55 protein-coding genes (2 of these 55 running past the window's edge) are annotated in these 54,495 nt (G+C 73.0%); 27 read left to right on the top strand and 28 right to left on the bottom strand.

Annotated elements, in window-relative coordinates; all coding sequences use genetic code 11:
- Positions 1-1,059 carry the 3' portion of a thiamine pyrophosphate-requiring protein gene (locus HNR13_RS05460; protein ID WP_179604823.1) on the top strand. Its footprint begins 777 nt before the window's first position, so the window shows 1,059 of its 1,836 coding nt (coding positions 778-1,836); its start codon lies off the left edge, out of view; its stop codon occupies positions 1,057-1,059.
- The gene (locus HNR13_RS05455) at positions 1,049-2,182 is read left to right on the top strand and encodes an enolase C-terminal domain-like protein (RefSeq protein ID WP_179604822.1); all 1,134 of its coding nucleotides are present in this window, start codon (positions 1,049-1,051) and stop codon (positions 2,180-2,182) included. Before HNR13_RS05460 ends, HNR13_RS05455 begins: the two co-directional genes overlap by 11 nt.
- 24 nt (positions 2,183-2,206) lie before the next feature.
- Here the strand turns inward: HNR13_RS05455 and HNR13_RS05450 are convergent, their stop codons facing one another.
- Genes HNR13_RS05450 through HNR13_RS05415 form a run of 8 tightly spaced genes read right to left on the bottom strand, consistent with a single transcriptional unit; the run spans position 2,207 to position 12,017 of the window.
- Complete coding sequence (locus HNR13_RS05450; RefSeq protein WP_179604821.1) at positions 2,207-3,577, bottom strand: NAD-dependent succinate-semialdehyde dehydrogenase; 1,371 nt, start codon at positions 3,575-3,577, stop codon at positions 2,207-2,209.
- A gap of 5 nt (positions 3,578-3,582) precedes the next feature.
- Positions 3,583-5,175 (bottom strand): zinc-binding metallopeptidase family protein, encoded by a 1,593-nt coding sequence (locus tag HNR13_RS05445; protein ID WP_179604820.1) that lies wholly within the window; start codon positions 5,173-5,175, stop codon positions 3,583-3,585.
- Positions 5,172-6,884, bottom strand: a complete 1,713-nt coding sequence (locus HNR13_RS05440; RefSeq protein ID WP_179604819.1) for a thiamine pyrophosphate-binding protein — start codon at positions 6,882-6,884, stop codon at positions 5,172-5,174. Before HNR13_RS05440 ends, HNR13_RS05445 begins: the two co-directional genes overlap by 4 nt.
- Positions 6,884-8,557 (bottom strand): amidohydrolase, encoded by a 1,674-nt coding sequence (locus tag HNR13_RS05435; RefSeq protein ID WP_179604818.1) that lies wholly within the window; start codon positions 8,555-8,557, stop codon positions 6,884-6,886. The genes HNR13_RS05440 and HNR13_RS05435 overlap by 1 nt, the downstream gene beginning before the upstream one ends.
- A 29-nt stretch (positions 8,558-8,586) precedes the next feature.
- Entirely contained in the window at positions 8,587-9,573 is a 987-nt protein-coding gene (locus tag HNR13_RS05430; RefSeq protein WP_179604817.1) for a C-terminal binding protein, read from the bottom strand.
- Positions 9,574-9,625: 52 nt separating this feature from the next.
- Positions 9,626-10,402 carry an amino acid ABC transporter ATP-binding protein gene (locus tag HNR13_RS05425; RefSeq protein ID WP_179604816.1) on the bottom strand — a complete coding sequence of 259 codons (777 nt, stop codon included), beginning with the start codon at positions 10,400-10,402 and terminating at the stop codon, positions 9,626-9,628.
- Complete coding sequence (locus tag HNR13_RS05420; protein ID WP_179604815.1) at positions 10,399-11,130, bottom strand: amino acid ABC transporter permease; 732 nt, start codon at positions 11,128-11,130, stop codon at positions 10,399-10,401. The genes HNR13_RS05425 and HNR13_RS05420 overlap by 4 nt, the downstream gene beginning before the upstream one ends.
- A gap of 29 nt (positions 11,131-11,159) precedes the next feature.
- Complete coding sequence (locus tag HNR13_RS05415) at positions 11,160-12,017, bottom strand: transporter substrate-binding domain-containing protein (RefSeq protein ID WP_179604814.1); 858 nt, start codon at positions 12,015-12,017, stop codon at positions 11,160-11,162.
- A gap of 208 nt (positions 12,018-12,225) precedes the next feature.
- Here HNR13_RS05415 and HNR13_RS05410 point away from each other — a divergent pair, with 208 nt between their 5' ends.
- Positions 12,226-13,146, top strand: coding sequence for an Lrp/AsnC family transcriptional regulator (locus HNR13_RS05410; protein ID WP_179604813.1), 921 nt, complete (start codon positions 12,226-12,228; stop codon positions 13,144-13,146).
- A complete protein-coding gene (locus HNR13_RS05405) occupies positions 13,146-13,766 on the top strand; it encodes a trimeric intracellular cation channel family protein (RefSeq protein ID WP_179604812.1) in 621 nt (206 codons plus the stop codon). Before HNR13_RS05410 ends, HNR13_RS05405 begins: the two co-directional genes overlap by 1 nt.
- A gap of 28 nt (positions 13,767-13,794) precedes the next feature.
- Here HNR13_RS05405 and HNR13_RS05400 read toward each other — a convergent pair whose 3' ends face one another.
- The 3 genes from HNR13_RS05400 to uriH are packed head-to-tail and all read right to left on the bottom strand — an operon-like array spanning position 13,795 to position 17,134.
- Positions 13,795-14,724 carry a ribokinase gene (locus HNR13_RS05400; RefSeq protein ID WP_179604811.1) on the bottom strand — a complete coding sequence of 310 codons (930 nt, stop codon included), beginning with the start codon at positions 14,722-14,724 and terminating at the stop codon, positions 13,795-13,797.
- Complete coding sequence (gene uriT / locus HNR13_RS05395) at positions 14,721-16,157, bottom strand: uridine transporter UriT (RefSeq protein ID WP_179604810.1); 1,437 nt, start codon at positions 16,155-16,157, stop codon at positions 14,721-14,723. The genes HNR13_RS05400 and uriT overlap by 4 nt, the downstream gene beginning before the upstream one ends.
- A complete protein-coding gene (uriH, locus tag HNR13_RS05390; RefSeq protein WP_179604809.1) occupies positions 16,154-17,134 on the bottom strand; it encodes a uridine-preferring nucleoside hydrolase UriH in 981 nt (326 codons plus the stop codon). Before uriH ends, uriT begins: the two co-directional genes overlap by 4 nt.
- Positions 17,135-17,234: 100 nt before the next feature.
- Here uriH and HNR13_RS05385 point away from each other — a divergent pair, with 100 nt between their 5' ends.
- A complete protein-coding gene (locus HNR13_RS05385) occupies positions 17,235-18,257 on the top strand; it encodes a LacI family DNA-binding transcriptional regulator (RefSeq protein ID WP_246312719.1) in 1,023 nt (340 codons plus the stop codon).
- Between the two features lie 50 nt (positions 18,258-18,307).
- Here the strand turns inward: HNR13_RS05385 and HNR13_RS05380 are convergent, their stop codons facing one another.
- Both HNR13_RS05380 and HNR13_RS05375 read right to left on the bottom strand, forming a co-directional pair.
- Entirely contained in the window at positions 18,308-19,171 is an 864-nt protein-coding gene (locus tag HNR13_RS05380; RefSeq protein WP_179604808.1) for a DUF1206 domain-containing protein, read from the bottom strand.
- Complete coding sequence (locus HNR13_RS05375; protein ID WP_179604807.1) at positions 19,150-19,506, bottom strand: hypothetical protein; 357 nt, start codon at positions 19,504-19,506, stop codon at positions 19,150-19,152. The genes HNR13_RS05380 and HNR13_RS05375 overlap by 22 nt, the downstream gene beginning before the upstream one ends.
- Positions 19,507-19,743: 237 nt before the next feature.
- Here HNR13_RS05375 and HNR13_RS05370 point away from each other — a divergent pair, with 237 nt between their 5' ends.
- The 6 genes from HNR13_RS05370 to HNR13_RS05345 all read left to right on the top strand — a co-directional run bounded on the left by HNR13_RS05370 (position 19,744) and on the right by HNR13_RS05345 (position 24,886).
- Positions 19,744-20,097, top strand: a complete 354-nt coding sequence (locus HNR13_RS05370; RefSeq protein WP_179604806.1) for a DUF7882 family protein — start codon at positions 19,744-19,746, stop codon at positions 20,095-20,097.
- Positions 20,098-20,139: 42 nt separating this feature from the next.
- Entirely contained in the window at positions 20,140-20,694 is a 555-nt protein-coding gene (locus HNR13_RS05365; protein ID WP_179604805.1) for a MarR family winged helix-turn-helix transcriptional regulator, read from the top strand.
- A 10-nt stretch (positions 20,695-20,704) separates the two neighbouring features.
- Positions 20,705-21,181, top strand: coding sequence for a MarR family winged helix-turn-helix transcriptional regulator (locus HNR13_RS05360; protein ID WP_179604804.1), 477 nt, complete (start codon positions 20,705-20,707; stop codon positions 21,179-21,181).
- 282 nt (positions 21,182-21,463) lie between these two features.
- Positions 21,464-22,015: an RNA polymerase sigma factor gene (locus HNR13_RS05355; protein WP_179604803.1), complete on the top strand. Its 552-nt coding sequence runs from the start codon at positions 21,464-21,466 to the stop codon at positions 22,013-22,015.
- A gap of 68 nt (positions 22,016-22,083) precedes the next feature.
- Complete coding sequence (locus HNR13_RS05350; RefSeq protein WP_179604802.1) at positions 22,084-23,124, top strand: AraC family transcriptional regulator; 1,041 nt, start codon at positions 22,084-22,086, stop codon at positions 23,122-23,124.
- A 142-nt stretch (positions 23,125-23,266) separates the two neighbouring features.
- Complete coding sequence (locus tag HNR13_RS05345; protein ID WP_179604801.1) at positions 23,267-24,886, top strand: glucoamylase family protein; 1,620 nt, start codon at positions 23,267-23,269, stop codon at positions 24,884-24,886.
- 72 nt (positions 24,887-24,958) lie between these two features.
- Here the strand turns inward: HNR13_RS05345 and HNR13_RS05340 are convergent, their stop codons facing one another.
- Positions 24,959-25,765, bottom strand: coding sequence for a COG4705 family protein (locus HNR13_RS05340; protein ID WP_179604800.1), 807 nt, complete (start codon positions 25,763-25,765; stop codon positions 24,959-24,961).
- A 227-nt stretch (positions 25,766-25,992) separates the two neighbouring features.
- Here HNR13_RS05340 and HNR13_RS05335 point away from each other — a divergent pair, with 227 nt between their 5' ends.
- Positions 25,993-27,096, top strand: coding sequence for a hypothetical protein (locus HNR13_RS05335; protein WP_179604799.1), 1,104 nt, complete (start codon positions 25,993-25,995; stop codon positions 27,094-27,096).
- Here the strand turns inward: HNR13_RS05335 and HNR13_RS05330 are convergent, their stop codons facing one another.
- Positions 27,097-27,327 carry a hypothetical protein gene (locus HNR13_RS05330; protein WP_179604798.1) on the bottom strand — a complete coding sequence of 77 codons (231 nt, stop codon included), beginning with the start codon at positions 27,325-27,327 and terminating at the stop codon, positions 27,097-27,099.
- A 126-nt stretch (positions 27,328-27,453) separates the two neighbouring features.
- Complete coding sequence (locus tag HNR13_RS05325; RefSeq protein WP_179604797.1) at positions 27,454-30,267, bottom strand: helix-turn-helix transcriptional regulator; 2,814 nt, start codon at positions 30,265-30,267, stop codon at positions 27,454-27,456.
- 143 nt (positions 30,268-30,410) lie between these two features.
- Between HNR13_RS05325 and HNR13_RS05320 the strand changes: the two genes are divergently transcribed.
- The 4 genes from HNR13_RS05320 to HNR13_RS05305 all read left to right on the top strand — a co-directional run bounded on the left by HNR13_RS05320 (position 30,411) and on the right by HNR13_RS05305 (position 34,700).
- The gene (locus HNR13_RS05320; RefSeq protein ID WP_179604796.1) at positions 30,411-31,307 is read left to right on the top strand and encodes an alpha/beta fold hydrolase; all 897 of its coding nucleotides are present in this window, start codon (positions 30,411-30,413) and stop codon (positions 31,305-31,307) included.
- A 159-nt stretch (positions 31,308-31,466) separates the two neighbouring features.
- A complete protein-coding gene (locus HNR13_RS05315; RefSeq protein ID WP_179604795.1) occupies positions 31,467-32,687 on the top strand; it encodes an epoxide hydrolase family protein in 1,221 nt (406 codons plus the stop codon).
- Positions 32,684-33,637: an alpha/beta fold hydrolase gene (locus tag HNR13_RS05310; RefSeq protein ID WP_179604794.1), complete on the top strand. Its 954-nt coding sequence runs from the start codon at positions 32,684-32,686 to the stop codon at positions 33,635-33,637. The genes HNR13_RS05315 and HNR13_RS05310 overlap by 4 nt, the downstream gene beginning before the upstream one ends.
- Entirely contained in the window at positions 33,630-34,700 is a 1,071-nt protein-coding gene (locus HNR13_RS05305; RefSeq protein ID WP_179604793.1) for a redoxin domain-containing protein, read from the top strand. Before HNR13_RS05310 ends, HNR13_RS05305 begins: the two co-directional genes overlap by 8 nt.
- A gap of 50 nt (positions 34,701-34,750) precedes the next feature.
- On the opposite strand, the gene HNR13_RS05300 is transcribed toward HNR13_RS05305, so the two are convergent.
- A complete protein-coding gene (locus HNR13_RS05300) occupies positions 34,751-35,545 on the bottom strand; it encodes a helix-turn-helix transcriptional regulator (protein ID WP_343063466.1) in 795 nt (264 codons plus the stop codon).
- A gap of 168 nt (positions 35,546-35,713) precedes the next feature.
- Positions 35,714-36,382 carry a hypothetical protein gene (locus tag HNR13_RS05295; protein WP_179604791.1) on the bottom strand — a complete coding sequence of 223 codons (669 nt, stop codon included), beginning with the start codon at positions 36,380-36,382 and terminating at the stop codon, positions 35,714-35,716.
- Between the two features lie 360 nt (positions 36,383-36,742).
- Between HNR13_RS05295 and HNR13_RS05290 the strand changes: the two genes are divergently transcribed.
- Positions 36,743-36,985 (top strand): hypothetical protein, encoded by a 243-nt coding sequence (locus HNR13_RS05290; RefSeq protein ID WP_179604790.1) that lies wholly within the window; start codon positions 36,743-36,745, stop codon positions 36,983-36,985.
- 56 nt (positions 36,986-37,041) lie between these two features.
- Here the strand turns inward: HNR13_RS05290 and HNR13_RS05285 are convergent, their stop codons facing one another.
- The 3 genes from HNR13_RS05285 to HNR13_RS05275 are packed head-to-tail and all read right to left on the bottom strand — an operon-like array spanning position 37,042 to position 39,681.
- Positions 37,042-38,160: a glycosyltransferase gene (locus HNR13_RS05285; RefSeq protein ID WP_179604789.1), complete on the bottom strand. Its 1,119-nt coding sequence runs from the start codon at positions 38,158-38,160 to the stop codon at positions 37,042-37,044.
- Between the two features lie 17 nt (positions 38,161-38,177).
- The gene (locus HNR13_RS05280) at positions 38,178-38,777 is read right to left on the bottom strand and encodes a TetR/AcrR family transcriptional regulator (protein ID WP_179604788.1); all 600 of its coding nucleotides are present in this window, start codon (positions 38,775-38,777) and stop codon (positions 38,178-38,180) included.
- A 46-nt stretch (positions 38,778-38,823) separates the two neighbouring features.
- Positions 38,824-39,681: a hypothetical protein gene (locus HNR13_RS05275; RefSeq protein WP_179604787.1), complete on the bottom strand. Its 858-nt coding sequence runs from the start codon at positions 39,679-39,681 to the stop codon at positions 38,824-38,826.
- A gap of 87 nt (positions 39,682-39,768) precedes the next feature.
- On the opposite strand from HNR13_RS05275, the gene HNR13_RS05270 reads away from it, so the two are divergent.
- The 4 genes from HNR13_RS05270 to HNR13_RS05255 all read left to right on the top strand — a co-directional run bounded on the left by HNR13_RS05270 (position 39,769) and on the right by HNR13_RS05255 (position 42,753).
- On the top strand, positions 39,769-40,479 hold the full coding sequence (locus HNR13_RS05270) for a class I SAM-dependent methyltransferase (RefSeq protein WP_179604786.1): 711 nt from the start codon (positions 39,769-39,771) through the stop codon (positions 40,477-40,479).
- 89 nt (positions 40,480-40,568) lie between these two features.
- Positions 40,569-41,816, top strand: a complete 1,248-nt coding sequence (locus HNR13_RS05265) for a flavin-dependent oxidoreductase (RefSeq protein ID WP_179604785.1) — start codon at positions 40,569-40,571, stop codon at positions 41,814-41,816.
- Positions 41,813-42,289, top strand: coding sequence for a MarR family winged helix-turn-helix transcriptional regulator (locus HNR13_RS05260; RefSeq protein ID WP_179604784.1), 477 nt, complete (start codon positions 41,813-41,815; stop codon positions 42,287-42,289). Before HNR13_RS05265 ends, HNR13_RS05260 begins: the two co-directional genes overlap by 4 nt.
- Positions 42,286-42,753: a DUF3237 domain-containing protein gene (locus tag HNR13_RS05255; protein WP_179604783.1), complete on the top strand. Its 468-nt coding sequence runs from the start codon at positions 42,286-42,288 to the stop codon at positions 42,751-42,753. The genes HNR13_RS05260 and HNR13_RS05255 overlap by 4 nt, the downstream gene beginning before the upstream one ends.
- Here HNR13_RS05255 and HNR13_RS05250 read toward each other — a convergent pair.
- Positions 42,738-43,724, bottom strand: coding sequence for a glycoside hydrolase family 6 protein (locus tag HNR13_RS05250; protein WP_179604782.1), 987 nt, complete (start codon positions 43,722-43,724; stop codon positions 42,738-42,740). The two genes, HNR13_RS05255 and HNR13_RS05250, sit on opposite strands and share 16 nt — an antisense overlap.
- Before the next feature lie 177 nt (positions 43,725-43,901).
- On the opposite strand from HNR13_RS05250, the gene HNR13_RS05245 reads away from it, so the two are divergent.
- On the top strand, positions 43,902-44,993 hold the full coding sequence (locus HNR13_RS05245) for a GNAT family N-acetyltransferase (protein ID WP_179604781.1): 1,092 nt from the start codon (positions 43,902-43,904) through the stop codon (positions 44,991-44,993).
- Between the two features lie 140 nt (positions 44,994-45,133).
- The gene (locus HNR13_RS05240) at positions 45,134-45,682 is read left to right on the top strand and encodes a hypothetical protein (RefSeq protein ID WP_179604780.1); all 549 of its coding nucleotides are present in this window, start codon (positions 45,134-45,136) and stop codon (positions 45,680-45,682) included.
- A gap of 66 nt (positions 45,683-45,748) precedes the next feature.
- On the opposite strand, the gene HNR13_RS05235 is transcribed toward HNR13_RS05240, so the two are convergent.
- Complete coding sequence (locus HNR13_RS05235) at positions 45,749-46,234, bottom strand: MarR family winged helix-turn-helix transcriptional regulator (protein ID WP_343063465.1); 486 nt, start codon at positions 46,232-46,234, stop codon at positions 45,749-45,751.
- A 95-nt stretch (positions 46,235-46,329) separates the two neighbouring features.
- Here HNR13_RS05235 and HNR13_RS05230 point away from each other — a divergent pair, with 95 nt between their 5' ends.
- From HNR13_RS05230 to HNR13_RS05215, 4 genes are all read left to right on the top strand, one after another.
- A complete protein-coding gene (locus tag HNR13_RS05230) occupies positions 46,330-47,430 on the top strand; it encodes an LLM class flavin-dependent oxidoreductase (RefSeq protein ID WP_179604778.1) in 1,101 nt (366 codons plus the stop codon).
- A 47-nt stretch (positions 47,431-47,477) separates the two neighbouring features.
- The gene (locus HNR13_RS05225; protein ID WP_179604777.1) at positions 47,478-48,563 is read left to right on the top strand and encodes an LLM class flavin-dependent oxidoreductase; all 1,086 of its coding nucleotides are present in this window, start codon (positions 47,478-47,480) and stop codon (positions 48,561-48,563) included.
- 11 nt (positions 48,564-48,574) lie between these two features.
- Entirely contained in the window at positions 48,575-49,276 is a 702-nt protein-coding gene (locus HNR13_RS05220; RefSeq protein ID WP_179604776.1) for an NAD(P)-binding domain-containing protein, read from the top strand.
- A 77-nt stretch (positions 49,277-49,353) separates the two neighbouring features.
- Positions 49,354-50,181: an amidohydrolase family protein gene (locus HNR13_RS05215; RefSeq protein ID WP_179604775.1), complete on the top strand. Its 828-nt coding sequence runs from the start codon at positions 49,354-49,356 to the stop codon at positions 50,179-50,181.
- Here the strand turns inward: HNR13_RS05215 and HNR13_RS05210 are convergent.
- The 5 genes in view from HNR13_RS05210 to HNR13_RS05190 are tightly spaced (at most 23 nt apart) and all read right to left on the bottom strand, a layout consistent with a single transcriptional unit that may run on beyond the window.
- Entirely contained in the window at positions 50,163-50,525 is a 363-nt protein-coding gene (locus HNR13_RS05210) for an L-rhamnose mutarotase (RefSeq protein WP_179604774.1), read from the bottom strand. The two genes, HNR13_RS05215 and HNR13_RS05210, sit on opposite strands and share 19 nt — an antisense overlap.
- Positions 50,525-51,700: a mandelate racemase/muconate lactonizing enzyme family protein gene (locus HNR13_RS05205; RefSeq protein WP_179604773.1), complete on the bottom strand. Its 1,176-nt coding sequence runs from the start codon at positions 51,698-51,700 to the stop codon at positions 50,525-50,527. Before HNR13_RS05205 ends, HNR13_RS05210 begins: the two co-directional genes overlap by 1 nt.
- Positions 51,701-51,723: 23 nt before the next feature.
- The gene (locus tag HNR13_RS05200; RefSeq protein WP_179604772.1) at positions 51,724-52,653 is read right to left on the bottom strand and encodes a carbohydrate ABC transporter permease; all 930 of its coding nucleotides are present in this window, start codon (positions 52,651-52,653) and stop codon (positions 51,724-51,726) included.
- Positions 52,650-53,591: a carbohydrate ABC transporter permease gene (locus tag HNR13_RS05195; protein ID WP_179604771.1), complete on the bottom strand. Its 942-nt coding sequence runs from the start codon at positions 53,589-53,591 to the stop codon at positions 52,650-52,652. The genes HNR13_RS05200 and HNR13_RS05195 overlap by 4 nt, the downstream gene beginning before the upstream one ends.
- Positions 53,588-54,495: the 3' portion of an ABC transporter substrate-binding protein gene (locus HNR13_RS05190; RefSeq protein ID WP_179604770.1), read on the bottom strand. 451 nt of this gene lie beyond the right edge of the window; only the last 908 of its 1,359 coding nucleotides appear in the window; the start codon falls outside the window, past its right edge; its stop codon occupies positions 53,588-53,590. The genes HNR13_RS05195 and HNR13_RS05190 overlap by 4 nt, the downstream gene beginning before the upstream one ends.

Here is a 54,495-nt window from a genome sequence, read left to right as displayed (position 1 = left end):
CTCGGTCTGCTCGGTTCGCGGCCGAGCTACGACCAGATGCAGGACTGCGACACGCTCGTGCTGCTCGGCACCAACTACCCGTACGGCCAGTTCCTGCCGAAGACCGGGCAGGCCAAGGCCGTGCAGGTCGATCTGCGGCCCGAGCAGCTCGGCCTCCGCTACCCCACCGACGTGAGCATCTGGGGCGACGTCAAGACGACGCTGACGGGGCTCCTCCCCCTGCTGACGCAGAAGGACGACCTGTCCTGGCAGGAGAAGACCGCCGCCGGGATGCGGGAGTGGGACGACGAACTCGCCGCCCAGGCCGAGCAGCACTACGACGACGGCGTGAACCCGCGCCGGGTCTACCACGAGCTGAACAAGCGGCTCCCCGCCGGCGCGATCGTCACCGCGGACGCCGGGACCACCGCCGACTGGTACGGCCAGCACATCCGGCTCCGCGACGGCATGCGCGGCGACCTCTCCGGCCGGCTCGCGACCATGCTCGCCGCGATGCCGTACGCGGAGGCGGCCAAGTTCGCCTACCCGGACCGCACGGTGGTCTGCACGATCGGCGACGGCGCGTTCCAGATGCTCGGGATGAACGAACTGATCACCGTGAAGAAGTACCTGTCGCGCTGGTCGAACCCGAACTTCGTCGTGCTGGTGCTGCACAACGACGACCTCACCCAGGTCTCCTGGGAGATGCGCACCGAGGACGCCAACCCGGTCTGGTCGACCTCCCAGGACGTCGAGTCGGTCGACTACGCGGGCTGGGCGCGGCTCCTCGGCTTCCAGGGCATCACCGTCACCTCCGACGACCAGATCGAGGCGGCGTGGGACGCGGCGCTCGCGCACGGCGGCGTGACCGTCATCGACGCCCACACCAGCAAAAACGTGCCGCCGCTGCCCCCGCACATCACGTTCGAGTTCGCGAAGAACACCGGTCTGGCTCTGCTGAAGGGCGACCCGGACGGCATCGCCGCGATCAAGGACTCGGCCACGTCGCTGATCACGGAGGGCGTCGAGCGGGTGAAGGGCGCGCTGCACCGGTCGACGGACGAGGACGATGCCCACTAACGGAGCGGATCGGATCCGGTCGATCCGGGCCGACGCCTACGTGGTGCCCACCGCGACCGAGGGCCGGCGCCGGCCGGAGAGCGACGGGACCATCGAGTGGACCAACACCGGCGTCCTGCTGGTCGCGGTCGAGGCCGGCGACGCCACCGGGCTCGGCTACGCGTACACGGCGCCCGCGAGCCTGCGGATCGTCGAGGACGTGCTCTGGGCCGTCGTCGACGGCGCCGACCCGTTCGACACCGAGCGCCTGTACTGGGAGCTGGCGCGGGCCGTGCGCAACGTCGGCTGGGCCGGCGTGAGCGCCGGAGCCATCGCAGCCCTGGACATCGCGCTCCACGACCTGAAGGCCCGGCTGAGCGGGATGTCGCTGACCCGCTTGCTGGGCGGCGCGCACGACGGCGTCGCCGCGTACGGAAGCGGCGGGTTCACGGACTACACCGACGACGAGCTGACCGACCAGCTGGGGTCGTGGGCGGCCGCCGGGCTGGGGTCGGTGAAGATGAAGGTCGGCTCCCGCCCGGACGACGACCCGCGCCGGGTTGCCCTGGCGCGCGAGGCGATCGGACCGGACGTCGACCTCTTCGTCGACGCGAACGGGGCCTACGAGCGCAAGCGGGCCCTCCGGCTGGGCGAGCTGTTCGCGGAGCAGGGCGTCACCTGGTTCGAGGAGCCGGTCTCCAGCCAGGATCGGCACGGACTCCGGCTGCTCCGCGACCGGCTGCCGGCGCCGATCCGCGTCGCGGCGGGAGAGTACGGCTACACGCCGGCCGACTTCCGCGACCTCCTCGCCGACGGCTGCGTCGACGTGCTCCAGGCCGACGCCACACGCTGCGGCATCACGGGATTCGGGATCGCCGCCTCGCTCGCGACGGCGTTCGGGGTGCCGCTGTCCGCGCACACCGCCCCGGCGCTGCACGCGTCCGTCGCCGCGGCGCACCGGCCGTCGATCAACATCGAGTACTTCCACGACCACGTCCGTATCGAGGAGCGGTTCTTCGACGGGCTGCCCGCCCTGAGCCACGGCCGGCTCCTCCCCGACCGCACCGCCCCCGGCCACGGGCTGACGCTGCGGGAGAGCGACGTCGAGCCGTACCGGGTGCACCGGTTCGCAGCGGCGGGGTGACGAGGGACGGGTGCGACGCCGGCGTCAGCCGATCCGGATGAGCTTCCGGTTGACGAACTCCTCCGCGCCGAACCGGCCGAGCTCGCGCCCGAAACCGGACCGCTTGACGCCGCCGAAGGGCAGCTCTGGGGCGTCGCCCTGGACGAGGTTGACCCAGATCATCCCGGCGTCGAGCCGGTCGGCGACGCGGAGGGCCTGCTCGGGATCCGTGGTGAAGACGTACGCGCCGAGACCGTACGGGGTGTCGTTCGCGATCCGGACCGCGTCCTCCTCCGACGCCGCCCTGTGCAGCTGGGCGACGGGGCCGAAGAACTCCGCGGCATAGGCGTCCATCGCCGGGCCGACCTCCGCGAGCACGGCCGGCGGGAAGAAGTTGCCGTCCCGTTCGCCGCGCACGAGCACCCGCGCGCCCTGCGCCTCGGCCCGGTCGAGCTGGGCCTCCAGCAGCTCCGTCGCAGCGGCCGACGAGAGCGGGCCGAGCACCGTGTCCGGATGCTGCGGACTCGACGGCACGATCCCGCGGAACCGCGCCGCGAGTTCCGCCGCGAACGCGTCGTACAGCTCGTCGGCGACGATGAAGCGCTTGGCCGCGTTGCAGGTCTGGCCGTTGTTGTCGAGGCGCGCGGCCACGGCGGCGTCGACCGCGGCCGCCAGGTCGTCGGTCGACAGCAGGAGGAACGGGTCCGAGCCGCCGAGCTCCAGCACCACTTTCTTGAGGTGCCGCCCGGCGAGCGCGGCCACCGCGGCGCCCGCGCGCTCCGAACCGGTCAGCGAGACGCCCTGCACGCGCGGGTCGGCGATCAGGCCGGCGACCTGGTCGGTGGACGCGTAGACGTTCGTGTAGACGCCGGCCGGGGCGCCCGCCTCGGCGAACAGCTCCTCGATCGCCGCCGCGGACTCCGGGCACTGCGGCGCGTGCTTGAGCAGGATGGTGTTCCCCGCCACCACGTTCGGGGCCGCGAAGCGGGCGACCTGATAGTAGGGGAAGTTCCACGGCATGATCCCGAGCAGCGCGCCGAGGGAGGCGCGCCGCACGAACGCGCGCCCGCCGCCGGACCGCAGCTCGAGCGGCTCGTCGGCCAGGAAGCGCTCGGCGTTGTCGGCGTAGTAGGCGTAGATGTCGGCGGAGAAGTCCACCTCGGCGAGCGCCTGCCCGATCGGCTTGCCCATCTCCAGGGCGGCGATCGCGGCCAGCTCGCGGCGACGCTCCCGGTGCAGGCCGGCGACGCGGCGGACGACGGCCGCACGCTCGGCGAGCGGGATCCGTCGCCAGGCGCGGTGGGCGTCGTCGGCGGCGGCGACGGCCTCCCCGAGCCGGTCATCGGAGATCGTCTCGTACACGCGGACGGTCTCGCCCGTCGCCGGGTCGACCACCGCGAAGGCCGGAGCGCTCATCCCGCTCACCAGCGCCGGTGGCCGCCGTGGCCGGAGTAGTCCGGCCAGGGGAGGTCGATCGGCGCCTCGAAGTCCGCGTCGAGCAGCGGCGGCATCGGCTCCTCGGCGGTGCGGCGGTCGAACTCGGCCCGGGCCTCCGCGAGCAGCTCCGGCGAGCCGAGCAGCTCCAGGAACGTGCCGGCGATGGTCTTGCCCGCCGTGCGGATGGTCGGGTCGATGGTGGCGGGGATGCCGCCGAGGGCGTTCATCACCCAGGCCGGGTAGGCGCCCTTGCCGGGGATCGGCTCCAGCGCGGGCCGGGAGACGTAGAAGCGCACCGTCGGCGCGTAGTGGGTCATCTCCACGTAGTCGTCGCTGGTCCAGTTGCGCTGCCAGGCGGGCATGTGCTCGCGCAGCAGCCGCTCGGCCTCCTGCGGCTCGATGAGCTGTTCGCACGCGGCCAGGAACGGCCGCTCGACCGGGTCGGCGCCGAGGGTGGCGCGGATGTCGTTCGCGATCCGGACGGCCTCGGCGTCGTACACCGGCGCCCCGACCGTGGCCAGGTTGCGGTAGAGCACGTCGGCCAGCACGTGGTTGGTGCGGCCGGGCCGGCTCCGGGCGATCCAGCGGTCCTCCACGGTGCAGTGCGCCATCGCCGCGGCGTGCACGGCGTTGCGGTCGAGGACGGCCAGCACGTGCTCCGCCATCTCGATGTTCGGCGTGCGCCAGGAGAACTGGATGCGGGCGACGCGGGTGGGCAGGTTGTCGGCGGTGGCCTGCCCGTCGAGCAAGATCGCGTCGGACAGGCTCCAGCCGCCGACGCTCGGCAGCATGGCGTCCTGCATCGCCCGGGAGGCGGTGTACATCGTGGTCAGGGCCGCGTTGGCGCCGGGCGCCCTGGCCGCGGAGTGTGAGGCGGGGATGGGCGAGTTCGGGTCGTTCTCCAGTTGCCAGGTCTCCGCCTCGTCGCAGCTGAACGTGTAGACCTTGCTGTAGTACGCGCCGCACTGGGTGTCCCAGCGCGCGGTGTTGCAGAGCGGCAGCATGTAGAACGGGTGGAAGCTGACGATGGCGTCCACCCCGTCGTAGTAGCCGCGGAGGCCGTGGACGACCTTCGACCCGTGCATCTTCTCGGCGGGCTCGCCCGTGTAGCGCAGGGTCCCTGCGATGCCGTGCGTCGTCATCGCGTGCTGCGTGGCGAGCAGGCCGGCCAGGGTCGAGATGCCGAGCGCCGAGTGCGGGTCGGTGTGGCCGGGGGCGTAGCCGCTCAGCCCGTCGCGCGGGGCCGGAGCCGTCGACGCGGACTGGTTGTTGCCCGGCACGGCGTCGTACTCGGCGTAGGTGAGGAGCACCGGGCCGTCACCGCCGGACCCGGCGTCGTTCGTCCAGGTGGCGGAGAACGCCGTCGGCATCCCGGCGGAGCCCTCCTCCACCTCGAACCCGTACGAGCGCAGCGTCTCGACGTACCAGGCCGCGCTGCGGTACTCGCGCCAGGCGGGCTCGGCGAGGTCCCAGATCCGGGAGTGCCACGCCGAGAGCTCGTCCATGTGCTCGTCGATCCAGGCGTGCGCGGTGGCCCGCGCGGCGAGGTCGAGCCCGGTTGCGGTGTCGAGTGTCATGCGCTGATCCGTTCTTCGCTGAAGGTGGTGGCGGTGGCGGTGGTGGAGGCGCCGGTGGAGACGCCGGTCTGTGCGCCGGCGGCCTCGAAGAGGTGCAGCGGCACGTGCACGAGGCTCACCCCGGGCTCGGCGATCGCGGCGGCGATCGTGGGGCCGACCGCAGCGGCCGAGGTCACCGCGTGGCCCCTGCCGCCGAACGCGTCGGCGAGGAGCGGCCAGTCCGGCTGCCGGAGGTCGACGCCGACGGGCGCGATGCCGCGGTCGGCCTCGTTCTCGCGGATCTCGCGGTAGCCGCCGTTGTCCACGACGACGACGGTCAGGTCGACGCCCTGCTCCACCGCCGTGACGAGCTCCTGCACCGAGAACATCAGGGCGCCGTCGCCCAGCACGCACACCGAGGGGACGCCCGGTTCGGCGATCGCGGCGCCGATCGCCGCGGGCAGGCCGTAGCCGAGGGTGGCGTAGGCGGGCATGTAGAGGAACCGGTGCGGTCCGTCCTGGAGGACGGTCGAGGTCATCCCGTAGTACGTGATCTGCGAGGAGTCGCCGGCGACGGTCGCCTCCGGCGGCAGGGCGGCGGTGATCGCGTCGGCGGCGCGCATCACGGCGGGCGAGAACGCGGCCGCCTCGGCGCGCTGGGCGGCGCGCACCGCCTCCACCTCGTCCGCGTCGCGGTGGGCGCGCGCCGCGCCGAGGGACGCGACGAGCTCGGGCACCGCGAGGCGGCTGTCGCCGACGATCGCGACGTCGGCGGTCGCGTTGGTGCCGATCCGGCCCGGGTCGACGTCGATGCGGACGACCGGACCGGCCGGGGCGAAGTCGTTGCCCCAGCGCTCGGCCTCGCCGAGCTTGCTGCCGATCACCAGCACGGCGTCCGACTCCCGGATGAGGTCGGCCGTCGCGGCCAGCCGCAGCTCCGCGCGCAGCGAGAGCGGGTGCGACTCGGGGAGGACGCCCTTGCCGTTCAGCGTGGTGACCACCGGGGCGCCGAGGCGCTCGGCGAGCGCGCGGACGGCCGCGGCCGCGGGCACCGCTCCCCCGCCCGCCACGATCAGCGGGCGGGACGCCGCGCCGAGCAGCTCGGCGGCCGCGCGCACCGCGACGGAGTCCGGTGCGACCCGGGAGGTGCGGCGGCGCTCGAGGTCCTGCTCGTCCACCACCGCCGGCTCCTCCAGCACGTCGAGCGGGACCTCGATGTGCACGGGCCGGGGACGTCCGGCCTCGAACAGCGCGAACGCCTCGTGCACGGCCTCGACCGCCGCGGCGGCGGAATCGACGCGGCGGCTCCACAGCACCACCGCTCCGGCGGCGCCGGTCGGGTCCTTGGACTCGTGCAGCGCGCCGCGGTCCTGGTACCCGGTGCCGCGCGGGGTGCCGGGCGACAGGATGAGCAGCGGCCGGGACTCGCAGAAGGCCGTCCCCGCGGCCGAGAGCACGTTCAGCAGTCCGGGTCCGCTCGTCGTGATGACCACGCCGGGCAGCCCGGTGCGCTGCGACCAGCCATCGGCCGCGTAGCCCGCGCCCTGCTCGTGCCGGGTGGTGACCGGCCGGATGCCGAGCTCGGCCAGCGGCCGGTAGAACTCGAGGTTGTGGGTGCCGGGGATGCCGAAGATCGTGTCGATCCCGTACGCGCGGATCGCGCGCATGATCGCGACGCCTCCCGTGCTCTGGTAGACGGCGGTGTTCTCGAAGCCTGCGCTGTCGGCCATCAGCTGTCCTTCCGGTAGCGGCGCTGCCCGCCGATCCAGGTCTCGAGCACGTCGATCGCGCCGATCTGCGCGGCGTCGACCGCCAGCGGGTCGGCCGAGAGGACCGCGAAGTCGGCGAGCTTGCCGACCTCCAGCGAGCCCAGGTCGTCCTCGCGGCCGATGCTGCGGGCGCCGTTGATGGTGTGGCCGCGCAGGGCCTCGCGGGCGCTGATCCGCAGCTCCCCCGGGCCGAGCGAGTGGCCGCGGCGGGTGACGCGCGTCGCGGCGACCTGGATCGCCTCCAGCGGGATCGGGTCCGCGACGGGCGCGTCGGAGGAGATGGTGACCGGCACGCCCGCCGCCACGAACTCGCCCAGCGGGTTGAACCGCTCGCCCGGCGTCCCGATCGCGTCGGTGACGCCCTCGCCCCAGTTGTAGTAGTGCTGGGGCTGGTTGACCGGACGGATCCCGGCCCGCGCCATCCGCTCGATCTGCTCGCCGGTCGGGAGGCCGCAGTGCTCGATCCGGTGCCGCGCGTCGGCGTCGGGACGATCGGCCAGCGCCCGCTCGATCGTGGAGATCACCATCTCGATCGCGTCGGGCGACTGCGCGTGCGTCGCGGTCTGCAGGCCGACGGCGTGCGCGCGCCGCACCAGGGCGTCGTACTCCTCCGACGAGTGGTAGAGCTGGCCGGTGCGGCACGGGTCGCCCACGTAGCCGTCCGGGAAGTACGCCGTCCAGCCACCGAGCGTGCCGTCCGCGTAGAGCTTGATCCCGGCGAAGGAGAGCGTCTCGTTGCCGAAGGCGCCGTGCAGGCCGAGCTCCAGCACCTCGTCCAGCAGGTGGGAGAGCACGTACATGGAGACGCGCGTCGTGAGCTCGCCGCGCTCGGCCAGCCGCAGGTACATGTCGAACTCGCGGCGGGTGACCTGGCAGTCGCCGATCGCCGTCACGCCGCCGGCGAGGAAGCGCTCCTGCGCGGCCTCCAGCTGGCGCAGGTGCTCGGCCGGCTCGTCCTCCAGGTGGAAGTTCGGCCCGTGATGCCCGACCTTGACGCCGCGCACGCCGGTCAGGATGTTGCACGCGGCGTCGCTCAGCTCGCCGGTCAGCTCGCCGTCGGCGTCGCGGAAGAACTCGCCGCCCTGCGGGTCCGGCGTCGTGCGGTCGATGCCCGCCTGCTCCAGCGTGAAGGAGTTGACGACGCCGCCGTGGCCGCTCGCGTTCATCAGGTACACCTGGCGGGAGGTCGACACCTGGTCGAGCTCGTGCCGGTTCGGGTGCCGCCGCTCGGCGAGGTTCTGCTGCTCGTAGCCGTAGCCGCGGACGGGCGTGTCGCCGGGCGTCGCCGCGGCCGCCGCGCTCAGCAGGGCCACGATCTCCGGGATGGACGACGCGCGCTCCGGGCCGCAGTCGACCCAGGTCATCATCTGCCCGTACATGAGCGGGTGCGCGTGGGCGTCGATGAAGCCGGGAACGACGACGGCCTCGCCGAGGTCGATCTCGCGCGGGGCCAGCGCGGAGACGCGGGCGGCCTCCGCCCGGCAGGACTCCAGGTCGCCGACCGCCGCGACGCGGCCGCCGATGACCAGCAGGGCCTCCGCGACCGAGTCGGCGTCGTCGATGGTGTGGATGGCCGAGGCGGTGATGAGCTGCGGCCGCGGGTCCGCGGCGGCGGGGGTGAGGGAACGTCGCATGGTGTGGCTTTCTGGTGGGAACGGGTGGATCAGCCGAGGGCGGGGACCGGCGTCAGCGCGGCGCCGGTCCTGGCCCAGGCGAGGATGTTGTCGGCCTGCAGGCGCACGTAGTCCTCCAGTGCCTCCGCCGAGCGGAAGCCGGCGTGCGGGGTGAGGGTCACCCGCGGGTGGCCGAGGAGGGGATGACCGGCGCCGGGCGGCTCCTCGTCCAGCACGTCGAGGGCGGCGGCGCGCAGCCGGCCGCGGTCGAGCGCGTCGCGCAGGGCCGTGGAGTCGATCAGGCCGCCGCGGCTGACGTTGACCAGCACGGCGTCCTCCTTCATCGCGGCGAGCGCCTGCGCGCCGATCAGCCCGTGGGTCTGCTCGGTCAGCGGCAGGTGCAGGGACACGACGTCGGCGACGCGCAGGAGTTCGTCCAGCGTGGCCGGCTCGATTCCGAGCGACCGCACCCGGTCGTCCGGCAGGAACGGGTCGTGCCCGACGATCCGGCCGAACAGCGGGCGGGCGCGCTCCAGGTAGGCCACGCCGATCCGGCCGAGCCCGACCACGCCGAGCGTCCGGCCGCTGAGCCGCGGTTGCACCGGCACCGACTCCAGGTCCCAGCCGTCGGCGCGCACCGAGCGGTCGTACGCGCTGATCCCGCGTACCGCGTCGAGCGTGAGGGCGAGCGCGTGGGTGGCGACCTCCTCCGTCGCCGCGCCGACGATGTTGGAGACCGCGACGCCCCTGCGCCCGGCGGCTGCGAGGTCGACGTTGTCGAACCCCATGGAGGCCAGGGCGATCATCCCCAGCCGCGGGAGCGCGTCGATCACGTCGGCGTCGACCACGCCGTAGCCGAGCATGAGCGCGTCGGCGTCGCCGGCCTCTGCGAGGATCGCGTCGCGGTCCCAGCCGGTCAGGAACCGGACGGTGTGGCCCTCGGCCGCGATCCGGTCGAGGTGCGGGCGGATGTCGAGCTCGTCGAGATCGGAGCACACCGCGACGACGATCGGGCGCGCTGAAGCTGATTCGGTCATGCTGACTCCTCGTTCGGGAGGGAAGGGAGGGACGGGCGGACGGCGGCCGGGCTCAGTGGACGTGGCTGAGGAAGCGGCGCGTGCGCTCGTGCTGCGGGTTGTCGAAGAACTCCTCCGGAGAGGCCTGCTCCACGATCACGCCGCTGTCGAACAGCGTGACCTCGTCGGCGACCCGGCGGGCGAAGCGCACCTCGTGGGTGACCACGATCATCGTCATCCCGCCGCGGGCGAGGTTCTCCATCACGTCGAGCACCTCGCCGACGAGCTCCGGGTCCAGCGCGGAGGTCGGCTCGTCGAAGAGCATCACGTCCGGCTCCAGCACCAGCGCCCGCGCGATCGCGACGCGCTGCTGCTGGCCGCCGCTGAGCTCCGACGGGTAGTGCCCCGCGCGCTGCGAGAGGCCGACCCGGTCGAGCATGGCGTGCGCCCGCTCCAGCGCTTCGTGCCGCTTGACGCCCTGCACGGCGGTGAGGGCCATCGCCACGTTGCGCGCGGCGCTGAGATGCGGGAACAGGTTGAACTTCTGGAACACCATCCCGATGTCGCGGCGCTGCACGGCGAGCGACCGCTCCGGCAGGTGCCGGCCGTCGGCGCTGCGGCCGATCCGGCTGCCGTGCAGGGCGATCTCGCCGCGGTCCGCCGGCTCCAGCAGCGCCATCAGGCGCAGCATGGTCGACTTGCCGGAGCCGGAGGGCCCGAGGACCGCCTTGACCTGGCCCTTCCGCACCGCGAACTCGACGCCCTTGAGGACCTCGTTGCCGCCGTAGGCCTTGTGCAGGTCGGTCACCTGCAGGGTGGGCAGAACCCCGGTCGTCGTGGCCGTGGTCATGACAGTCCTCCTGCCGGGACGGCGACGGTCTTGCGCTTCTTCTCGGTCTTGACCGAGATCCACGCGAACCGGCGCTCGATGAGGGTCTGGATCAGCGTGATGACGCTGACGATGACCAGGTAGTAGATGATCGCAACCGCGTAGTACTCGGCGTAGCGGAACGTGATGTTCACGCCCACCTGCGCCGTCGTCAGCAGCTCCCGGAGGGAGATCACCGACGCGAGCGAGGAGTACTTGATCAGCCCGATGAACTCGTTGGTGGTCGGCGGCAGCGCGATCCGGATGGCCTGCGGCAGGACGATCCGGAGCATGACGCCGGCCGGCTTGATGCCGAGTGCACGGCCGGCCAGCGCCTGCCCGTCGTCCACGCTCAGCAGCGCGGAGCGGATGATCTCCGCCATGAACGCCGCCTCGACCAGTCCGAGGCCGATCGACGCGGCGACGAACGGCGAGTACCAGTCCGAGCGCAGCGCGGGGATGAGCTGCGGAAGGGCGTTCCACATGATCAGCAGCACCAGCAGCGCCGGGATCGCCCGGAAGAACCAGACGTAGACGCCCGCCGGGATGCGCCCCGCCTTCGACTTCCCCGTGCGCCCGAGGGCGACGACGAAGCCGATGACGGTGGCGATCACGAGCGAGACGAACGCCACGCCGATCGAGAGCAGCGCTCCGACCAGGTAGGAGGGACTCAGCAGTTGCTGGAAGAAGATCTGGGGATCGAAACCCATGGGACTCGCCTTTCCGTTTCGCCAGGTGCCTACTTGACCTCGGTGATGGCCGGGTCGAGGCCGTACTGCTTGGCGATGCCGGCGAGCGTGCCGTCCGCGCGCAGGGCCGCGAGGCCGCTCGCGATCGACGGCGACAGCGCGTCGCCCTTGCGGCTGAAGACGCCGAAGGTGGTGTCGAGTTCCAGCACGTTGGGCGCGATCTTCAGCTGGCCCTTGTTCTGGGTGACCATGTAGGCCGCGGCGACGTTGGTCTCCGCGAGCGCGTCGGCCTTGCCGTTGACGACGGCGAGCACGGTCTCCGCGGTCTTGGGGTACTCCACGAGGTTGATCGCCTTCTTGCCGTCGCTCGTGCAGGTGTCCGAGAGCGCCTTGATGGTGAGCGCATTGGACGAGGCTGCCTGCGCCGCGACGGTCAGGCCGCACAGGTCGGTCTTGCTGGTGATCTTTCCCGCGCGGGCCGGGGTGGTGATGATGGTCGGTCCGGCCTTCATCACAGCGCTCGCGTCGGCGACCTGGAGGCGGGCGTCCGTCATGTAGAGGCCGCCGAAGATCACGTCGCAGGCGCTCGACTGGAGCTGCGGCATGAGACCGTCGAACGAGGTGACGACGAGGTCGGCCTGCACGCCCCAGTGCTTGGCGAGGGCGCGGATGCCGTCGGCGTCGAAGCCGACGATGTCGCCGTCCGTGCCGTTCTTGTAGTACTCGAGCGGGGCGTACTCCGGGTCGATGCACGCCGTGAGCTTGCCGGGGTGGATCAGGCCGGCGGGGCCGGCGGAGGAACTTTTCGTGCCGCCGGAAGCGGTTCCGGCGTCGCTGCCGGACGCGCATCCGGCGAGGGTGACCGCCAGCGCGGCGGCGAGGCAGATCGATGCTGCGGCTTTCTTCATTTGCACACTCCTTTGGGCAAAAACCGGGCGCCACCGGCGTCGGCGACTTCAGTGTGCAGGGAGTCTGACGGCCCCGTCAAATCATGTTTTCGTTCTGGATTGCGTTCAATAGATAAATTGATCGCTCCGGTTCGCATTTGTTCGCGTATATTGACAGAGACAAGCCAGTCCATAGCATTTAGTGAGACCTCCAGCGTCGAAGGATTTTATGGATTCGATCACCGAAGAAGCCCTGGCGCTGCTGCGCACCGACGGGCGGCTCTCGTTCGCCGAGCTCGCCAGAGAGCTCGGGGTGCCGCGGCCCGCGATCGCCGCGCGCATCTCGCCGCTGCTGGAGTCCGGAGAGCTGCGGATCGTCGCCGCCGTGCATCCCCGGTTCTTCGGCCTGAACGTCATGGCCCACATCGCCATGCGGATCAGCGGCGACGTCGACCGTGTCGTCGAGGAGATCACCGCGAGCGTCGCCACCGTCTTCATCTCGGAGACCGTCGGCCCCGAGCAGCTCGTGGTCGAGGTGCACGTCCGCACGCTCGGCGAGCTCCAGGCGATCCTGAAGACGATCCGCGGCCTGCCGGGGGTGCTGGACGCGCGCCACCTCATCTACGACCACGTGCTCAACAGCTTCTTCCTCGGCGCCGAGCCGGAGGGACCGGGGATCGAGCTGGACGACGCCGACGGGGCGATCATCCAGATCCTGCAGCACGACGGCCGCGCGCCCTACCGGGAGCTCGCCCGGCACGCCGGCCTCTCGATCACCGCGGTCCGGTCCCGGCTGCACCACCTCGTCGACTCCGGGATCATGCGGATCGGCGCGCTCGGCCAGCGCACCGACTCCATCGGCGGTCTGGTCTTCGGCGTCGGCGTGAACCTCGACGGCGCGGACGACGAGCTGATCGAGCTCATCTCCCGCCGCCGCGGCCTCGAGTTCATGGCGCGCACGGTCGGCCGGTTCGACCTGGTGGCGACGATCGCCTTCTCGTCGCTGCAGGACTTCAACGCCTTCCTCGACCAGGTGCGGCGGAGCCCCGGGACGCGCGCGGTGACCAGCTGGCTGCACGCGCGGATCCGGCTGGAGCGCTACCAGTTCATGCAGCGCGACGAGGACGCGCGGGAGGATATGGTCGGCTGATGCTGGCGCCTCTCGTCCTCGACCTCCTCGGCACGTTCTTCTTCGCGATCTCGGGCAGCCTGCTGGCCGCCCGGCGCGGCTTCGACATCATCGGCTCGCTGCTGCTCGGCTCGCTGACCGGCCTCGGCGGAGGCGTGATCCGCGACGTGATCCTCGGCGTGACGCCGAACGCGTTCGCGAACCCGGTCTACCTGGCGCCGCCCGTCGTGGCCGCCGTCCTGGTCTTCTTCCTGTCGGGCACGGTCGCCCGTCTCCCGCGGACGCTGCTGGTGTTCGACGGCGGCGGCCTCGCGCTGTTCTGCATCACGGGGACGGTCATCGCGCTGGAGCACGGCGCGAACCCGATCGCGGCCGGCGTCCTCGGCGTGACGACGGCCGTGGGAGGCGGCCTCCTCCGCGACGTCGTCGCCAACCGCGACCCGCAGCTCTTCGACCCGCACGACCTCTACGCCGTCCCCGCGATGCTCGGCGCGGCCCTCATCGTGGTCGTCTGGTCGCTGCACGGCTACAACCCGTGGACCGAGGCGGCGGTGGCGGCGCTGGTGTTCGCCTTCCGGATGCTGTCCCTGCGCTTCCGCTGGCACGTGCCGCTGGCGGCGGTGTCGCGGCATCCGGCGTGACGGGGTCAGGCGGTGGCGGCCGCCCCGCTCAGACCCCCCGCTCCGCCAGGAACCCCGCCAGCTCCCCCGCCGTCGGGTACGACGCCTGCGCGCCCGCGTGCGCGGCCGCGTAGCCGCCGACGCCGACCGCGAAGCGCGCCGCCTCGATCAGCGACGCGCCGTCCGCGAGGCGCAGCAGCAGCGCGCCCATGAAGGCGTCGCCGGCGCCGGTCGTGTCGACGGCGTCGACCCGGATCGCGGCCACGTGCGCCGGGTCGGCCGCGCCGTCGACGATCAGGCAGCCGTCCGCCCCGCGCGTCACCACGGCGCGTGCGATCCCGAGCGCGGCGAAGCCGTCGCGCACCGACGCGCCGTCGGACGCGACCGCGCCGGACGGGAGGCCGAGGAGCGCCTCCGCCTCCCCCTCGTTCACGAGCAGCACGTCGGCGACGGGCACGAGCTCGCGGGCTCCCGGCCCGAACGGGGACGGGTTCAGCACGACGGTCGCTCCGGCCGCGCGGGCGCGCTCGGCCGCGGCGCGCACGGTGGCGTCCGGCACTTCGAGGCAGAGGCCGATCACCGCGGCGCCGTCGAAGACCCGCTCGGGGAGGTCGGCCGGCGTCAGCGTGCCGTTGGCCCCCGGCGAGACCACGATCGTGTTCTCGCCGTGCGCGTCCACGGTGATCAGCGCGGTCCCGGTCGGGACGTCCTCGCGCACGCTCACGGCGGAGACGTCCACACCGGCGGCCGCCACGGCCGAGCGCAGCAGGTCGCCGTTGCCGTCCGCGCCGACCGCTCCGACCATGGCGACGTCGCCCCCGAGCCGGCCGGCGGCGACCGCCTGGTTGGCGCCCTTTCCGCCCGCGCCGATCCGCAGGTCGCCGCCCGCGACGGTCTCGCCGGCGCGGGGGAAGGCCTCGGTCCGGACGACCAGGTCGGCGTTCAGCGAGCCGACGACGACGATCCGGCCGCGGGTCATCTGGTCGCCTCGGGGGCGGCCACCTCGGCCGAGACGGGACGCGGGATCAGGAACGACACAGCGAACGCCGCGGCCGTGATGACGGCGCCGAGGACCATCCCGGCGGAGTAGCCGGTCGTCGAGTGCCCGGTCGCCCCGGTGGCGATCTGGATCGCCGGCAGCAGCGCGAAGCTCAGCCCGGCGCCCAGGTTGAAGGCACCCGCGTTCAGGCCGGGCAGGAAGCCGGGGTTCGCGGCCGGGGAGAGCACGATGCCGAGGCCGTTCAGCATGATGTTCGCTATGCCGGCGTAGGTGATGCCGAGCAGCACGGTCGCGGCGATCAGCACCGGGAGCGAGTGCACGCCCACGAACGCCATGATGAGCGTCCCGATCACGCTGCCGCCGAGGCCGATCCGGAGGATGCGGCGGTAGCCGAGGGTGGGGGCGAGCCGGCCGGCGAGTGGGCCGACGACCCAGCCGACCAGCGCGTACGGGGTGAGGAAGGCGAGCGACGCGACGTCGGGCGCCATTCCGAACCCTGCGTCCGGGTTCTGCGCGATGGAGGTGACCAGGCCGTTCACCACGGCGAAGACGCCGGTCATCGTCAGCAGCGTGGTGAGCAGGAGCGCCCAGGTGGAGCGCGGTTTGAGGTACGGGGTGGGGATGAGCGGCTCGCTCCGCCGGTTCTCGATCGCCCAGAACGCGGCGAACGCGAGCACGGCCACCAGCAGCGACCCGATCACGAGCGGCCAGTTCGCGGCGGACAGCTTGCCCGCCTCGTTCAGCCCGGTCAGCAGTGCGCCGAGCGAGACGGCGAGCGGGACCACGCCCCACCAGTCCATCCGGACGCCGGCCGACGGGCGCGACTCGACGCCCCAGGCGGCGAGCATCACCACGGCGACCACGGTGACGGCGGCGATCGCCCAGAACACCGAGCGGAAGCCGAAGGCCGTGGCGAGCCAGCCGCCCGCGATCGCGTCCACACCGGCGATGCCGCCGTTGACGGCCGTCAGGAGGCCCATCGCCGCGCCGTCGCGGCGCGGGTCGGAGATCTCGGAGCGCAGCATCAGCAGGCAGATCGGGACGACCGGTCCGGCGACGCCCTGCACGATGCGGCCGACGAAGAGCATCTCCACGTTGAGGGCGAGCGCGGCGACGACGCTTCCGGCGAACATGACGGCGAGCATCCCGAGCAGGACCCGCTTGCGGCCGAAGATGTCGCTGAGCCGCGGCAGGAACAGCGAGAACACCGCGGCCACCGTGAAGAACAGGGTCTGCGACAGGCCGATCGTGGCGTCGTCGCTGTGCAGCTCGCGCGCCATCGTCACCAGGACGGGGCTGAGCATGCTCGCGTTGAGCTGGAACGCGACGCAGGCCGCGAGGAGGGCCGCGGTCAGCGCGGCGATCCGGACCGGACGGCCGGTCGGGGCGGAGGTGAGGACGGGGGCGGTCACGCGACGGCTCCGTTCGCGGCGGTCGCGGCGGTCGCGGCCTCCGGGTCCCCGATCCGCTCGAGCGCGTCCACCACGAGACCCCAGAAGCGGTCGCGGTCGAGCTCGAGGGCGGCCCAGGTGGTGCAGTCGTCCGGAGCGGGGCCACGGCGGTCGGCCACGGTCATGCCGGTGGTCAGCCTGCCCTGCGTCTCGATCGCGATCGGCATCCGCTCGGCGCGGACGACCGTCGGGTCGATCACGTAAGCGACCGCGCACGGGTCGTGGACGGGCGGGCTGTCGAAGCCCTGCGCCTCCGAGTAGGTGTGCCCGAAGAAGTCGAGCAGCTCGCCGACGAAGCGCGCGGGCGCGGTGCCGACGCCCGCGATGCGCTCCCGGACCTCCGGGGTCGCCAGGGCCTGGTGGGTGAGGTCGAGCCCGACCATGACGACCTTCCAGCCGGCGCTGAACACGATGTCGGCGGCCTCGGGGTCGATGACGATGTTGAACTCGGCCACCGGGCTCCAGTTGCCGACGTGGACGCCGCCGCCCATCAGGACGACCTGCTTGACCCGCTCGACGATCCGCGGCTCGTGGCGCACGGCGAGGGCGATGTTGGTCAGCGCACCGGTCGGGACCAGCGTGACGGTGCCCGGCTCGTGGGCCATCACGGTCTCCACGATGAGGTCGACCGCGTGCCGGCCGTCGAGCTCGATCAGCGGCTCCGGGAGGACGGGCCCGTCGAGGCCGGACTCGCCGTGGATGGAGGGCGCGACCTCGATCGGGCGCACCAGCGGGCGGTCGGCGCCCGCCGCGAACGGGACGCCGGCGATGCCGGCGACGCGCGCGACGGACAGCGCGTTGCGGGTGACCTTGTCGAGGGTCTGGTTGCCCGCCACGGTGGTCACGGCGAGCAGCTCGATCTCCGGGTTTCCGTGGGCGAGCATGAGTGCGATCGCGTCGTCGTGACCGGGATCGCAGTCGAGGATGATCTTCTCCATCGGGTGGAGCCTCCGCTTCTTCGAGGAACGTAAAACGCTTGACACGATAGACGTAAAGCGTTTGACGCGCAACCGGAGGGGTCCCCGATATCATGGGCGGATGTCGACGCCGCCCCCTCCCCCGCCGCGCAAGCGGGTCACCGCGGCGATGGTCGCGGAGCGGGCGGGGACGAGCATCGCCGCCGTCTCGCTGGTGGTCAACGGCAAGCACCGCGGCCGGATCTCCGACGAGAACGCGGAGCGCGTTCGCGCCGCCGTGCGCGAGCTCGGCTACGTGGTCGACAGCACCGCGAGCGCGCTGGCCCGCGGCACGAGCGACGTGGTGGTGCTCCTGGCGCCCGACCTCCCCAACCCGTTCTTCGGCCGCGTCATCAACGCCGTGCAGGAGACCCTCGGCGAGCGCTTCCAGCTCCTGCTGTTCGCCTCGCCGACCGGCGCCCAGCCGACCGTCGCGGATGTCCGGAGGCTCGCGGCGCTCCGGCCCGCCGGGCTGCTCGTCTCCGCACCGACCGTCGAGTTCCTGGACGACGCGCCCGCCGGCGTCCCCCTCGTACTGCTGGACGCTCCCGGCCTGGAGGACCGCGCTCCCGCGGTCAACTACGACCTGGCCTCCGGCGTCCGGGCGTTGATCGCGCACCTGGCCGAGCGCGGCCACCGCGTGATCGGCTACCTCGACGGCTCGACGCCCGCCGCGACCTACGAGCTGCGCCGCACCCTGCTGCAGGCGGAGGCCGAGCGCCGCGGGATGACGCTCCTGACCACGCCGCGGGTGCGGAGCCGCCCGGACATCGCCGAGGCGATGGCCGCGGCCGAGGCCTCGCTGCCGGCCTGGCGGGCCGCGGGAGCCACCGCGGTGATCGCGGCCTCCGACACGCTGGCCCACGGCGTGCTCGCGGCGTGCGCCCGCGCCGGGCTGCGGGTGCCGGAGGACATCGCGGTCGCCGGCTTCGACGACCTCCCCGCCTCCGCCGTCACGGCCCCGGCGCTGACCAGCGTCGCCCTGCCGGGCGACCTCCTCGGCTCGGTGGCGGCCCGCCTGCTGGTCTCGCTCATCGACGGCGGCGAGGCGCCGGAGCCCGCCGAGCTGCCCGCCGCGCTCGTCGTCCGCGCGTCCACCGGCTGAGCAGCCCGCCGGACCGGACGCGGTGCCGACTCAGAACCGCGCCGGCCGGCTCAGAATCGCGCGAGCCAGGCCCGCGCGACGTTGTAGATCCCCGAGGCGATGAGCCCCAGCCCGAGCACGACGACGATCTCACCGCCGAGCGGGAGCTGCTGCAGCGCGGCCAGGCCGCCCGCGAGGCCGGTCGCCGTGGCGGCCTGCGCGCGGATCGCCGCGAGGATGAAGGCGACCCCGGCCAGGGCGACCACCACTCCCTTGGCGACGTAGCCGACCACCCCGAGCACGACGATCCCGTGCCCCGCGGCGCCCGAAGGCACGTCGATGTCGCTCCGGAACCGGCGCCGGACGCCCTTCACCAGGAAGTACCCGCCGACGGCGCAGGTCACCAGCCCGAGCGCGCCGAGCAGCAGCTGGCCTCCCGGCGTGGCGAGGAGGCCCGCGCTGGCCTGGCGAGTCGTTGCGCTCGCGTGGCTGGGATGCCCCTGCGCGAAGGCCAGAGCGGTGAGACCGAGCACGGCGTAGGCCACGGCCTTGCTCAGGTGCTGCCCGCGGCGGAGCCAACGGTCGCCGGCCGATCCCGCCCTGACCAGCACCGCCTCGGTCAGCAGCCACAGGGCGAGGGCGAACAGGCCGATCGCGGAGACCCACAGCACGATGAAGCCGCCGGGGATCTTGGCCACCTCGTCCAGGGCGCCGGTCTGGTCGGCCTCGCCGACGTGCGCGGCCCCGAGCTGGACGGCCAGGCCGCCGAGCAGGAGCTGGACCAGCCCGCTCGCCGCGAACCCGACTCGTGCGGGGATCTCCAGTAGCTTGCTGTCGCCCGCCGTGCGGGCAGCCTTCCTGACCTGGGCCTTGCCGTCGCTCACCCGGGCCTTGCCTTCCGCCGCGGCGTCGCTCAGGCCGTGCGCCGTAGCCACCCGAAGAGTCCCGCCACTGCGAGCCCCGCCGCCAGGAGACCCGGCGACTTCGCCGGCCGGAACCAGTTCGCGTACACCGCGATCCTCGCCTCGGCGAGCTCCGGGTAGACACCGAGCGTCCGGCCGTCCGCGGCCGACGCGACGAAGCCCTCGCCGGTCTCCTCGATCATGCCGAGGTAGGCTGACGGAGTCTCGGCGACCCAGAGCCCGGCGACCGGCTGGCGCCAGGCGAGGTGCTCGCTGGGAGCGGAGTCCGCGACCGCGAGGCGACCCCGGCGGACCCGGGTCTCCGCGCGGTGCGGAAGGGGGCGAACTGCCTTTACCGCGATGGTCATGACAATCCTTTCGGGTCGAACCGTGTCTTCCGGGCCGGACCTGGCCAGGACGATCGATGAAGTAACTAGAGCTTCTAGCTAATCGGTCGCCGAGGCAAGTTTCGGGAGGGGGGTTGATTCCGCGCCGCCGACCTGCTAAGTGATTGCGGCATTCGAGCATCTAGGAACTCACGTAGCTAGATTCACTAGCTTTCCACTAGGCTCATCCCGCACGCAGACGACTGGAGGGACGACGCAATGGGAACGCTGATCTACGACGGCGAGAGGATCGACTTCGAGGACCGGGCGCTGGCGCACCTCCAGGCCGCGATCACGACGAAGCTGCGGCGGCGCGAGCCGTTCCTGATCAGCTGGAAGGGCGGAGAGCCCGGTGGCCCGGCGCGGCGGTCGCTGTGGATCGACAACGCCATCCCGATCCGCTACGACTTCGACCGTGCCGACGTCGGGAGCATGAACACGGCCTGGCTCAGCAGCATGGTCGAGATGGCCGGCCGCACCAGCGGACTGCTCGTGACGGAGGAGCCCACCGACCTCGGCGAGTACCGCGACCGCCGCGACCGCGGCACCGGCCGGAGTGTCGCAGCCAGCTAGTCTCTAGGCTCTCTAGCTTGTAGATGGTCTATCATCTGTTCCATGACGACGGACAAGACGAGTCCGGCGCCCCACTACTGGTACAGCGCCGAGACGGATCGCGAGCGGGCCATCGAGGTCCTGGAGCACCTCCGCGCGTACGGCGCGGCCGACAGCGCGATGCAGCGCCGCTCCGAGAAGGCCATGCGGATGAACGAGAACGACATCTCGGCCCTCCGCTATCTGCTCCGCGCGAGCGAGCGCGGGCAGACGGTCGGCCCGCGCGAGCTCGCCGACTACCTGGGCATCCAGAGCTCCTCCATCACGGTGCTGCTCGACCGGCTCGAGAAGGCCGGGCACATCCAGCGCTCCCCCAGCCCGTTCGACCGCCGGGCGCTCATCATCGTTCCGACCATGCCGACCGACGAGGTCCAGCGGGCGATCCTCGGCGACGTCCGCGAGGAGCTGGTGGAGATCGCGTCCGATCTCTCGCCGGAGGACGCGGAGACCGTCGTGGAGTTCATCGACCGGCTCCGCGACGCGGTCGACCAGCTCGACACGCCCGCCGCCGACACGGCGTCGAAGAAGCAGCAGGCAGGCATCCGGTCCTCGCACTAGGATCGACCCGATGAGCGACACGCCCTGGTACGACGTCGCGCCGCCGCACGCCGTTCGGGTCATCGCGTCGCTGCGCGAGTACCGCACCGCCGAGCAGGCGATGCGCCGCCGCACGCGGGAGTCCATGCGCATGGGCGAGGCCGACCTGAAGGCCCTGCGCTTCCTGCTCAAGGCCGAGGCCGAGGGCCGCCACGCGACGCCCGCGGAACTCGGCGCACACCTGAGCATCACGTCGTCGTCGGTGACCGCGATGCTCGACCGGCTCACCGCGTCCGGGCACGTCTCCCGCCACCCGCACCCGAGCGACCGCCGCAGCCTCACCATCCGCGCCACCCCGGGGGCGGACGAGGAGGTCCGGCACACCCTGACCGCGATGCACCGCCGCATGCTCGACATCGCCGCACGGCTCGACGGTCAGCAATCGGCCGCCGTCTCCGCCTTCCTCGCCCGGCTGACGGCCAGCGCCGAACGGGGCGACCTGGGCTGACGCCGTCCGTAGCGTCGGCCTGTCCGAATCCGGCGCGACGGCCTGTCCGGCAGTGTCCGCCTATCCGGCAGTGTCCGCCTGTCCGGCAGTGTCCGCCTGTCCGGCAGTGTCCGCTGTCCGAAAGGGGCCGGAACGCTGTCCCGGATCGGCTGTCCGGCCCCCGCGCCCCGCTCGTAGGTTTCTTTCCGACACAGCCGTCCCGGACGGCGAGCACGCGGATCTCCCGTCCCGCGGCGGCTCGCCCCACCCACCGGGCACGGCTCCTCCCGGAAGGAACCACCCATGCGCCCGTTCGCAGACACCGCCGTCGACGACGACCTGGTCGCCCGCAGCCGAGCAGGCGACAATGCCGCCTTCGCCGAGCTGTGGCGCCGCCACGCCGCCGCCGGCCGGCGCTACGCCTCGTCCGCCACCTCCGCCTTCGACCCCGACGACCTGGTCTCGGAGGCGTTCACCCGCATCTACCGGACGCTCCGCAACGGGCGCGGCCCGCAACGCGGTTTCCGCGGCTACCTCTACACCACGATCCGCAACGCCGCAGCGTCGTGGGCGGCCTCCCGCCACGAGATCGCGGTCGACGACCCCGAGGGCTACGAGGAGCCGTGGACGGACGACCACCAGGACGGCGTCTGGGAGCGGTCGCGGCTCGCCGGCCTGCTCGGCTCGCTCCCCGAGCGCTGGAGCACGGCGCTCTGGTACAGCGAGGTCGAGCAGCTGACCGCGTCCGAGCTGGCGGGTGTCCTCGGCATCACGCCCAACGCCGCCGCCGCCCTGGCCTACCGGGCGCGCGAGGGGCTCCGCCGCGCGTGGTCGGCGCTGGAGCTCGCAGCCTGAACGAGCACAGGCCGCCCGGCGCCGCCGCACCGGTGCCGATCGCGCGCGCGAAGCGCATACTGCTGCGCATGGAGTCGGTTCAGGGCGAGGTCGCGGAGGCGCACGAGCCTCCGGGCGGCGATCGGGACCTGGCGCTGGCCGACGGGCGGATGTCGGCCTTCGCGACCGCCGACGTGGACGAGGCCCGGTTCGTCGGTTCGCAGATGTTCTACGGCGGCGCGATCAGACCGGACGGGCGCGGGACCGGCTTCGAGGTCCGGATCGTCGGCACGAGGATCGGGCCCCTGTCGCTCGGCCTGGTCGGCTTCGGCACGCAGGTGTCGATCGCGTTCCGCGGCCTCGGCGGCTCCTACGGCGTGACCCTCCCGATGCGGGGGACCATCGGGCATCGCATCGGCTCGCGGGAGTACGCCGCGACGCCGGACGCGGCGGCGGTCATCGGGCTGGCCGACGCGGTCGACGCCGCCGGCTGGGCCGAGGGCGCGCGCTCCCTGCACCTGCGGATGGAGCGGGGCGCCCTGGAGGCGGGGCTGAGCCGCATGCTCGGCGTCGACGGCGTCGGCGAGATCCGCTTCCCCGACCTCCTCGACCTCCGTAGCGGCCGCGGCGCCGACTGGGCGCAGCTGGCGGGCGCGCTCTTCGGCAGGCTGGAACGGGACGACGGCCTGGTCGCCAACGCCCTGTTCGCCGCGCAGCTGTCGGACGCCGTCATGACCGGGCTGCTGCTGGCGACCGACCATCAGTACCGGGAGGCGCTGGACGCGCCGCCGCGCCCCGCGCCGCCCGCGACCATCCGGCGCGCGGCGCAGTTCATCGACGAGAACGCCCACCTGCCGATCACGGTGCCCGATGTCGCCGCCGCCGTCGGCGCGAACACGCGGACCCTCAGCCGCGGCTTCCGCGACCACCTGGACACCAGTCCGGGTGCGTACCTCGCCCGCGCCCGACTCGACGGCGCCCACCGGGAGCTCGCGGCGAGCCGGCCGGAGCGGACGTCCGTCTCCCAGGTCGCGGCGGCGTGGGGGTTCTTCAACCCGGGCCGGTTCGCCAGCCGCTATCGCGCCACGTTCGGCGTGCTGCCGTCGCAGACGCTGCGTTCGGGGTCGTAGTCGCTCGTCGTCCCGATCGGATCCGTCGGGACGGGGTCTTGCGTCCTCGAATGTATGCGCATACGGTGCGCGGGGTGATCGCCCCGCGGACGCACCACCCGCCGGGCGGTGGTCAACGACGACACGAAACGGAGACAGTCCCATGACCAGATCCCATCCGCCGCGGCGCTCACGCCGCACCACCGCGATCGCCCGGGCGGCCGCCGCGGCCGTCCTCGCCGTCGCGTCCCTCGCGACGGCCCAAACCGCGATAGCCGCTCCCGCGCCCGACAGCGCGGGAGCCCACGGCGCGCCCGGCATGCAGGGCATCAGCGCGCAGGCGCCGCTCACCGTCGCCCAGAAGTCCGCCCTCCTCCAGGTCGCGAAGGACACCTGGGCGTTCTTCGAGAAGGACACCGACCCGGTCACCCACCTCCCGCTCGACAACCTCGGTCCGGGCACGACGCGGGGCGCCTACACCTCCGCCGCGAACATCGGCGTCTACCTGGAGGCCGTGGTCTCCGCCGGCGACCTCGGGATCATCCCTCGGCCGCGCGAGCGCGCGCTGATCTCTTCGACGCTGGACACCGTCGCCACGCTGAAGCGCTCGCACGGCTTCCTGTTCCAGTGGTACGACACCGGCAACGGGCACACCATCCTGAACCCCGGCGCCGCCGACTGCTCCACCGAGACGACGCCGAAGCAGGACAACTGCTCGTTCCTCTCGGCGGTCGACAACGGCTGGTACGCGTCCGGCCTGCTGGTCGCGCGCCAGGCGCTGCCCGAGCTGCGGAAGCAGATCGACGCGCTCATCCAGCCGATGGACTTCTCGATCTTCTACGACGACCGGGCGCAGACCGCCTGCAACACCAACCCGGCCATCGCGGGCAACCAGCCGACCGGCCAGATGTACGGCGGCTACTACGCCGACCAGGGCCCGGCCGGCTACCACAACGGCGCGATCTACAGCGACCCGCGCATCGCCATGTACATCGGCATGGGACTGCACCAGATGCCGGGCGACGTCTGGTGGCGCACCTGGCGCACCCTCCCGCCGAAGCAGTGCCCGACGGATCCGGACTTCTCCTGGCAGGGCCAGTGGCCGGTCGCCGGCGACTGGCAGAAGTACACCGACCCGCAGAGCGGAAAGGCCTTCAACGTCTGGGAGGGCCACTACACCTACCCCGGCACGTCGCTGACCTTCCTCCCGACCTGGGGAGGCGGCATGTTCGAGGCGATGCTCGCGAACGAGATCGTGCCGGAGACCACCTGGGGCCAGAACGGCTTCGGGCTGGCCGACGTGAGGACGGCGCAGGTGCAGGAGAAGTACGCGACCGAGACCCTCGGCTTCCCGGTCTGGGGGATGTCGCCGTCGAGCACGCCGGACGACACCGGCGGCTACGGCGTCTACGGCGCAGCAGGCCAGAAGTTCCCGGCCGGCCAGGCGCTCGCGCAGTGCCCGGGCTGCGCGAACGAGAGCACCGTGACGCCGCACGCGTCGTTCACGGCGCTCGGCGTGCTCCCGCAGGACGCGTTCGCGAACATCCAGAAGCTGCGCACGCTCTACCCGGGCAGCTACACGCCGGACGGCGGCTTCTACGACGCCGTCAACCCGGCGACGGGCGCGATCGGCCACCGCCGCCTCGTGCTGGACCAGTCGATGATCATGATGGCCCTCGACAACGCCCTGCGCGACGGCGCGATCCGCCGGCACTTCGCGGACGACCCGGCCTCCTGGGCGGCGAAGACCTACCTGGGGATGGAGACGATGACGCTGAAGTAGCGGGGACGACCGACGCCCGGACGCTGCCCTCGGGGCGGTGTCCGGGCGTCGGCGCATTGCCTGCGCGGGAGGTCAGGCCGCGACGCGCTCGCCCTCGTCCAGCCGGTCCTCGACCGACGGGGTGCGCCCGCGGCCCGTGATCGTCAGGTACACCACCAGCACGACGATCGCCGCAAGGAAGATCAGGCTGGTCACGATGGTGCCGAGCCCGAGGCCGCCGTCCGAGGTCGGCTGGGACAGCAGGTCGCCGAGCGAGGCGCCGAGCGGCCGGGTGAGCACGTACGCGATCCAGAAGGCCACGATCGGGCCGAGCCGGAACACGGAATGCGCCACGGCCACGAGCGCGATCGCCGCGGCGAACACGCCGACCGACACCAGGTAGCCGAGGTCCAGCTGCTCGGCGACGAGGTCGCCCGCCGCCGTTCCGAGCGCGAACGTGAACAGCACGGCGAGCCAGTAGAACGCCTCCCGGCGGCGGGTCACGATGTCGTGGATCGACAGCGTGCGCTCGACGCGGTACCAGACGGCGAACGTGGCGATCAGCGCGACGCCGAACACGACGGTCGACACGATCAGCGGGACGCCGAGCCCATCGGTCAGGTTGTCGGTGATGAGCGTCCCGACGACGCTGATCAGCACGACGGCCAGCCAGTAGAGCGCGGGGATGTAGCGGCGGCTCCGGAACTGCGCGACGAACACCAGCAAGAAGACCGCGGCCATGACGACCGAGGTGACCTGGGTGCCGAGGTGGAGGCTCGAGGCGAGGAGGTCGGCGGCGGTCTCCCCGACGGTGGTGGCGAGGATCTTGATGGCCCAGAACGACGCGGTGGGCTCAGGGACTTTGTTCTCGCGCAGGACGGGATGGCTCGGCTCGGTCATGGGGCTCCTTCGGAGGGTCGGATGGCTGATCGGGTCGGACCTCTCGAACGCTAGGGATGCGACTCCAAGCGCGCGCTAAGAATCGCCCCCGCCTCCGGCGCCGAGTCTCTGAGCTTCTTCAGGCGCGTTTGCCAGCTGTTCACCCGACGGGGGCCCTCGGACGGGGGACGCGCTGTCTAGCGTGGGAGCCGTCTCCCCCGGACGCCGTCACCCCGAAAGGACCCACCATGCCGTTCCCCTCGTTCACGCGCACGCGCGCCTGCCTCCTCCTCGCCGGCGTCGCCGCGTCGACGGCCGCCGTCGGCGTCGCCCTCCCCGCGGCCGCGTCCACGCCCAGCCCGGCCCCGGCGCACACCGCCTTCACGGTCCACTCGTTCCCCGCCATCGGCGCCGAGACCAGCCCGGACGACATCACCCGTCTCGGCGACTCGATCTACGTCACCTTCCAGAACGGCGTCGGGCCGCTGGGCGAGGCCGCGCCGTCCGGCGCCACCGCCTCCACCATCCAGCAGTACAGCCTCTCCGGCGTCCCCGGCCGGTCGTGGTCGGTCACCGGCAAGGTCGACGGGCTCACCGCCGACCCGGAGCACCACCGCCTCCTGCTGACCGCGAACGAGGACGGGAACTCCAGCTTCCTCACCCTCGACCCGCGCGCGGCGGCCGCGGTGCGCTACACCTACCAGGGACTCACCCACGGCGGCGGCACCGACGCGATCTCCGTCTCGCGCGGCTCCATCATCGTGAGCGCGTCGAACCCGACCGTCCCGAACGGGCCGGCCGCCTACCGCGTCGTCCTCGACGGCACGACCGCTCGCCTCACGCCGGTCCTGTTCGACAACAGCGTGGCGACCAGCGCCAACACCGCGACCGCCGGCCAGAAGGTCCAGCTCGCCCTCACCGACCCGGACTCCAACACGGTCGTCCCGCGCTCCAGCAGCCGGTTCGCCGGCTCCTTCCTGCTCGACTCGCAGGGCGACCAGCAGCTGCTGTTCCTCACCCCGGGCGACCGGGACGACGCGGCCGGGCACGGCATCCAGGTGCTGTCGGTCGCGCAGCCGCTCGACGACACCGCGTTCGCGACCGCCGCGCACCGCACGCTCTGGGCCACCGACCCGGCCCACGACGCCGTGCTGGAGATCACCGGGCCGTTCCAGCCGGGTGAGGCCGTCTCGACGATCACGCCCGACAGCGGACCGACCTCCCTCGCCCGCCTGAACCTGAAGGACGGCACCCTCGCGCCGATCCCCGGGCTCACCTCGGTCACGCCGAAGGGGCTGCTGTTCACCGGCGGCGCCGAGCGCGACGAGCGGGGCGGCGACGACCAGCAGTAGTCAGGCGACCCGCGCCCTCCTGGCCGAGCCGAGCGCTCCGGCCAGGAGGAGCGCGACGCCCAGCACGAGCACGACCACGCCCAGCACGACTCCGGTGTCGTCGGGCGTCACGGCGCTGGTGTACTGCGCGTACGTGTGGACGGGCAGCGTTGGCAGCGTGGACGCGGACCGCGCTGCGTCGTCGAGCGACGCCAGCGCGATCAGCACCCAGACGGCTCCCGCGACCGTCACGACCCCGCCCGCGGCGAGCAGCAGGCCGGCGGAGAGCCGTCGACGGGGGACCCGGGCGTCACGTTCATGATGCGAACGTAGCCGACCGCGGGGCGCTCCGGCAGCCGCACAGCGCTCCGAGCCGGATCACAGCACTCCGAGCCCGCGGCCGCGCGGTCCCGCCGCGGTGGCCCGCAGCTCCCGTCGGGTGGTCACCCCGAGCTTGGTGAAGACCTTGCCGAGGTGCCACTCGACGGTGCGCGGGCTGAGGAACAGCTGCGCGCCGATCTCCGGGTTGCTGCGGCCGTCCGCGGCGAGGCGGGCGATGAGCGCCTCCTGCTCGGTCAGGTCGTTGACCGTGTCGACCGAACGGGCGCGCGCGGTCTCGCCGGTCGCCGCGAGCTCCCGGCGGGCCCGCTCGGCGAAGCCCTCCATGCCGACCTCGCGGAAGAACGCGTGTGCGGCGCGGAGCTGCTCGCGCGCGTCCACCCGGCGGCCCTGCCGGCGCAGCCACTCCCCGTAGACCAGCCGGGTGCGTGCCAGGGCCACCCGGATCCTGGTGCGCTCGAGGCGCTCCACCGACTCCCGGTACAGCCCCTCCGCCTCGTCGTCCGCGGCGAGGAGGGCCCGGCAGCGCGCCAGGACGCCGAGCGCCCAGTCGGTGCCGGAGGCCTCCGCGATCTCGGTGAGCCGGGCCAGGGCGTCCGCACCCCGGTCCGGCCGGTCGAGGCGCGCGGCCGCCTCGACCAGCTCGGGGTGGACCCAGGTCGACAGCCCCAGCTCGTACGGATGGGCCTCGGCCCGCTCGGCCACGGCGATCGCCTCCTCGTACCGGCCGAACGCGTTCAGGAAGACCGCGGTGGTCAGCTCGGTCCCGGCGAGCCAGAGCCCCTCGCCGCGGGACGCCACATCCGCGCGGCTCGCGTCGAGCAGCGCCCTGGCCTCCGCCTCCCTGCCGCCCCAAGCCGCCCGCAGGAAGGCGATGTGCGGGCTGAGGCCGCGCCCAGTGACGGCGGCCACGGCGTCCGCCTCCGCGGCGACCGCCAGGGCGGCCGAGAGGTCGCCGAGGAACAGCTCGACGGTGAACCGCTCGGTCAGCGCGATCGGCAGCATCGCCAGCGCGCCGGTGCGCCGGGCGAGGTCGACGTGCCGCGCGGTCAGCTCGCTCCAGCTGACGTCGTCGCCGACGGCGCGCGCCGCGCGGGAGGCCGGCCACAGCCAGCGGAGCGCATCCTCGTCGCCGAGCGGGTCGGCCCGCAGGGCGTCGAGCGCCCGGCGCAGCAGCGGCACGCCGGCGGCGTACCCGTCGCGGACGACCGCGGCGAAGCCGTCGAGCAGGAGGGCGCACGCCGCCCCCTGCGCCTCCGCGTCGCCGAGGCGTGCCGCCGAGATCGCGGCGGCGACGTCGTCCAGCGCCGCCCCGCCGTCGGCGAGCCGGCCGGCGAACAGCGCGGCGGTGAACGCGTCGAGGTAGGTGTCCCTCGCGGTGGCCGGGTCGAGCGGCTCGAAGCGCTTCGCCGCGCTCAGCAGCAGCGCGGGCGCCTCCCTGCCCCGCGTGGAGGCGAAGGCGAGCCGGGCGCCGAGCAGCTGCGCCCGCGCCCGGACGCGGTCGTCCAGCGGGCCTCCGGTCGCCAGCGCGAGCATCGCGCGCGCGGCGTCGGGGGCTCCGGCCTGCAGGCGCGCGTCCGCCGCGTCCAGCGCGCGCCGCGCCCGGCGCTCCGGGTCGGGCGTGAGCTCCATCGAGCGGGTCAGGAACGAGCAGGCCGCGGCCCAGCCACCCCTGGCCCGCGCCCGGGCCGCCGACGCCTCCAGCTCGGCGGCGACCTCCTCGTCCAGCGACGCCGCCGCCCCGGCCCGGTGCCAGGCCCGGTAGTCGGCGTCGGCCTCCCCGACGATCGCCTCCGCCAGCGCCCGATGCGCGGCACGGCGCTCCGCGTCCGTCGCCGCCCGGAAGACCGCGGACCGCATCAGCGGGTGCCGGAAGCGCGCCTGCGCACCGAGCTCCAGCAGCCCCGCCTCCTCGGCGGGGCCGGACGCGTCCGCCGGGATCCCCGCCCGCCCGGCGGCCCGCCACAGCAGCGCCACGTCGCCGGACGGGTCGGCCGCGGCGATCAGCAACAGCCAGCGGGTGTCGGCGGGCAGCCCGTCCAGCCGCCGCGCGAAGCCCCGCTCGATCCGGCCGGGGAGCGCCGCCCTGTCCCGTGGGCCGCTCCCGAACGCCAGCTCCGCGGCGTCCAGGTCCCGCGGCAGCTCCAGGAGGGCCAGCGGGTTGCCGCGCGCCTCCGCGACGATCCTGGCGCGCACCCGGTCGTCGAGCGGACCGGCCGTCACCGAGTCGAGGAGCGCTTCCGCGTCGGCGTCCGCCAGCCCGTGGAGCGGGAGCGTGGGGAGACCGTCGTACACGTCGCGGGCCGGGTCCGACTCCGCCGCTGCCGTGTCATCCGCGTCGCGCACCGCGAGCACCAGCGCGACGCGCTCCGCCGCGAGCCGCCGCGCCACGAAGGCGAGGGTCTGCGCCGACGCCGTGTCCACCCATTGGGCGTCGTCCACGACGCAGAGCACCGGGCCCGTCTCGGCGACCTCCGCCAGCAGCCCCAGCACGGCGAGCCCGACGAGGAAACGATCGGGCGGCTCCCCGCCGCGCGAGCCGAGCGCCGCGCCGAGCGCCTCCCGCTGCGGCTCGGGGAGGCCGGCGGCGCGGTCGAGGAACGGCGCGCAGAGCTGCTGGACGACCGCGTACGCGAGCTCGAACTCCGATTCGACCCCGGTCGCCCGGGCGAGGGTGAAGCCGGCGGCCCGCCGCACCGCGTAGTCCAGCAGCGCCGTCTTGCCCACGCCCGTCTCGCCGCGCAGCACCAGCACGGCGCTCCGGCCGGAGGACGCCTGCGCGAGCAGGTCGTCCAGCCGCACGCATTCGTCGCGCCTGCCGGGCAGCGCGTCGGGCTCGTCGTCGATCCTCATCGCCCACCCGACCCTAGGGACTGTCGCCCGCGGCGGCAAGGGAGGCGCCGGGGCCCGGACCCGGGGGTCACCCGGGCGCGACGGGTTCCCGCGGCGACGAGCATTGCTGCCATCAACCGAGACCTCTGGAAAGGGGACCGATCATGAACACGACACTCACCACCTCCGCCTCCGCCTTCGGCATCGGCGCGGACCTCCGCGACGGCTTCGCCGAGGTCGGCGACGGCGTCACGCTGCACTACGTGGAGGCCGGCGCCGGCCCGCTCGTCCTGCTGCTGCACGGCTTCCCGGAGTTCTGGTACGGCTGGCGCGACCAGATCGCGCCGCTCGTGCAGGCGGGCTACCGGGTGGTCGCTCCCGACCTCCGCGGCTACAACCTGTCGTCCAAGCCGGCCGACTTCACCGACTACACGGCCGACCAGCCCGCCGCCGACATCGCGGCGCTGATCCGCGCGCTCGGAAGCGAGACGGCGACGGTCGTCGGCCACGACTGGGGCGGCTCGATCGCCTGGACGCTGGCGATGAACACCCCGGATGTCGTCGAGCGGCTCGTCATCCTGAACGCCGCCCACCCGCGCAAGCTGAACGAGGGACTGAAGAGCCCGCGGCAGCTCGAGCGCAGCTGGTACTTCTTCTACTTCCAGCTGATGGGCGCCCCGGAGCGTCACGCCGCCAAGGACGACTGGGCGTTCTTCACCCGGTTCTTCCGCGACGCCCAGCCGGCCTACACCGAGGACGAGCTGGACCGCTACCGCGAGGCCTGGTCGCAGGACGGCGCGGCCACCGGGATGATCGACTACTACCGCGCGGCCGTGCGGCTGGGGTCGAAGCAGCAGGTGCTCACCGTCACCGCCCCGACCCTCGTGATCTGGGGCCAGCAGGACCGCTTCCTCGGCCAGGGCCTCGCCGAGCCGCACGCGGAGGACGTGCCGAACCTGGTCGCCGTCGAGCGGCTGGAGGGCGCATCGCACTGGGTCCACCACGACGAGGCGGAGCAGGTCAACCGGCTGCTCATCGACTTCCTCGGCGGAGCCCGCTGAGCCCGCAGCACCCGCCGCGGCTTGGGGGTTTCTCCTCAAATCACCCCCTCGGCCCGGCCGAGGTTGAGGGGAGCCCCCGAAGCAGCGGCACCCACCATACGGAAAGGTCAGAGGCGGCGGCGCCCGTTCAGCGCCGCCGCCTCGGAGAAGGAGGACGACATGTCCATCAGCGAACACCCCGCACGGACCGGCCACGACGACGACCACGCCGCAGTCCGGCCGTTCACCATCGACATCCCGCAGGCCGACATCGACGACATGATGCGGCGCGTCCGGGCGACCCGGCTGCCGGAGCGCGAGACCGTCGACGACACGTCGCAGGGCATGCGCCTGCAGGTGATCCGCGACCTCATGGAGTACTGGCAGGACGGGCACGACTGGCGCGGCGTGGAGGCCCGGCTCAACAGCCTCCCTCAGTTCGTCACCGAGATCGACGGCCTGGACATCCACTTCATCCACGTGAAGTCGCGGCACGAGGGCGCCCTGCCCATGATCGTCACGCACGGCTGGCCGGGATCGGTCATCGAGCAGCTGAAGATCGTCGGCCCGCTCACCGACCCGACCATGTACGGCGCGAGCGCGGAGGACGCGTTCGACCTGGTCATCCCATCGCTGCCCGGCCACGGCTTCTCGGCGAAGCCCGAGCAGCCCGGCTGGGACCCGATCCGCATCGCCCGCGCCTGGGCCGAGCTGATGCGCCGGCTCGGCTACGACCGCTACGTCGCGCAGGGCGGCGACTGGGGCAACGCCGTGACCGAGCAGCTGGCGCTGCTGAAGCCCGAGGGTCTCATCGGCATCCACACCAACATGCCCGCCACCGTTCCGGACAGCATCCAAGCCGCGCTCGACGCGCACGAGGACCCGCCGGCCGACCTCGACGCCGAGGAGCGGAACGCCTGGGACCAGCTCGCGTACTTCTACGCGCACGGTCTCGGCTATGCACAGGAGATGGCAGGCCGCCCTCAGACGCTGTACGCGCTCGCCGACTCCCCCGTCGGCCTCGCCGCGTGGATGCTCGACCACGACGCCCGCAGCTACGACCTGATCGCCCGCGTCTTCGCCGGCGAGACGGAGGGGCTGACCCGCGACGACATCCTGGACAACGTCAGCCTGTACTGGCTGACCAACACGGCGGTGTCCTCCGCGCGGCTCTACTGGGAGAGCAAGCTGGCGTTCTTCGCACCGAAGGGCGTCACCGTGCCGACCGGCGTCAGCGTGTTCCCGGACGAGATCTACGCCGCCCCGCGCACCTGGGCGGCGACGGCCTATCCGAGCCTCATCCATTTCAACCGGCTGGCGAAGGGCGGACACTTCGCGGCCTGGGAGCAGCCGGAGCTGTTCTCCCAGGAGGTCAGGGACACGTTCCGCCCACTGCGATGAACGGGGAACAGCCGGCGCTCGCGCACATCGTCGCGGGCGAACTGGAGGTCGAGTACGCGGACGTCGGTCCGAGCACCGGGCCGGCCGTGCTGCTCCTGCACGGCTGGCCCTACGACCTCCACGCCTTCGACGAGGCCGCGGCGCTGCTCGCGGACGCCGGGTACCGGGTGCTCGTGCCGAACCTGCGGGGCTTCGGCGGGACGCGCTTCCTGCGCGAGGACGCCGCCCGCAACGGCGAGCAGGCGGTCCTCGCCACCGACGCGGTGGCCTTCCTCGACGCGCTCGGCGTCGCGGACGCGATCGTGGCCGGCTTCGACTGGGGAGCGCGCACCGCGAACGTGCTGGCCGCGCTCTGGCCGGAGCGGGTGCGCGGGCAGGTCGCCGTCAGCGGGTACCTGGTCGGGAGCCAGGCCGCCAACGCGCAGCCGCTGCCGCCCGCCGGGGAACTCGCCTGGTGGTACCAGTTCTACTTCGCGACCGAGCGCGGCCGGGCGGGCTACGACCGCTACCGCGACGACTTCGCACGGCTGATCTGGGAGACGGCCTCGCCGCAGTGGCGATTCGACGAGGCGACGTTCCAGCGCACGGCCGGGTCGTTCGCCAACCCCGACCATGTCGAGATCGTCATCCACAACTACCGGTGGCGTCTCGGCCTGGCCGACGGCGATCCGGCGCTGGCCGACCTGGAGGACCGGCTGGCGGCGCGGCCGCCGATCGCGGTCCCGACGATCACGCTCGAGGGGGACGCCAACGGGGCGCCGCACCCCGACGCCGCGTCGTACCGGGATGTCTTCACCGGGCCGTACGAGCACCGCGTCGCGACAGGCGGTGTCGGCCACGACCTCCCGCAGGAGGCGCCGCAGGCATTCGCGGACGCGATCGTCGCGGTCGACCGGATGGCCCGCGACGGCTCGGCGCGAGCGGTGGCGGAGGGGGCGCGCGATGTCTGACCGGGACGACGGCGACGGGCTCGACGCGTCGGACGGGCCGCGCCGGTCCTTCCGCTCGCTCCTGCACCGGCAGCCGGACGACGAGCGCGGCCACCTCCCGGACGAGGGCGCGCTCGGGCCGCTCTCCCGCGCCACGGCGTGGCTGAACTCGCCGCCGCTGACCCCCGCCGGCCTCCGCGGCCGGGTGGTCCTGGTCGACTTCTGGACCTTCACCTGCGTCAACTGGCTGCGGACGGCTCCCTACCTGCGGGCCTGGCACGCGAAGTACGCGGCGGCGGGTCTGACAGTGGTCGGTGTCCACACGCCGGAGTTCGGCTTCGAGCACGACCTCGCGACCGTGACGGAACGGGTGCGCAGACTCGGGATCGAGTACCCGGTCGCGGTGGACAGCGACTACGGCGTGTGGGGCGACTTCGACAACCACTACTGGCCGGCGCTGTACGTCGCCGACGCCGACGGCCGGCTGCGCTACCACCACTTCGGCGAGGGCGAGTACATGATGACCGAGATGGTCCTGCAGCAGCTCCTGCTGGACGCGGGCGCCGACGGCATCGACGGCGACCTGGTGTCGCCCGAGGCGCACGGCCTGGAGGTCGCGGCGGACTGGCGGTCGCTGCGGTCCCCGGAGACCTACCTCGGCTACGGCCAGAGCAGCGGCTTCGCCTCGGAGGACGCCGGCCTCTACGACCTGTCCAGCGTCTACCCGGGCGGCGCCCGGCTCGCGCTGAACGAGTGGGACCTCGCCGGCCGCTGGACCCAGACCAGGGACGCCGCGGTGCTCGACGAGCCGGGCGGACGGATCTCGTTCGCCTTCCACGCGCGCGACGCCAACCTCGTCATGGGCCCTGCGGCCGGGCGCGGAGCGGTCCCGTTCCGGGTGCTGCTCGACGGGAAGGCCCCCGGCGAGGCCCACGGCACCGACGTCGACGCCCTCGGGAACGGCGTGCTCGACCGGCAGGACACCTTCCAGCTCGTCCGTCAGCCGGGGCCGGTCGCGACCCGGCTGCTCGAGGTGGAGTTCCCGGAGGGAGGCGCGGAGGCGTTCTGCTTCACCTTCGGCTGAGCGCGCGGCCGGCTGAGCGCGCGGCCGGTGGAGCGCGCGGCCGGCCGCCGTCACACGACGCCGTGCCGCAGGGCGAAGGCCGTGGCCTCGCTCCGGCGCGCCACACCGATCTTGCGGTAGAGCGAGGTGATGTGCCGCTCCACGGTCCGGTCGCTCAGCCAGAGGGCCGCGGCGATCTCCTTGTTGCTGAGGCCCTGCGCCAGCAGCCCGAGCACCTCCGCCTCGCGATCGGTGAGCGCGGGCGGGCCGCCGCGAACAGCGCCGGGCTCGGGTCGGCTGCCGGGGTCCGGCCGCCCGGCGTCCTGCACCCGCCGCGCGAGCGCGGCGAGTTCCGGCGCCACCTGTTCGGAGAGCGCGCGCAGGAGCTCGTGCTGCCGGAGCAGCGCCTCCTCGGCCGCCCGGCGGGCGGCGGACTCCTGCGCGAGCCGGCGCGCGGTGTGGATCGCGATGGCCGCCTGGCCGACCGCGACCCGCAGCAGCTGGGTCTCGGTCGCCGTCGGGAAGTCCACCCGCGAGGCCGCGACCGCCACCGTCCCGCTCTCCCACGGCAGCGCGATCGGGAGGGTGACCACCCCCGCGTCCGCCACCACGGTCCCCGCGCCCGGCACGCCGGCGCCGTCCGCCGTCGCGCGGCCGGAACGTCCGAGCGCCCGCGTCAGCTCGCCCGGCGGGCGCGCACCCGACGGCCGCCACACCTCCAGCGGGAGGTCCCCCGCGGCGTCGGCGAACCGCACGTAGGCGCTGTCGAGCTGCAGCATCCCGGTGAGCACGCTCAGCAGGCCGTTCGCGATCTCCCGCGGGTCGTGGTCGACCCAGAGCGCGGGCAGGGCGAGGAGCGCGCTCACGTCCCTCGTCCACCGGCGGGCGTCCGCCGCATCGTGATCCATCCGCGCCGTCCGCCTCCTCACCACGCCGGCGACGTGCCTGCGCCCATCCTGGGACGTCGCCGGCGCCCGCGGCAAGGGAGGCGCCGCGACCAGGGAGGCGGCGCGGCAGGAGGCGGCGCGGGCGCCTCAGCCCAGCGCCCAGCGTGGGTCGACACGGTGGTCGCCCGCGTCCGCCTGCGCGACGCCCCGGCGGTGCCGCGCGATCAGATCCCGGCCCATCGCCTTCGCTCGGTGCGCGGCCTCCACGTCCCCCTCGGCGGCATCGACGACGGCGCCCTCCATCAGGATGTGCCACGAGTACGCGAACTCCTCCGGCTCGCGCAGGCCGGCGTCCTCGGCGAGGCCGGCGATCAGCGAGCGGACGGCGGCGAGATGCTCGGCGCCGGCGTCGCGGCCGAGCCACTCGTCCGGCGCGTCGAAGAGGACGAGCAGCCGGTCCTCGGGCCGGTCCTCCGGCCGGTAGGCAGCCTCGGCGGGCGCGTCAGCCGCCGGTTCGGGCTCCGGCCAGCGCCAGAGGATGAGGGCGATCCCGTCCCCGCGGCCGACGTCGCTCACCGTCACGGGCGTCGCCGCAGTGATGTGGAGGAGTTCGACGCCTTCCGAGTGCGAGAGCGGGGTCAGCGGCGCCCCGGCGGTCCTGGCATTGGCCCTGGCGGCCTTGAGGAACAGCTCGCCCATGGCCCGGGTCGCCCGGAGGCGGTGCCCGCCGACCACGACCTCGATCGGATGCGGAACCGGTGACCCGGGGCCGCCGGCGAGGCTGCCCCGGTCGTCGGCGTGGAGCGGTTTCAGCATGCGTCGACTCCCCAGTGGTCTGTGCGCTCCCGGATGCGTCGGTCCGGGCGGGTCTGCTCCTGTGTCGGAGGAGCGGAATCAGCCTCCGTCATGCAAACGTTTTACCGATAGGGCGTAACCGGGGATTCTGCTCCGCGTCACCTGACGGCCACCGGCCTCCGGCTGAGAGGGTTCGAACACGCGGCTCCCGGCGATCCGCAACGCGCACCGGCGATCCGCCGGCCGCATCATTCCGGGCGCGCCGTTCCCCTGAGCGGGTCGCGGCGCTTACCATTCTGGTGTCGTAACCACGACAGAAGCGCGTCGGGGACCCGAACCCGCCCTGCGTCGCCTTCAGCCGCGCGGGGAAAGGGGACCGATATGGTGCTCGCGATTGCGGACGAGTTCGTCGTGGATGACAAACGCTTCCGGCTCTACGCCGACGACGGCTGGCTGCTCTTCCGCGAGCACCCGGACTGCGCCGAGTGCGTCGGGACGATCAGCAAGACCGCCCTGGGCTTCCTCGTGACGGCCTGGGCGCGGCCCGGCCCGCTGATCTTCGAGGAGACGCTGGAGGAGGCCGTCGACCGGCTGGTGGCCATCGACGGGTCGCACGGGCGATAGGCCCAGGCTCAGCGCCGCGCCGGGTCAGCGCCGAGCCGGGTCAGCGCCGAGCCGGCTCAGCGCTGCGCGCTCGGCCGCCGCGCGCGCAGCTCCCGCTCGACCGCGTCCGCCGCGGCGACGGCGGCGTCGCCCGACCGCACGCGCGTCCCCAGCGCCCGTGCCTCCACGGCCGCGGGGCCGCTCGCGAGTACCCGCGCGACTGCCGAGCGGATGTGCTCCGCGGACGCCTTCCTGGACACCACCTCGGCCGCCCCGGCCCGGGCGACCGCGGCCGCCACGGCCGGCTGGTCGAGCAGCGGGTGCATCGGCATCAGGACCATCGGCACGTCGTGCGCGAGCGCGCGCAGCGTGGTCGAGTGGCCGCCGTGGCCGACCAGGAGCGACGCCCGGCGGAACAGCGCGCCGTGGTCGGCCCGGTCGACGACCTCCACGTTCGGGGGCACGCGCAGCGGCCGGTCGGGGGCGAGCCCGCCGAGCGTGACGACCCCGCGCAGCGGGAGCCCGCCGAGCGCGTCGACGATGCGCTGATAGGCCGCGCTCTGGCCCGGGAGCCACGCGGTGCTGAGACTCACGACCACGAGCGGCGGCTCGTCCGGCGCCGGCCGCCTGGGCTCGCCGCGCTCGACGGCGCCCACCCAGTCCACGCCGTCGGCCGTCGCGCCCGGGTCCAGCGTCCGGTCCGAGGCGACCACCCTGGCCGCCGCGCCGGCCCAGGCGGCGCGCGGGTCGGTGCCGCGCAGCCGGGCCAGCATCCCGACCGGACCCCGGGCGAGGTCGCCGGTCCAGTAGCTGTAGAGGGTGTGGAACAGCACGACGTCGGGGATCCCTGCGGCCCGCAACGGCGCGTGGGTGCTCGCGAGCAGGCAGTCGGTCACGGCGAGCTCGGCCCCGGCCTCCCGGGCGAGCGCCGCGACCTCCGCGCCGATCCGGCGGTCGGCGAGCAGCGCGACGGCCTGGCGGACCGCGGTGGGGACGGACCGGCGCACGCCGCTGTTCCAGCCCCGCAGCGACTCCACGCCGCGGAACCCGAACCCGCGCTCGGCCGCGAGCGGGCTCTGGCGCGGCTGTCCGAGCAGTTCGATCCGGTGCCCGCGCGCGGCGAGCGCCTCGGCGACGCGGAGCATCGGCGGGACGTTGCCGCCGGCATCGACGGTGACGACGGCGATCGTAGACATGGTGGTGGCTCCTTCTCTCAGAGCCCGGCCTCCAGCCGGGCGACGACGGCGGAGACGAGCGCGGTGAACCGGGCGAGCGTCTCCGCCGGGCTGCGGCCGGCGTCGCGCCGCCACAGCTTCCAGGCGCTGAGGTCGGTCGCGGCGACCAGGAGGTCGACCGCCTCCGCGCGGCGCGGGCCCGGCACGCTTGCCAGCGTCGGGGCGAACAGCCGCTCGACCCAGGCGCGGTGCACGGCCTTGCCCTCGGTGGTGATCCGGGACGCCAGCGGCTCCGACGTCTCCTGCCCGCCGAGCAGCAGCATCCCGTCGCCGACGCGCTCGTAGTGGTCGACGAGCGCGGCGAGCGACCCGGCGACGTCCGCGGGGTCGACCGTGCGCTCGGCGACCACCTCGCCCTCCGCGGCCTCCACCGCGGCGGCGAAGAGCGCGTCCCTGCTGCCGAACGAGCGCAGGATCGTCTGCACCGTCGTCTCCGCGCGCTCGGCGATCGCCGGCAGGGTGCACGCGGCGAGGGGGCGACTGAGCGCGAGTTCGATCGTGGCCGCGACGATCCGCCGCCTGGTCTGCTCGGCGCGGGCGGCGCGGACGTTCATGGAGTAGCTGCGCACGGAATTCATGTTGATGCCCATTAACGCGAATTCGGGGCGCCGCGTCAAGAGGCGATCAGTGCGCTCCCGGGTAGATCGCCGGCCAGAGCACCGCCGCCAGATCGTGCTCCCCCCGCACGGAGAAGTGGATGTCGTACGGGACGAAGTCCGCCGGCGCGAGCGCCATGCCCCGCGCCGCCCGCCCGTCGGTCCGGCAGTGCGGGTGCGCCGTGCACACCGCCGCGGTCCTGCTCTCGTACGCCTGGACCAGCGCCCCGGCGTAGGAGATCCTGGAGGCCGAGAGCTTCCCCGTCGCCGGGTCGATCGCGTCGCACGGGCCGTCGCCGGTGATGGCGGTCGGATCGACCTGGCTGAATGCCTGCGCATGGCTCGCGGACGTCCCGTAGAGACTCACCAGGACGATGTCCGGGTCCGGCAGGCCCGCGGCGAGCACGTCGAGGACCTGCCCCACCTTCTTCGCGAACGGCCCCTCGTTCGCCGGGTCGCTCCCGTCGCAACGGAGGTCCGCGCTGATCCCCTGCAGCAGCACGAGCTCGTGGGCGCGCGGGTGCTGCACCAGCTGCCTGGCCTGGGCGAGCACGCCGTCGATGCCCGCGTCGTCGACCGCGAGGTCGAGGGCATGCCCGCGGGCAGCGGGATTGACGGCCACCAGCCGCAGGTAGACGCTCTGCACTGCGGGCGCCGTCCCGGTCGCCCACGAGTTCTGCTCGGCGTCCTGCTCGGGATGCGCAGGATCCGAGTTCTTCGCCGTCGAGATCGAGTCCCCCAGCACCGCGACCCCGTCCGCGAACCGCGACCCGGCGCTCGGCGCGGAGGCGGTGCTCCCGCCCGGCGAGGAGCACGACGCCAGCACGAGGAGCGCGGCCGCGCGGGCGAGCGCGGCGGCGATCCTGCTCCGATCTCGCGACGGCATCGCCACCACCTCCCACCCCGCTGAGCCGGGCGTACAGCCACAGGGTAGGCGCGGCGCCGGGGACGGTGCCATGCGACGATGATCCTCATGACCCGGTCTCCCTACGACGCGATCGCCGAAGGCTATGCGGCGCTCAACGCGACGAGCCTCCTGAACGAGTACTACAACCGGCCCGCGCTCGCCGAGCTCGCCGGCGATGTCGCCGGCCGCCGGGTGCTCGACGTCGGCTGCGGCTCCGGACCGATCCTGGCCGACCTCCTCGAGCGCGGCGCCATCGTGACGGGGATCGACTCCAGTGCCGGGATGCTGGAGCAGGCTCGGGCCCGGCTCGGCGACGCGGTCGACCTGCGGGTCGCCGACCTCGCGGAGCCGCTCCCGTTCGAGGACGACACCTTCGACGATGTCGTCGCCTCGCAGGTCCTGCACTACCTCAAGGACTGGGCGCCGTGCCTCGCCGAGCTCCACCGGGTCCTGAAGCCGGGCGGGCGGCTCATCGTCTCGGAGGAGCACCCCTCGGCGATCTTCTTCTCGGACCGGTTGTCGGGCGGGGACCGGGAGTACTTCGGCGTCCACCGGCGCACCGAGGAGTGGGAGCTGGGCGGCCGGACCACGGAGCTCACGTTCTGGGACCGCCCGCTGCACGCGATGACCGACGCGTTCGCGGAGGCCGGCTTCCGCATCGCCACGATCAGCGAACCGGCGCCGGCGCCCGCGGCCTTCGAGCGCTTCCCGGAGCTCCGGAAGCACGCGAGCGGCCGCTTCCTCGCCTTCCTGCTCTTCGTGCTCGTGGCGGAGTAGCCCACCGCCGGACGGCTGACCCTTGACACCGGAATGGTTCACAGGCAAAACTATGTGGAATCGCGCCAGGACGATAAGGGAGTCGGATCATGCGCATAGCCATCGTCGGGGCCGGCATCGGGGGACTCGCGACCGCGTTGAGCCTCGAGGCGGCCGGGTTCCGTGACATCGAGGTCTTCGAGCGGAGTGACGAGCTCCGCGGGCTCGGGGTCGGCATCAACCTGCTGCCGCACGCCGTCCGCGAGCTCACCGAGCTCGGGCTGGACGCGCGGGTCGCGGAGCTGGGGACGGCGCCCGCCACCCTCAGCTATCACAACCGGTTCGGCCAGCCGATCTGGAGCGAGCCGCGCGGGCGGGAGGCCGGCTACCGCTGGCCCCAGCTCTCCGTGCACCGGGGGCGCCTGCAGCTCGCCCTCGCCGAGGCGGTCCGGGAGCGGCTCGGCGACCGAGTCCGACTGGGCCACCGGCTGGTCGCCGTCGACGACCACGGCGGCGGGACCACCGCGACCTTCCGGACCGACGCGGGCGAGGTCGCGGAGGAGGCGGACGTCCTGATCGGGGCGGACGGCATCCACTCGGCGCTCCGCGCGCTGCGGTACCCGGAGGAGGGCGCCCCGCCGTGGAGCGGGCTGACGCTGTGGCGGGGCACCGCCGTCGTCCCGGCGTTCCTCGACGGCCGGACGATGATCATGGCCGGCGACGGCGAACAGAAGTTCGTCGCCTATCCGCTGAGCGCGCCCGGCGCGGACGGCCGCCAGCGGGTGAACTTCATCGCCGAGCGCCACGGCGCCGGCGCCGGGGACGCCGACTGGAACAGCGCGGTCGACCCGGCCCCGATCGTCGAGCTGTTCCGGGACTGGCGCTTCGGCTGGCTCGATGTGCCGGCGACGATCGGCGCCGCAGAGGAGATCCTCGAGTACCCCATGGTCGACAGGGATCCGCTCCCGCGCTGGACGTTCGGGCGCACGACGCTGCTCGGCGACGCGGCGCACGCGATGTACCCGAACGGTTCGAACGGCGCCTCGCAGGCGATCCTCGACGCCCGAACGCTGGCGCACCGTCTCGCCACGGAGGCGACGGTCGAGGACGCCCTTCAGGCCTACGAGGAGGCGCGGCGCCCGGCCACGGCGGCGCTGCTGGAACTGACCAGGCGCACCGGCCCGGAGCGGGTCATGCTGCTCGCGCGGGAGCGCGCCCCGGAAGGCTTCGACGACATCGACACGGTGATCCCCCGGGCGGAGCGCGAGCGGATCGCCGCCGAGTACAAGCTCGCCGCCGGATTCCACCCGGACTCGCTCAACGAGTGGTCGTCCCTGACGGTCCGGTCGGCCGGATGACCGTGGACGCGGCCCGGCTGGCCGCCCTGATCTCCCCGCTGCGCCGGGCGCTGCTGTCCTCCGTCCGGGAGCGGGAGAACCTGCCGGACATCCCGGACGCGCAGATCGAGGTGATCCGCCGGCTCCCCCGCGGGACCGTCGCGTCGCCCAGCGCGCTCGCGGACGCGCTCGGACTCAGCCGCTCCGCGATCAGCAACCTGCTGGCGACGATGGAGCGCGACGGCCTGATCGTGCGGCGGCCGGGCGCGGCCGATCGGCGGCAGGTGGAGGTCATCGCCTCCCCCGCCGCGCTCGACTACTTCGACCGGTACGACAGCGCGGCCGCGGCCTTCGTCGGCCAGGCGGCCGCGACCCTCACCGCCGACGAGCGCGCCGCGATCGACGCGGCGCTGCCGGCCCTCGAACGCCTCGGCGACGCCCTGAGCTCCACCCGGCACGACCGCGGCCACCCCCGACCGGAGGCGACACCATGACCGTCCAGCCCACCGTCCCCGCGCTGGAGGCCGCGTTCGACGTGGTCGTGGCGCTCGGGGAGCTCGCCGACCACGGGGACACCCGGGCCGGCCACCGCCGGGTGATCCCGATCGTCGGCGGCGCCATCGACGGCGGGCTGCAGGCGGAGATCCTCCCCGGCGGGGCGGACTGGCAGGTCGTCCGGCCCGACGGCGCGATCGAGATCGACGGCCGCTACACGGCACGGACCCCGGAGGGCGAGTACGTCTACCTCCAGGTCAGCGGCGTGCGGACGGCGGATCCCGGGATCCTCGACGCGCTCCTGCGCGGAGAGCCGGTGCCGCCGGAGGACTACTACTTCCGCACCGCGATCCGGTTCGAGACCGCGTCGCCCCGGCTGAAGCACCTCGAGCACGCGCTCTACGTCGCCTCGTGCGTGCGCGACGCGAACGCCGTGCGGTACCGGACCTATCGGGTGACCTGAGCTGCCGGCTGCGCCTGCCCGCGCACCAGCGCCTCCGCGCCGCTCTCGAACCAGGCTCCCGCCGCCGGGCCGCCGTTGCACGGGCCGTCGCTCGCGCCCGGATGCTTGACCCAGAGCAGGGCGTCGAGCTTGACCGCGGGCGACTCCGTGATCTGCGGGTCCTGACCGAGGGCCGCGCCGGGCGGGTTGCACCAGTCGCCCGTCCAGCCGTTGCCGTTCCGCGAGACGTCGATGACGAAGTGCTTCCAGCCGATGCGCGAGGACACCTTGCCCGCGTAGTCCCGCTCGGTCTGCGTGGCGTCGAAGTTCGAGACGTTCGTGAAGAACCCGCGCGCGCCGGCGACGCCCGCGGCTCTCAGGTACGACGCCTGCGCGTCCGGCGTCAGCCAGCGCGCGTTGCCGCCGTCGAGGTACGTGGTGAGGCCGGCGGCGCCGAGGATCTCCACCGCCGAGCGGAGCAGGGGGAGGCGCGTGTCCGCCACGCCCGCGCACTTCGCGCTCGCGAGCATCGTCAGCGAGTCCGGCTCGACCAGGACGACGGCCCGGCTGCCGGCCAGCGCCGCGGCGACCCGGCGGGTGAAGTCGAGGTACTGGTCGGGCGTGAAGCCGCCGGCCGAGAAGCCGCCGCAGTCCCGGTCGGGGATCGCGTAGGTGACGAAGACCGGCGTCGCGCCCTGCGCCGCCGCTGCCTGCAGGTGCCGCCGGATCACACTGTCGAGAAGCGCCGGGCTGTACCAGTCGCCCAGCCAGACGGCGGTGGGACGGCTTGCGATCCGCTCGATGAGCGCCGCCCTCCCGGTGTCGCCGACCGCGGTGAACCAGTCCGCCATCCGCCGGGCGTCACTGCCCGGATCGACGTACAGCCGGCTGCCGAACACGGAGTCGTCGGCTCGCGCGGTGGGGGTCGCCGGAGTCGAGAGGAGCGCAGCCGCGACCAGGGCTGCGCCCAGCAGTGCGATGAGTGTGCGCATACCCGTACTATCGGCCGGCGCGGGCCGGAGGTCAGGGGCCGGCGCCCGGGTTCCGGGCCAGGCCTTGCTGCCGCGGGCACCGCTGTGGAATGCTGAACCCCGTGATCCTGTAGCAGTGACTCCCTTCCTCCCCACGACCGTGGGTGAGTCGATCGATCCTGCGTACAAAGAGGTCTCATGTCATCTACCGATCACACCACCATGCTCACCGGCTTCACCATCGAACCGCTCGTCGTCCCGGTCAGTGTCGACGCACCCGACGCGGCGGACTTCGTCGCCTTCGCCGCGGTGCGCAGCGCCGTCGAGGCGGAGCAGCGCGGCCACGCCGGCGACGTCATGACCGCGGCCGAGCTGCTGCCCGACTGGCGCGACGAGTCGCGGCGGATGGCGGGACTCGTCGCCAAGGTCGACGGCCGCGTCGTCGCCCGCGGCAACCTGGCACTGCCGGCCGGCGCGCCGGAGTGCTGGTGCGCCGTCTCCGTCCTTCCCGGCTTCCGCGGCCGCGGGATCGGTTCGGCGCTGTACGACCGCCTGGAGCAGCTGGCCAGGGAGGACGGCCGCTCCACCATCCAGAACCAGACCACCTACCCGGCGGGCGTCGAAGGCGAGGCCCTCCCTGCGCCGACGGGCTTCGGGTCGGTGCCGCTCGGCCTGCCGTCCACCCGTTTCCTGCTCCGCCAGGGCTTCGGGCTCGAACAGGTCGCGCGCATCAGCGCGCTGCCGCTGCCGGTCGACCCGGACGTCCTCTCCACCCTGCTCGGCGCGGCGGTCGGCGCGGCGGCCGGCTACCGGACGGTCTCCTGGCAGGGGCGCACGCCCGAGGAGTGGCTGGAGGCGATCGCGCTGCTGCGCACCCGGATGGCCACCGACGCGCCCAACGCCGGCATCGAGCTGACCGACGTCTGGACTCCGGACCGCGTGCGCGCCGTCGACGACCTCTGGGCCGAGAGCCCCCGGGTCGCGCTGACGTCGATCGTGGTCCACGAGGCGACGGGGCAGGCGGTCGGGTTCACCGAGCTCGACGTGTCCAGCGAGTCCGACCGCCCGGCGGAGCAGATGGACACCCTGGTGCTGCGCGAGCACCGCGGCCACCGGCTCGGGATGCTGCTGAAGCTCGCCAACCTCCGCGAGCTGACCGAACGGTTCCCCGGCTGCCGGCTCGTGGAGACGGTCAACGCGGAGGAGAACCGCCCGATGCTCGACGTCAACGACGCGATCGGGTTCGCGCCGGCCTCCTTCTCCGCGCGCTGGCGGAAGCGGATCGGCTGACGCGGGCGGTCCAGCCGGAGGTCAGGGACGTGCGCCGTTCGGAATCCTCCCGGGCGGCGCACGTGCCCTAACGCGACCCGTCGAGGTGTCGATCAGTAGAAGAGACATCGTGCAGACCAGCAATCCTCGAGGAGCGGAACGTGAGCGACATCACAGCGATCGAACGTCGGTTCGTCCACTGGTCCGACCGGGACCTGCCCAGCATCCGCGCCGGCCTCGCAGAAGCCGTGGTGGCAGAGCTCGCCGAGGAGTCCGGCGATGACGCGCGCTGGTATGGCGGTGGGACCGCCGCTCTCGACGTCACCAACGTCGAGGATGGAAAGCTGGTCCGCCGCAACGCCAAGTCGGTGCGCCGCGAGAAGTACCGGGGAGTCGTACACGTCGCGTTGGCCCGTCGGAATGCCCAGCCCTTCGACGCGGAGAAGCTCGATCGGGTCGTCCTGGTGCTCCTGGCGGAGGCCAGCTCCGGCTTCGACGTGGATCTCGAGCGCGGGATCGCGTCCGTGGAGGGCCACGCGTCGCTCGACCGTGTCTGGGACGTCTCCGTACCCGAGCTGAACGACCTCATGCCGGACCACGACCCGGAGACGGAGGGCAACATCCGCAACGTGCTCTTCACCTTCGAGCAGCTGGCGCCCTACCAGGTCTGGCCCCGGGATCGGGCCGCCCGGGCCGCGACAGCGGAGTAGCCAGGCGCTTCTGGCCCGTCACCCCCAGCAGCTCCCGCCGCTTCGGCACCCACCTCGGGCTGAGGCTCAGGACCCGCCCTCGCCCTCCGCCTCCAGCCCCAGGTGCCGCCGCAGCGCCCCGGTCAGGTCGTCCACCGCGTCGAGCTGCGCGGGCGTGAGGGCGTCGAGGAAGAGTTCCCGCACCGCGCGCAGGTGCGGGACGGAGCCGGCGCGGAACGCCGTCGCCCCGGCCTCGGTGGCGATGACGTCGACGCCGTGCACGTCGTCCGAGCAGGCCTCGCGGCGGATCAGCCCGCGCTTCTCCATGCGGCCGAGATGGTGGGACAGCCTGCTGCGCTCCCAGCCGACCAGCCCCGCCAGCTCCGAGGAGCGCAGCGTGCGTCCCTCGGCCTCGGTCAGCGCCAGCAGCACCTGGTAGTCGCCCGACGACAGCGCGGACTCGGCCTGCAGCCTGCTGTCCAGGCGGGTGCGCAGCACCTCGGCCGTCTCGATGTAGTTCCGCCAGACGCGGAGCTGCTCCCGCGTCGGCGTGCGGCGCGCACTCTCGCTCACCTCGGCTCCCTTCGGGAATTGACACGTCAGCTCCATTGTTACCGCATTGACACGTCAATCCGGAACGGCCGGTGGCGAGGGAGGTCGAGATCGACATGGCAGAGCTCGAGTTCGGACTGAACTCTTTCGGGGATGTCGCGACCGACGACGGCAGGGTCCTGTCGGACGCCGAGACGCTGCGCCTGATCGTCGAGGAGGCGCAGCTCGCGGAGGCGGTCGGCCTGGACATCTTCAGCGTCGGCGAGCACTACCGCGAGGGGATGGTGGACTCCGCGACGCCCGTGCTGCTCGCGGCGGCCGCCCAGGCGACGTCGACCATCCGGCTCGGCACCTCCGTGACCGTGCTGTCCACGCAGGATCCCGTGCGGCTGTACCAGCAGTTCGCCACGGTGGACGGCATCTCCGGCGGGCGGGCCCAGCTGGTGCTCGGTCGCGCATCGGCGATCGAGTCGTTCCCGCTGTTCGGCTACGACATCGCCGAGTACGAGGACATCTTCGACGAGAAGCTCGACCTGTTCCTCCGGCTCATGCGCGAGGAGCGCGTCACCTGGTCCGGCCGCTACCGCAGCCCGCTCGAGTCGGTCCGGCTGCACCCGCGGATGCCCGAGGGCGGCATCCCCGCCTGGATCGGCATCGGCGGCAGCCCCGACTCCGTGGTCCGCGCCGCGCGGAACGGCCTCCCCCTGATGATGGCGATCATCGGCGGGAGGCCCGAACGCTTCGCCGGCCACGCCGAGCTCTACCTGCGCGCCCTCGCCGAGTCCGGGCAGCCCGAGCTCCCGATCGGCCAGCACTCCCTCGGCTTCATCGCCGGCACCGACGACGAGGCGAAGGAGACGCACTGGCAGTATTGGCGGCCGGTGGTGACCGCGCTCAGCCGGGAGCGCGGCTTCTACCCGCCCACCGCGGAGCGGTACGAGCAGGAGGTCGCGACCGGCGCGCTCTACGTCGGCTCCCCCGAGACGGTGGCCCGCAAGCTCGCCGCGATCGTCCGCACGAACCACCTGAGCAGATTCGACCTCAAGTACGACCTGCTGCACCTGCCCGTGCAGGCGCGCGAGCGCAGCATCCGCCTGTTCGGCGAGCAGGTCGTCCCCCACGTCCGCGAGCTCCTCGCCGAGGACCCGGGCGAGTGGCGCCTCACCGGCCGCCGCACCGCCCAGATCACCACCGCGCGGGCGAACGCCGCGCAGTAGGCCTCGCCCCCATCCGTATCACCGGCCATTCCGACAGGAGAGACAGCATGTCCGACACCACCGCCCTGGAATTCGGGCTCGACACCTTCGGCGACCTGCCCCGGGACGACCGCGGGGAGGTCACCACGTACGCCGCGGCGATCCGCGCCACGCTCGACGAGGCGATCCTCGCCGACGACCTGGGCGTCGACGCCTTCGCCGTGGGCGAGCACCACCGCCCCGAGTTCGCGATCTCGACGCCGGAGACGGTGCTCGCCGGCATCGCCACCGCCACCGAGCGCATCCGGCTCGGCTCCGGCGTGACCGTGCTGTCCTCCGACGACCCGGTGCGGGTGTTCCAGCGCTTCGCGACGGTGGACGCCCTCTCGAACGGGCGCGCGGAGGTCATCCTCGGCCGCGGGTCGTTCACCGAGTCGTTCCCGCTGTTCGGGTACGACCTGGCGGACTACGACCTCCTCTTCGACGAGAAGATCGACCTCTTCCACAAACTCCTCGACGAGAAGCCGGTCAGCTGGGAGGGCACGACGCGGGCGCCCCTCACCGAGGCCGACGTGTTCCCGAAGACCGAGTCCGGGCGCCTCCGCACCTGGGTCGGCGTCGGCGGCACCCCGCAGTCGGTGCTGCGCACCGCGCACTACGGGTTCCGGCTCATGCTCGCGATCATCGGCGGCGCCCCCGCCCGCTTCGCGCCGTACGTCGACCTGTACCGCCGCGCGGCCGAGCAGTTCGGCACGACGGCCTTCCCGGTGGGGATGCACTCCCCCGGGTTCATCGCCGCGACCGATGAGGAGGCGAAGGAGTTGTTCTACCCCGGCTACAAGGTGGTCCGCGACCGGATCGGCGCCCTGCGCGGCTGGCCGCCGCTGCAGCGCCACGAGTTCGACGCGGACGTCGCGCACGGCTCGCTCTACATCGGCTCCCCCGAGACCGTCGCCCGCAAGATGGCGGACGCCATCCGCACCCTCGACGTCGGCCGCTTCGACCTCATCTACACCGCGGGCGGCGCGATGCGGGCGAGCGACCGGATGCGCGCGGTCGAGCTCTACGGGACGACCGTCGTCCCGATGGTGCGGGAGCTGCTCGCGGAGACGCCCCGGCCCGCGTCCACCGCCGGCCCCGCGTTCCGGCGCTGAAGGAGACGGAGGTGGACGACACACTCACAACCGGCACCCGCGACACCGGCACCCGCACGGTCGGCATCCTTGGCGCAGGCAAGGTCGGCACGGTCCTCGCCCGGCTCGCCCTCGCCGCGGGCCACCCTGTGCTGATCTCCGGCTCCGGCGACCCGGACCGCATCGCCCTCACCATCGACGTCCTCGCCCCCGGCGCCACGCCGGTGCGCCCCGAGGAGGCCGCCGCGGGCGCCGACATCGTGATCCTCGCCCTCCCGCTCGGGAAGTACCGCGCCCTCCCGGTCGAGCAGCTGCGCGGAAAGCTCGTGATCGACGCGATGAACTACTGGTGGGAGAGCGACGGCATCCGCGACGACCTGAACGACCCGCTCACCTCCACGAGCGAGCTCGTGCAGGACTTCCTCCCCGGATCCCGCGTCGTGAAGGCCCTGAACCACATGGGCTACCACGACCTGGAGGAGGAGAGCCGACCGGCGGGCGAACCCGGGCGCAAGGCCATCGCGATCGCCGGCGACGACCCGGCCGACCTCGAGCAGGTCGCGACCCTGGTCGACGCTCTCGGCTTCGACCCGGTCGTGGCCGGGCCGCTGGCGGCGGGCGCGGCCCTGCAGCCGGGGCGTCCGAGCTTCGGGGCGGACCTGCCGGCGGAGGAGCTGCGCGCGCTGATCGGCGCGTCCGACGCGGATCGGGATCTGTCGGCTGCGGCGGTGTGAGTGCGGGACGGCGCCGGTGCGGCGCGCGGAAGGGCCGCCAGAGGTATCACGTATGATCTATTGACGGAAGGAGCGCCATGCGCGTCATCGACACCCACCTGCACTGCTGGGACCAGAGCCGCTTCGACTACGCCTGGCTGCACGGGACCGACCTCCCCTGGCGCTTCACCCCTGACGACATCCCCGACGCCGCCGGGATCCGCGCGGTCTTCATGGAGGCCGATTGTCGCGTCGAACAAGCGTCTGCGGAGGCCGAATGGGCCCTCGGGCTCGGCCACGCGCGGCCTCCCGTCGTCGCAGCCGTCGCCCACGCGCCCCTCGGCGACGGGGACAGCGCGGTCGCGGCGCTGGAGTCCCTGACGGCCATCCCCGGAGTGACCGGCGTCCGCCGACTGCTGCAGGACGAACCGCTCGGCTTCTTCGCCCACGAGCAGTTCCTCGCCGACCTGCGCGCCGTCGGCGCCGCGGGCCTCGCGTTCGACGCGTGCGTCCGCGCCCCCCAGCTCCGCGAGCTGGCTCGGACAGCGCGCTCCGCGCCGGACACGGTGATCGTGCTCGATCACCTCGGCAAGCCCGCGGGCGAGGATCCGGCCGAGGCGCTCCGCGGGGAGTGGCTCGACGGCATCCGGGCGCTCGCCGCCTGCGACAACGTCGTGCTGAAGGTCTCCGGGCTGCTCCCCCCGGACGGCCCGCTCGACGCGGTGCGGCCCTGGGTGCTGGCCGCACTGGAGGCTTTCGGCCCCGACCGCGCCGTGGTCGGGAGCGACTGGCCGGTGTCCCGGCGCGCGGACATCCCCTACCCGCGCTGGTTCGAGTTCGTGCTCGACGAGTGCGGCCTCTCGGCCGAGGAAGCCGATCGCGTCGGCTGGCGCAATGCCGAGCGGATCTACCGCGTCGTGTCCTGACCGCTGCCGGTCTCGTCGAGACGCCAGATCGGCGTGAGCTCACGCCAGGGGCCGCCCGGCGTGCCGGGCTCCGGGTCCAGCTGGCACGGTCCCGTCTCCCGCCACCAGCGCTGCGACTCGGGGTCGGCCTGCATCGCCGCCTGATCCGCTTCGTAGTCGTCGCCGACGTACTCGTAGTACTGCACCAGCAGGTCCCCGCGCAGGAAGATCGTGTAGTTCGTGAAGTTCGAGAGCCGGATGCGCTCCGCGACGCCGGGCCAGATCGCGTCGTGCAGCTCGCGGTAGCGCTCCAGCATCCCGGGCCGGACGCGGGTGTAGAGGCAGACGCGCAACGGTTCGGCCATCAGGCGCCCCGGTCGTACGACACGTCGTTGCGGCGCGCGTCCGGAACGAGCCGCAGGCCGGCGCGCTCCGGGCGGACGTGCGGACCGCTCGTCGTCTGCCAGCCCGGCGACCGGTCGTGCGTCGCGAACTGGGACTCGTCCAGCGTGATGCCGGCGCCCGGTGACGTGCCCAGCAGGTAGCCCCCGTCGACGATCTCCTGATCCATGGTCACGCCGATCGGCTGGCCGAGGTCCTGGACCTCCGTGGTCAGGTGGTTGGGGATCGCCGTCATCGCGTGGGCGATGACGTTGCTGAAGCCGACCGGGCTCACCGGGAGGTCGCGACCGTGCGCCACCGCGGCGACGCGGAGCGCGTGGGTGATCCCCCAGCCGCTGTTGAACTGCACCACATCCAGCGCGTCCGCGTCGAGCAGCGGACGGTACTGCTCGAGGCCGGTGAGGTTCTCGCCGCTCGCCACTCCGGCAGCGGTGCCGTGGCGCACGTCCGCCAGTCCGCGCGCATCCCAGCGGCGGACGGGCTCCTCCACCCAGGTCAGATCGACGGCCGCCTCCAGCTGGCGGATGTAGCGGATCGCCTGCGACCGGTTCCAGACCTCGTTGGCGTCGAGCATCAGGGCCGGCCGGTTGGAGTTCTGCGCCATCACCTCGCGCACGAGCTGCAACCGCCGGATGTCGTCGTCCAGATCCCGGCCGCCCTTCACCTTGGCCGACGAGAAGCCGGCGTCGGCGAAGGTCTGGTAGACGCTGCGCGCGTCCGCATCGGTCAGCGCGAACTCCAGCGCGGACGCATAGCCCGGCACGAAGCGGGTGCGCCCGCCGAGCATCCGCCACAGCGGCTCGTCCGCTGCCTTGGCCTTCAGATCCCACAGCGCGTGGTCGATGGCGCCGATGGTTGCGAACAGGTCGCCGTTGTGCCCGGTCTTGAAGACGTGGGCGAGCATCAGGTCGTAGAGCGCCGTGGTGCTGCGGGGGTCCTGCCCCTCGATCGCCGGGAAGATGCGCGCCGTGCGGAGCGGGGCGGCGGCGGTCACGCTCACGCCCTCGAGGCCCGTGTCGGTGCTGATGACGAGGACCTGCACGTCGGTGCGGTGCCCCTCGCTCACACCGTTCACATCGCCGACAGGGCGCCGCCAGTCGTGCTGCGTGATGTGCTCGCGGAATCCGGTGATTTTCATTGACGACAGCCTTTCGAGACCGTTCATTCCTTGGTGCCGCCGGCGGTCATGCCGGCGACGAGGAAGCGCTGGGAGAAGAGGAAGAGGATGAGGACGGGCAGCATCGAGAGGATGGTGGCCAGGGCGAGGGTGGGGAGCTCGACGGACGACGAGCCCGCGGCGCTGGGGTTGAACGCCGGAGCCGACGACAGCAGGGTCGAGAGACCGACCTGCATCGGGTAGGCGCTGCTGTCGGGCAGCATCACGAACGGCAGGAAGTAGTTGTTCCAGTTCTGCACGAAGCTGAAGAACGCGACCAGCGCGACGACCGGGGTCGCCAGCGGCAGCGCCACCCTCAGGAAGACCTGCAACTCGCTGCACCCGTCGAGCCGCGCCGCCGCCAGCAGCGATCGCGGGATGCTCGTCGAGAAGTAGATGTAGGTGAGGTAGACGCCGAACGGGTAGAACGAGAACGGGAGGATGACGGACCACGCCGTCCCCACCAGCCCGAGCTGATTCATCTCCAGGAAGACCGGGAGCACGAGGGCGGTGTTGGGCATCAGCATGACGACCAGGGTCGTGATCATGATCGCCTTGCGGAGGCGGAACTCGGTGAGGGCGAGGGCGTACCCCGCCGGGATCGAGACCACGAGGGTCACGACCAGCGCGGCCCCCGCGTACAGAGCCGAGTTGCCGATCCAGCCGAGCACCGCGCCGTCCTGGAAGCCGAACAGCTGCTGGGCGTTCGCGGCGAACGACGACCAGCCGCCCGCCTGGAACGGCCCGAGCACCGAGAGCTCGTGCTGGCTCTTGGTCACCGCGATGAACAGCCACACGAGCGGGATGACGAAGAAGAACGTCGCGACGGCCAGCGCCAGGCCGACCAGCGCCTTGCCGCTCCAGCCGGCGAGCCGGGCGGTCGAGAGGCTCGAGGTGCGCGTCGCGTGGAAGCGCTTCACATCTGCCGCGGTCATGCGTCCTCCGTATCGAACAGGCCGCCGCGGAGCACGAAGACGGCGGACAGGATCAGCGCGACGACGAGCAGGAGCACCGAGATCGCCGCGGAACCGTTGAAATCGTTGAGGTCGAAGGCGTACTGGTACGCCAGCTGGTTGAGGGAGTAGTCGTTCGGGACCACGGCGTTGCTCGCCTGCGAGAGCAGCGACGGCTCCACGAACAGCTGCGTGCCCGCGCCGAGGCTGAGCACGCCCATGTAGGCGATCCACTTCCGCAGGAGCGGGATCTGGATCCGGAACGCGACCTGCACGCGATCGGCGCCGTCGATGCGGGCCGCCTCCATGATCTCCACCGGGATGTTGTTCAGGGCGCCGTACATGACGACGATCCAGCCGCCCGCGCCCGTCCAGAAGGCGATGATGGCGAAGATCAGCGGCAGCCCGTCGGGCTGGATCACGTCGTGGAAGCTGGAGAACCCCATCGCGTGGAGCAACCAGCCGACCGGGCTGGCGCCCGGGTCGAGCACGAACAGCCAGAGCATCACGCTCGACGCGCCCGCGAGTGCGCCCGGCAGATAGAACAGCAGCCGGAACGACGAGTTCACCCAGCGGATCGCGACGGAGTGGATCGTGATCGCCAGGAAGACGACCAGGACCAGCAGCGCCACCAGCCAGATCAGCAGGTACAGGGCGACATGCAGGGTCGCGGGCCAGAACCGGTAGTCGCCGATCACCTTGGCGAAGTTGGCGGCCGGCGCGAAGGCGCCGTTCGCGTCGGTGAACGCCAGGTAGATCGCGTACAGCGCCGGCAGGATGCCGAAGAGGATCGTCAGGATGACGTACGGCGCGACGATGACCGGGCCGAAACGGGAGTCCCGCCTCCGGGAGGTGCGGCGCCCCCGCGGCCGGCCCCGGAGAGCTGAGCCGGCCGCGAGAGCGATGGTGGTGTCGGTCATTTGACGGTGTACCCGTTGACCTTCGCCTGGTCCGAGATCGCGGTCCCCCACGCGTCCAGGTTGTCCGCGAGCGGCTTCCCGGCGGTGAGGAGGGGCGTCATGGTCTTGGCCCAGACGGCCTCCTGGCTGAAGGAGGGGTAGCCCCAGCCGGTCCAGATCTGCCCGGCCGCCTGCGTCAGCGCCGACAGGTCGGTGGCGTAGTAGCCCGAGGACTGCTGCTTGTTCAGCCACTTGTCGGCGGCCGACTTGTAGGCCGGGAAGCCGGGCGCCTGGTCCACCTGGTAGGCGTCGGCGGTGGTCACGAACTCAGCGAATTTGGCCGCGTTCGCCAGGTTCTGCGAGTGGCTGGAGATGAACCACGTCCCGCCGCCGACGTTGCCGGTCACCGCCTGCTCGCCCTGCCAAGGCAGGGGCGCTGCGACGCCGAGCTGGCCCTTGGGCGTGTTGAGCGACTGCGGGTTGTTGAAGAGCGCGCCCGCGTACCAGGACGGCCCCGGCATCAGCAGCACCTTGCCGGTGTACTGCTTCACGAAGTCGGGCGAGAACACGCTCAGCGTGGTCAGCGACTTGTCCGCAACGAGGGTGTCGATCAGCGAGGCCATCCGCTTGCAGTCGGCACTCGTGGTGTCGACGGTGATGGATCGGGGACCGGTCACGTCGTTGGCCTGGCACTTGCTGGCCCACATGTAGATCTCGGGCGCGAACGTGTCGCCGACCGATCCGACGATGTAGCCCGGGTGCTCCTTGGCGACCTTCTCGCCCAGCGCCTGGTACTCCTGCCAGGTGGTCGGGACCGAGTAGCCGAACTGGGCGAGCAGGCTCTTGTCGTACCAGAGGGCCGTCTGCGCGAGGTCGTTGCGCAGGCAGTAGGTGCCGCCCTCGACCGTGCACGGCGCCAGCGCGC

The organism is Leifsonia shinshuensis (assembly GCF_013410375.1).
Classification (GTDB): Bacteria; Actinomycetota; Actinomycetes; order Actinomycetales; family Microbacteriaceae; genus Leifsonia; species Leifsonia shinshuensis.
This window is presented reverse-complemented; position numbering and strand designations above follow the sequence as displayed.

What these genes read in the sequence shown, in the direction of transcription:
- HNR13_RS05345 (WP_179604801.1), top strand. Translation starts at nt 23,267, where the DNA reads ATGACCAGATCCCATCCGCCGCGGCGCTCACGCCGCACCACCGCGATC.
- HNR13_RS05280 (WP_179604788.1), bottom strand. Translation starts at nt 38,777, where the DNA reads ATGAATTCCGTGCGCAGCTACTCCATGAACGTCCGCGCCGCCCGCGCC.
- HNR13_RS05365 (WP_179604805.1), top strand. Translation starts at nt 20,140, where the DNA reads ATGACGACGGACAAGACGAGTCCGGCGCCCCACTACTGGTACAGCGCC.
- HNR13_RS05410 (WP_179604813.1), top strand. Translation starts at nt 12,226, where the DNA reads ATGGATTCGATCACCGAAGAAGCCCTGGCGCTGCTGCGCACCGACGGG.
- HNR13_RS05455 (WP_179604822.1), top strand. Translation starts at nt 1,049, where the DNA reads ATGCCCACTAACGGAGCGGATCGGATCCGGTCGATCCGGGCCGACGCC.
- HNR13_RS05405 (WP_179604812.1), top strand. Translation starts at nt 13,146, where the DNA reads ATGCTGGCGCCTCTCGTCCTCGACCTCCTCGGCACGTTCTTCTTCGCG.
- HNR13_RS05265 (WP_179604785.1), top strand. Translation starts at nt 40,569, where the DNA reads ATGCGCATAGCCATCGTCGGGGCCGGCATCGGGGGACTCGCGACCGCG.
- HNR13_RS05255 (WP_179604783.1), top strand. Translation starts at nt 42,286, where the DNA reads ATGACCGTCCAGCCCACCGTCCCCGCGCTGGAGGCCGCGTTCGACGTG.
- HNR13_RS05385 (WP_246312719.1), top strand. Translation starts at nt 17,235, where the DNA reads ATGTCGACGCCGCCCCCTCCCCCGCCGCGCAAGCGGGTCACCGCGGCG.
- HNR13_RS05340 (WP_179604800.1), bottom strand. Translation starts at nt 25,765, where the DNA reads ATGACCGAGCCGAGCCATCCCGTCCTGCGCGAGAACAAAGTCCCTGAG.
- HNR13_RS05325 (WP_179604797.1), bottom strand. Translation starts at nt 30,267, where the DNA reads ATGAGGATCGACGACGAGCCCGACGCGCTGCCCGGCAGGCGCGACGAA.
- HNR13_RS05350 (WP_179604802.1), top strand. Translation starts at nt 22,084, where the DNA reads ATGGAGTCGGTTCAGGGCGAGGTCGCGGAGGCGCACGAGCCTCCGGGC.
- HNR13_RS05215 (WP_179604775.1), top strand. Translation starts at nt 49,354, where the DNA reads ATGCGCGTCATCGACACCCACCTGCACTGCTGGGACCAGAGCCGCTTC.
- HNR13_RS05195 (WP_179604771.1), bottom strand. Translation starts at nt 53,591, where the DNA reads ATGACCGACACCACCATCGCTCTCGCGGCCGGCTCAGCTCTCCGGGGC.
- HNR13_RS05420 (WP_179604815.1), bottom strand. Translation starts at nt 11,130, where the DNA reads ATGGGTTTCGATCCCCAGATCTTCTTCCAGCAACTGCTGAGTCCCTCC.
- HNR13_RS05445 (WP_179604820.1), bottom strand. Translation starts at nt 5,175, where the DNA reads ATGACACTCGACACCGCAACCGGGCTCGACCTCGCCGCGCGGGCCACC.
- HNR13_RS05425 (WP_179604816.1), bottom strand. Translation starts at nt 10,402, where the DNA reads ATGACCACGGCCACGACGACCGGGGTTCTGCCCACCCTGCAGGTGACC.
- HNR13_RS05305 (WP_179604793.1), top strand. Translation starts at nt 33,630, where the DNA reads ATGTCTGACCGGGACGACGGCGACGGGCTCGACGCGTCGGACGGGCCG.
- HNR13_RS05290 (WP_179604790.1), top strand. Translation starts at nt 36,743, where the DNA reads ATGGTGCTCGCGATTGCGGACGAGTTCGTCGTGGATGACAAACGCTTC.
- HNR13_RS05275 (WP_179604787.1), bottom strand. Translation starts at nt 39,681, where the DNA reads ATGCCGTCGCGAGATCGGAGCAGGATCGCCGCCGCGCTCGCCCGCGCG.
- HNR13_RS05375 (WP_179604807.1), bottom strand. Translation starts at nt 19,506, where the DNA reads ATGACCATCGCGGTAAAGGCAGTTCGCCCCCTTCCGCACCGCGCGGAG.
- HNR13_RS05200 (WP_179604772.1), bottom strand. Translation starts at nt 52,653, where the DNA reads ATGACCGCGGCAGATGTGAAGCGCTTCCACGCGACGCGCACCTCGAGC.
- HNR13_RS05225 (WP_179604777.1), top strand. Translation starts at nt 47,478, where the DNA reads ATGTCCGACACCACCGCCCTGGAATTCGGGCTCGACACCTTCGGCGAC.
- HNR13_RS05210 (WP_179604774.1), bottom strand. Translation starts at nt 50,525, where the DNA reads ATGGCCGAACCGTTGCGCGTCTGCCTCTACACCCGCGTCCGGCCCGGG.
- HNR13_RS05430 (WP_179604817.1), bottom strand. Translation starts at nt 9,573, where the DNA reads ATGACCGAATCAGCTTCAGCGCGCCCGATCGTCGTCGCGGTGTGCTCC.
- HNR13_RS05415 (WP_179604814.1), bottom strand. Translation starts at nt 12,017, where the DNA reads ATGAAGAAAGCCGCAGCATCGATCTGCCTCGCCGCCGCGCTGGCGGTC.
- HNR13_RS05260 (WP_179604784.1), top strand. Translation starts at nt 41,813, where the DNA reads ATGACCGTGGACGCGGCCCGGCTGGCCGCCCTGATCTCCCCGCTGCGC.
- HNR13_RS05355 (WP_179604803.1), top strand. Translation starts at nt 21,464, where the DNA reads ATGCGCCCGTTCGCAGACACCGCCGTCGACGACGACCTGGTCGCCCGC.
- HNR13_RS05295 (WP_179604791.1), bottom strand. Translation starts at nt 36,382, where the DNA reads ATGCTGAAACCGCTCCACGCCGACGACCGGGGCAGCCTCGCCGGCGGC.
- HNR13_RS05360 (WP_179604804.1), top strand. Translation starts at nt 20,705, where the DNA reads ATGAGCGACACGCCCTGGTACGACGTCGCGCCGCCGCACGCCGTTCGG.
- HNR13_RS05245 (WP_179604781.1), top strand. Translation starts at nt 43,902, where the DNA reads ATGTCATCTACCGATCACACCACCATGCTCACCGGCTTCACCATCGAA.
- HNR13_RS05230 (WP_179604778.1), top strand. Translation starts at nt 46,330, where the DNA reads ATGGCAGAGCTCGAGTTCGGACTGAACTCTTTCGGGGATGTCGCGACC.
- HNR13_RS05205 (WP_179604773.1), bottom strand. Translation starts at nt 51,700, where the DNA reads ATGAAAATCACCGGATTCCGCGAGCACATCACGCAGCACGACTGGCGG.
- uriH (WP_179604809.1), bottom strand. Translation starts at nt 17,134, where the DNA reads ATGGAGAAGATCATCCTCGACTGCGATCCCGGTCACGACGACGCGATC.
- HNR13_RS05320 (WP_179604796.1), top strand. Translation starts at nt 30,411, where the DNA reads ATGAACACGACACTCACCACCTCCGCCTCCGCCTTCGGCATCGGCGCG.
- HNR13_RS05315 (WP_179604795.1), top strand. Translation starts at nt 31,467, where the DNA reads ATGTCCATCAGCGAACACCCCGCACGGACCGGCCACGACGACGACCAC.
- HNR13_RS05440 (WP_179604819.1), bottom strand. Translation starts at nt 6,884, where the DNA reads ATGGCCGACAGCGCAGGCTTCGAGAACACCGCCGTCTACCAGAGCACG.
- HNR13_RS05450 (WP_179604821.1), bottom strand. Translation starts at nt 3,577, where the DNA reads ATGAGCGCTCCGGCCTTCGCGGTGGTCGACCCGGCGACGGGCGAGACC.
- HNR13_RS05310 (WP_179604794.1), top strand. Translation starts at nt 32,684, where the DNA reads ATGAACGGGGAACAGCCGGCGCTCGCGCACATCGTCGCGGGCGAACTG.
- HNR13_RS05250 (WP_179604782.1), bottom strand. Translation starts at nt 43,724, where the DNA reads ATGCGCACACTCATCGCACTGCTGGGCGCAGCCCTGGTCGCGGCTGCG.
- HNR13_RS05370 (WP_179604806.1), top strand. Translation starts at nt 19,744, where the DNA reads ATGGGAACGCTGATCTACGACGGCGAGAGGATCGACTTCGAGGACCGG.
- HNR13_RS05435 (WP_179604818.1), bottom strand. Translation starts at nt 8,557, where the DNA reads ATGCGACGTTCCCTCACCCCCGCCGCCGCGGACCCGCGGCCGCAGCTC.
- HNR13_RS05285 (WP_179604789.1), bottom strand. Translation starts at nt 38,160, where the DNA reads ATGTCTACGATCGCCGTCGTCACCGTCGATGCCGGCGGCAACGTCCCG.
- HNR13_RS05400 (WP_179604811.1), bottom strand. Translation starts at nt 14,724, where the DNA reads ATGACCCGCGGCCGGATCGTCGTCGTCGGCTCGCTGAACGCCGACCTG.
- HNR13_RS05270 (WP_179604786.1), top strand. Translation starts at nt 39,769, where the DNA reads ATGACCCGGTCTCCCTACGACGCGATCGCCGAAGGCTATGCGGCGCTC.
- HNR13_RS05335 (WP_179604799.1), top strand. Translation starts at nt 25,993, where the DNA reads ATGCCGTTCCCCTCGTTCACGCGCACGCGCGCCTGCCTCCTCCTCGCC.